The organism is Vibrio sp. D431a (assembly GCF_030248655.1).
Classification (GTDB): Bacteria; Pseudomonadota; Gammaproteobacteria; order Enterobacterales; family Vibrionaceae; genus Vibrio; species Vibrio alginolyticus.
In genome coordinates this window covers 400834-458504 of record NZ_JAHGAP010000013.1, presented here as the reverse complement: position 1 = coordinate 458504, position 57671 = coordinate 400834, and the positions used below count along the sequence as shown (strand labels likewise).

The following is a 57671-nucleotide window of genomic DNA, read 5'->3' as shown; positions in this document are numbered from 1 at the left end:
AAGTACGAGATATCTACCCTTTCACTCTGGGTGCTAACATTGGTACTTGTATTACGGCACTACTAGCAGCGACAGCGGTATCTGGAGAGTTCGCAGTATTCGCACTACAAATCGCTCTAGTCCACTTAGTATTTAACATCATGGCGACGCTGTTTATCTTTGGAATTCCATTCCTACGTGAGATTCCGGTTAAAGGCGCTGAGATGATTTCTGAAATGGCTATTAAGAATAAAGCAGTTGTTGGTGGTTACCTAATGTCAGTATTCGTTATTCTACCAGGTGCAATTCTAGCCCTAACAACGTAACAACAACGACATACCATCGCTTATTGTTTAGGCTCCACATCGTGGAGCCTTTTTTATGATAATTAAACTGTTCAAATCGATTGTCCGGTGATAATTTGAGCCACATCAGCATGCTTATGCTGAGCTATCTCATTTGGAGTCGACAACATGACGCAGCTTAATGACGCTATTTCTGATCAGCTACTCGCAATAGACGAAAACCTAACCCAACTGGTTGCTGATATTGATATCCTCAGTAGCGTGAATCCTCTTAATTATGCTCAAGAAAGAGAACGTTTCATTAAAAACAAATATTCTCAAGAGCCTAATTTTCAATATTCAATTACTAATGTAGATACTCACAGCGCAAAGCGACGTCTATATGAGCTACCTCTAGAAAACATTCAAGACACCCAATTGCAGAGGCTGTACGCAGATGTAATTCAGTCTTATGCAGATAAACTGGATCAAGTGAATACCATAGGCACGCAAGAGTTTCTTTATAACTCCTTACGCTATTATGGGGAACCGAGCGCCAAAGATATTGCCAACGCCCATTTCATATTGCACCTTCCTACAGAAGAAGAAAAAGAACCTCAGCACGATAGCCGTGCAATAGCACGTTTCATGCAAAATTTTGCTCAACGCAATGGGTATGAATGTGAAATACAGGTGTTGGACGGGATGTTAGCAAACGCACTAGTTTCAGGATCTCGAGTCAAAATTAACCACGCGGCGTACATCACCACTGATGAGCTGGAGGCTCTTGCACATCATGAAATGGGAGTACATCTCCTGACTACGCTTAACGGTCGTCAACAACCGCTAAAAGTCCTGAGCTTAGGTTGTCCTGCCAATACCAACACTCAAGAAGGGCTGGCTATATTATGTGAGTATCTGTCAGGACATTTCAGTATCAAGCGCCTAAGAACCTTAGCCTTACGAGTTCTGGCAGTAGAGTCGATGATCAAGGATCGCGATTTCCGCCATACGTTCATGCTATTAAAAGAACAGTATAAAGCTTCTGATCTTCAAGCATTTACAACGACTGCCCGAGTCTATCGAGGTGGAGGTTTAACGAAGGATTACTTGTATCTTAGAGGATTCCGAGAGGTGCTCAATGCCTATGATAAATTGGGCGATGACTTTTCACTATTGTTGTGCGGGAAAACGGAGCTGAAGTATTTTGAGCTTATCCGCTCATTAGTGAGTAAAGAAATATTCACTCAACCTAAGTTTATTAGCCCGGCACTGTCCACACCGATGCAGACCAACCCAATTCACCGTTATATTGTCAGTGCACTAAAATAATACCTTCTAAGTACAAAAAAGAAAAAAGCTCCATTCGGAGCTTTTTCTATATCTTGAAGAACGATACTCGTTACACTGAGAATGGGTAACGAATAGGATCGTGATGCTCGTACCCTTCAACCCAAAAGTCATCCAGTGTGACCCAAGTTTCCAAATCTTCTAGAGATTTAATCTCTGGGTTGATATGGAACGTCGGCGCTTTTAATGGCTCACGTTTCAACTGAACATCGCGCATCAGTTCAAGCTGGTCTTCATAAATGTGAGCATTCACAATCTTATGAAATGCCTGACCAGGTTTCTTGCCCGTAATTTGCGCCATAATCGCCAAGAACACGTAAACTTGAACCATATTGAAGTTTAAGCCAAGCGGTACATCACACGAACGCTGAGTACTATTCAGGTAAAGCGTATCATCCAGCAATGAAAAATGGTGACTGTACATACAAGGACGCAAGCACCCCATGTGGAACTCACCCGGGTTGTAGAAGTTCAAGATTTCACCGCGGTCATCAACGCCACGCGTTAAGTCATCCACTATCTTACGTAGCTGGTCAACATGACCACCATCAGGTTTCGCCCAGGCGCGCCCTTGAACTCCATTTTACCTTTTGTCACTTTTTGTTGTCCATATCACATAAAGTGACTTTCATAATCCATTATAGCCATAAGCACTTCTGTCTACCATCAAGCACCGAGTAAGAACTGGGAGTATTTTGCTCGAATAAGGGTTAGTTCCTTTGGTACAATTGAATAAAAGAAATGTAGGAATGAAAAAGTGAAACAATATCTAGATTTATGCCAGCGTATTATAGATGAAGGCGTTTGGGTAAAGAACGAAAGAACAGGCAAACGTTGCCTAACAGTTATAAATGCAGATTTGACTTACGATGTCAGTTCTGGTGAGTTTCCTTTAGTAACGACACGTAAGAGCTACTGGAAAAGCGCCATCGCAGAAATTATTGGCTACCTTCGAGGTTACGATAATGCCGCAGATTTTAGAGCACTAGGCACCAAAACATGGGATGCAAACGCAAATTTAAATGAGAGCTGGCTTGCGAATCCTCATAGAAAAGGGACAGATGACTGCGGTTTCATTTATGGAAAGGTTGCCAGAGCGTTCCCGAAACCTGATGGCGGTGATGTGGATCTTGTAAAAAAAGTTGTTAATAACCTTAGTAAAGGCATTGATGACCGTAGTGAGATAATAACATTCTATCATCCAGGTGCTTTTCATTTAGGTTGCTTACGTCCTTGTATGTACAGCCACCATTTCTCAATTTTAGGCGACACTCTGTATCTAAACAGTACACAACGTTCTTGCGATGTACCGCTCGGCCTAAACTTCAATATGGTTCAATGCTACTTTTTGTTAGCGATCATGGCTCAAATTACAGGCTTAAAAGCGGGAAAAGTTTTTCACAAAATAGTAAATGCACACATATACGAAGACCAATACGAGTTGATGCGTGATGTACAACTTAAACGTAAACCATTGAAATCGCCAACATTCCATATCAATCCAGAAATTAAATCTCTAGAGGACTTAGAAACGTGGGTTACTCTTGACGACTTCAAAGTAGAAGGTTATGAACATCACGAACCAATAGCTTACCCATTCTCAGTATGATTATTGCAGGCCAAGATCGCCAATCTTGGCCTGCAATAATATTGACGTAGTCGAAATATTGAACATCAAAGAATGCTAATTTATATTCTTAAGCTAAGTTCATACATATGCCCACTAGAGCGACGATCAACTGGTACTTCATTGTGTTCTGAAGATACTCTCCAAATAGGTAAAGAGTAATCCATTTCCTTACTAAGAATAACACATAGCGCACTTAAGATCTTGGGACCTAAAGGGACAACAATAGGTCTAGACACTTCAGAAATTGCAATTAATAATTCTCTCAGATTTAAATAACTAACATAAGGATTACATACATCATATTCAAATATGCAGTTTTTTGATGTACTTTCAATTAACGACTTATTATTTGAATAAATATCATCTTCAAAGCGAGAATCTATAGACTTAGGAATCAACAGATATTGTTGTTCTGTATCTAAGTAATTGCTGATCCCAATTGCTTTCCCTAGTTCATATCCCAATCCTAATACAATCGAACTAGGTAATTCAATATCGCCCATAGAGCCTGATAATGATTCAATTATAGGACCAATTTTTCTTATTGGTGATATTTCCTTCGATGGAGAACTATACTCAGCCAGTTCATAACAAATCCTAATGGTAGAACCTTTCTTTAAATTCTCCATTAACAACATAAGAATTGTTGCTAAGCGAGTGCGACTCATCACTGTTATATCCAATAAACAATTTATTTGTCTATTTGCCCAATCAGTGTTAATTATAGAATGGAGCTTCTTAAAAAGTTCTTGATCATTTTCTTCGATAATATTAGCATTTACTTCCTGATAGAAACTATAGTTCGATTTATAACTGTATGCAGATGTATGCTCTCTATATCCAACTGCTATTATACTGTTGAGGTTATCTTTAACAGAATTACACGTTGTAATAGCTCTACTTTCATAGCCTAGCCCTACTATAGCTAGATCATAATAGTTTACAGTAGTTCCTTTTAATACTTTCATTACAAGTCCAACCCCAACTGTTTAGAGTTCTCAAAACCATATGCATTAACTAATGTAATTGTTGAAGCACTAATATTATTAACATCCATTATTTTATTTAATTGAATTTTCTTTTGCTTTGTAAGTAGCAACCCATAATGATGAGAAAATAAATAAGAAAGCCTGCATGTTAAAACCTTATCCATCGAAGATCCGATACCATTATTATCAGGGGTTTTTACCGAAATCATGGCTCCCGCATTCAATGCAAAACCTATTGCATCTCTTAAATCTGATGGTGTATTTTCGTCAATAACTAACATACCTTTAGGCTCTGGATTAAATCTTTCTCCATATATTTCATCTTTAAAATAGTTTGCTATCAAATCTACAAGATTGTAAATATTATTTACTCGAACATCACTCGAATCAACAGCTATAGTACTTAGTAACGATCTAAATGAATCAAAATATGTTTCTAGTCCCGATATTTGCTCAGAAATAGAAACTAAACCTTTTTCCTTAATTATTGGAATAAACATATTCATAATCCCTATCAACATTCTAGGATTATATTCTGTAGATTTACATATATTTTCAAAACCAGCATAATAGTCAGCAGCTCTTCTACGCGGTTTTAATTTACCATTTTCTTTTTTACTATGATCTCTAAGATAAGATATAAATTTAATCTTCCTGAACTGAGATTGTTTTTCCTTCGCTTCGATATAGCTTAACCCATTCAGATTTCGATTATTTAAATACTGTTCAAACCCAACATCTTTTGCAACTAGAGAATCAAAAACAGCATCAATATCAATATCTTTTGGCTTTTCAAAACAGCTATCTATCGATTCATATATCGATTTTTTAATAAACAAATTCAGACATAGCTCTTTACAAAACTTAATACCTTCACTTTCAGAAAGTTCAGTTAAGTTAATATAGCTCAAATCTTGATCTTTCATTGAACTGTCTGGCGAGTTCGTAACATCAACTCCTTTATGATACGGAGACAATGCTAACTTAAGAATTATATCTGGATGACCACCTCTCATACTATTTATAAGAGGTTGAACTATTTCGTCAGGCGCTAGCTCTAACTCATCAAACAAAAATGCCCATTTTTTACCATCTTCATTTAAATATGTATTAATAATAGATATAGATGAATCTAATATACTTTGTATTTCACCATAAACAACATTTGGTCTTAGAACACTCGAACCAACAATTAGAGAGTTATTAAGGTACTTAGAAACAAGATTCTTTTTGATCACAATACTAGAAATCAAACTTTTCAAAGAATTAATTCTAGGTTCAACGCACCAAAGAGTAGATAGCTCTTTTACTAATTCAGACTCGTCAGACTTTTCCAAAAACACATGTCTATATTTATTTTTCTTTTCTGTAACACGGCAAGTTCTAAAGCTAACAGTCATTGCTAGTTGTTGAAGAATATGGTAAATAAACTGAGAATTAAGAACTCTCAGGTCTTCTTTTGATTTAATTCTCTTACTAGTGTTTTCAAATTGGGTTTTCCACACTCGATCTGTTGGAATGAACACTCCAGAGAAGTCAATCAAATTTCTAAATTGTTCTGCAACCTCATTTTCCCATAGCTCCAAAGATCTAACTTCGAGCATTCTCATTAATGTTGTTTTACCACTTCCTCGTGGACCCATCATAATAGTATGGCTAGATGATGCTAATCTATTATAATATTCATTAATAATAAATGTATTACATAACTCGGCAGTAGATGTGTTTTTCGCATTAATTGACTCGTTTATACTTGGTGTATAGTTATTCATAACGCTTACCAACTTCAGTTATTTCACCAGAAAATTCACGAGATATCATAAAACCATTTTTTTCTAAAAGTTTTTCTAAACGCTTAAACTCAAAAGGGGGTAAATTAAATATTTTATCTCTAAATTCATTTAATTCATCACCTTCAAGAAAGGAGTTAGATTCATTAATTTTTGACTTCAAGTGATTTAATATTTGTTCTGGAGTATAGAGTGACCCAAAACCACCACAAGCAGGAAGGTTATGGGATTTGGAAGGCTGCCATTGATGTAACTTATTCGATTCATAAGTTTCAAATCTTCCTACAACCTTTCCATTTTGGCTGCTTTTATCGATATCAATTTCAAGCAAGTAAAACTGATTGGATGTTCGGCTATCTATTGAGTCATATAAAACCGCAGATAAACTACCTGCTGATAAAATGGTAGGAGGTGTAGAAGTTCGTGAGTTTCCGTAGCTTATAGTCGCATAGTGTTTATGACCATGTATAATCAACCAAGGACCTATGTCAGCTGCCTCTATATTTGATAGCAAATAGTCGGCTCCTTCCATAGCCTCGCCATCATAGCTTACATCAACATAATCCATTTTTTGTGGATGATGATGACAAATTAAAAGATTTAACGGCTTGGATTTAACATCTTCTTGACTAAGCCTATCTTTGATTTGTTTGCTAACCTCTAAAGCAACTCTCCCGTGCCTAAACTCACTTCCAAATCCATGATAAGCACTACTATTTATTGATATACAGTTATAGTTTTCAGACTGAGTCAACTCCCAGTTCCATGCCCAAAAATGTGTGTTTTTATAATAGTCATTGAAAGGAAAAGGGGGATCTGTGAATTGAAGCTCATGCTTCGGAGAAAAGCCACTAGGGTTTGATTCATCTGATGGACGGGATTGATGGTCATGGTTTCCTGGAACACACAATACATCATCGATAGAAAGTTCACTTGCCAACGCATTTAGAAAGCTCCATCCAGCTTTAAACGTCTCCTTACATCCCTTATTACCGATGTCTCCAGCACATACAAGGATATCAATTTTTCTTTCAAGTTGTTTCAAGTACTCTATCAATGCCTGCCCATAGATATTGGGAGTACCGTTAACAATGAGCTTTGTATCAAGCTCGTGCTCCTGACTAGTCCCTACATGTAAATCTGAAACCACCAATATGCTTAATTTATTCATCTCAACGCATTTTTCTTAATACAACTGTATGCATTATAAATGCCCCCCACTTGAGAAGACTACCTCGTGAGTCGGATTTCTTGGTGTTGCACTCCATTTCTAGCTATTAAATTGTAATTTAAAGTTGAAGGGAGCTGCCCATAACGATCTCGAACGTTGTAAACAACGCTATCGGTCGAGATTGACTTCCCTTCTTCTCTATATGAGCAAACCCCTTGGACGAAAGTGCTTCAAGAGTACGGTTAACATCGTTGATAGCACGCCCACTCATTTCAGCAAGTTCATCAAGACTGTTTGGTTTTTCGCGAGCAATCAAATTCAGTAGTTCAATATTTTCGTTAGACAACAGTCGTGAAAGCGCAGCTAGTGACTCAAACAAAAAAAGAGGGTAAGACTCTTCATGCCTCACTTTTCCTTGTGCAATGCGAATCACTCGATTACGTGCAATCTCTTCTGATAGAATTCCGATTTTTGCCTTCATACAATCCTCACTCCTAAAATTTATCATCTAAATCGACTGAATAGTCGCCGACGTTCACTCATCCAATTATTCTTTCATTTTTTGAGAAGTAATGACTGATTCATCTGTATGCTGCTGTATGTCTTTTTCGAGCGAGTTTAGAAAGCGCTCAATGTCTGGTTCTCACAAGAAGGTTTCGATAGCTCACTACTTTTATCTTTCTCATCTTTCTCATCTTTCTCATCTTTCATTGCTAACTACTCCCGTTTTTTATTGATGCAATCACCTTCAATATATCTGTAGTGATAGCTGGGCATTTGTCGTTCATAAAAACCGTTACTTCATCACCAAATTTCATAGTTACAATACCGTTCTTATCGACACTTAGCAGAGCAAAAGACTGCTGCAAATCAAGAGTCGTATTATTTTCTTGAGCAGTGCTGCCTGTCATATATCCCCCATCATTGGATCGGAAGTATGTTTGCAAAAAGAGTAACAATTGTTACCCGCGATGTTTATTTGATTGTTCTGTTCAACTTCTCAACGTTTTCGGTGGAATGTTGAAATATTGCGTCCTTTACTAACGCAAATTCCGCTGCTGGAAACTGTTTGTCTATTGAGCTGAGTGCGTTACTAAATTGAGCGAGAAAGCCAGATACGACCTCGTGGCATTCATCATTGCTGATATCGAACTGACTAGCGGTCTGCTCTATATGTCGTAAGTAAATCTTGTTGATGTTGTATTTATATCCTTTAGATGCTTTCAGGCCGATCGATAACTTTAGTTTTCGCTTATTTAATCCTTTGGGACCTACAACAGGATAAGCTGATAGCAAATCGTAGAACGGTGTAAGCTGATAGTGTCCTTCTGGATCAATATGCACTGAAAAGTTTTTGAGATGACCATCGGTAGCACCAAGAAGATACTGTAATATCATAAACTTAAAAAAATCATGAGTATTTACATTGCTTTCCGCTGAGAAATTTAAAACATCAGCAATGCTGGTGATTCCTAACCCATTCTCCGATTGATATTTTCGATGTTCAGGAACGCCAAGAATCTGGCAAAAGTCTTCTTGATGCCTGCAAGATACGCTCCTTTCACCAAAACTCCTGTCAAACCGCTCGACAGCAAGTGCTTTAGCTCCTGATTCAGTCGCTATTATCTCGACATTGGGTACTTTAAATCCAAGCTCTTTGGCTATTTGAGTGCAGATGAATTCGTTCTCAATGCTGCTACTCATATCTAGTACAGAGCTACTTTGAGTAATCGCATCCATCGGATACTTGATAATGTGGCTGCTAATTGATTTACCTTGGGGTACATACCATTTGCCATTCAACTTCATCAGTGTTGTTTTTCTCTGTGTCCCCGAAATACACGGACGGTAATCAACAAAGAAAGGAAGAAATGACTTACGGTTAGTTACAAGTTCATCTAACTCACTTGTAGAGATCTCTCGGTATTCCCATCCTATGCTTAGAGGTTCCTTGCTGTCGGTAAACATAACGCCACCGATGCAATCGTGACCAATTTTAGAGAGTAAAGTGAGTGCATCGACGGATTGCACACCCACTGAGTGCGCGAGATCTAGTCGGTCTTCCATTACGTCAGGAAGGAGATTATTTATAAAATTCAATACATTAAACGATGAATTCTCACCTTTTATTAGTGGCAGGCTAAGCGAAATCGGGAAGGCTGAATCGTGTGCTAACCATTCATCAGAATATGAGAATGACAAGTTGTTCTTCGACTGTTGAATGAACTGCCCAACGAGCATGCCGTTGTTTGTGGCATATACGTAAAGTATAGAGTTGTACAAATTAACTCCCATTCTCTACTGGTTGCTTTATGTTTTTGTAGAAGGTAATGGCATTTTCTACAGCTAGCATTTCCGCTTTGATATCCAATCTACAATTGTCATGCTCGGATATATATTGGTCTAAACACGGCCGAAGTTCTGAGTGTTGAGCACACAACTGATTGAAATGCTTCCATGCCCTTTTATGAAGAGAATAGGACTCTGACAGAGCTGACTGTTTATCTTGCAAAATCGTCAAGAGACTTTCTCTCTTGAGAGAAAGATAATTCGAATCCTCACTATAATTGTCGTAATCAACAACCTCCCAGTCGATATGGTTAAACATAAAACCTTTGGAAAACATCTCATCACCATGCTTATCGAAACCGCACGAAAGGACTGCGCCGATAAACGACATTTCCTTCAATTTTTTTTCGACGTATTCATCCGATAAGTATTCTTTTTCATCACTGTCTAATGGAAAGGACTTTAAGTCGTTAGCTGAGAAATGTTCATTGTTATAAATAGCGAGAAATAACTCTTTTCTGATTTTTATCTTCATCTGATCAAAAATTAATCAATTACACCAATTATGAGGATTATAATCCGTGGTCATATAAGCCGCAAGCATGCATTGTTCAAGAAATTAATTTCATAAATAAAAAACATGAACACGAAACTTGCCGAAGCTGTAGGCCAACGTATTGTAAAAGTTAGAAAATCCAGAGGCTTACCTCAAGAAAAACTCGCGCTACTCGCAGAGATAGACAGAAGCTACATGAGTCGTATCGAACGCGGTAAAATCAATATCACGCTTGAAAAATTGTATAAGATTGCAGAGACCTTGGAATGTGATGTCAAGGAGCTTCTGCCCTAAGGTCTAACAGCTTAGTTTCATTTTTACTGAAAATATGAGGAAGATGTTGAATGAGGATCTTCTCAGAACAAAAAGTTATGAAGCTTTTTGAATTGGCCGATAGATAGATTCATGCATCATATGCTACGTTTTGTACAAACGACATAAAGAGCTAAAAAATGAGCAACTTACAGTTTGGGATAAAAATAGACTACTCGAGAGATGAAGAAAACTCGTCTCGTGTTTTTCATGCGATGGGAGACCTCATAGATGGCATAAATGAAATGCAGCAAGCAGTTATTGACTCGACAGGCTTGCAATTGCGCTTATCTTCTAAGCTCTCTCGTACAATTGAAGGTTCTGTAGTTGGCGTTCAAAATAATTCATTAAAAAATACGGATGGAACAGCTTACGAAAAAGACAACTTTTTACTTAAGGTTCAAAAGAAGATAGAGAGTTTTTTGGGCAAACCTGCTGAACATAACACTCGAGAACCTTTTAAGAATCTAGCAAATGAACTTCATAAAGAAGTAGTTGATTCATTTGAAAATGATGCCAGCTCTGCTTTAAAAATCACCCATATAGATGATTACCGAATAGCTAAAGGTGCGGAAAAAGCTCTGAATGCAATAAGAATCCAACTAACAGAACAAGATAAAGTATATGTTGGTATCGGTGATAAAAGTGTAGAGCCAAATAAAAGGATTGGCAAAAGTATCTCAATTAGCAAGAGTGTTGATGAAATATACTCTTCCGAGAAAGACTTTCCGCATGAAAAAATTGCTTTAGAAATAGTAAACGCTGCTTTTAGTGGGAATACATGGCGATTTAAGTGGCTTTGCAAAGTAACGGGTAGACAAGAATTTAGTGCAAAAATCACACACGCAGATTGGCTAGAAAACTGGTTTAACCGACAAGTAACAATACTTCCTGGTGATGGCTTACGAGTAGATCTTAGAGTGTATATGACCGACAAAATGAAGCGGGTCAGGCACGAGATTGAGGCCGTTCACGGAGTAATTCCTCGCACAGAAATGATGCAATTGTTAATGGACGATCAAGAGAATGCTTAGCCGTGCTATTAATGAGCTAGTATTTATAATCCTCCCTTTTATCGCAGTGCTGATGTTTCGTTTAGCAGAAGGTAGCGCGACTGAACTTTTTTATATCTCAGATCCTGCTATCGCATCATGCATAATGTGGGGTCAGCTTGCAGCCAGGTATGAGGCTTTAAAGGGCTATAAGGGAGAGAACGCTGATAATTTTGTTCTGTTTACAAATTTATTGCGGTTAGTTGCCTCCGTAGCTCTGATTTTATATGTGTTATTACTGACAAAAGAACTTGGTTTTTGGTGGCATGTTGTTAAAAATATATTCTTCGCATTTACATTGTTTAGTTATGCATTCTTATCTCATTTAGCTTTCTCCATGCAAGCTAAAATAGCAAGTTTGTCGTCCGATACATGAGTAGTCATTACACCCACAATTACTAAAAGCAGGCTTTGCTTTTTAGTTCTTCGAGTTTAACTAAGGTAAAAATGCTTGGAGTAACAACAAGCAGTATTCCTGGGCTAAAGTGCTTTTGTGCAAAACAGAGCTAGGCACGGCAGCTAGCTCTTTTTTGGACATTTCTGAGTTACCCCTTTACCTAAATTAGCACTTCATGGATTACCAATGGTATTACAAGATATCTATTCTAGTGACTAAATTAACTATGCCACTATACTGGTGCAGCTCAAGATAAGATATATGATTACAGGAGACATAGGGGGCTATGTCTCCTATTCAAACATTTATTTTCTTCGTTTTTTCAGGTTAGTAAAGTACTCATCAAGGTCTGCTACATCTTTTTCTAATTCATCAATATCTGGAAATGCGCCAGCAACTTCCTCTGCCATATCATGTCCGTGCAGTTTTGCGTTACGATGATCTACCCCGTCAGCAAGCCGTTGGACAAAGGCGAGTTTGGCAGCCGCAAGCAAGTCTCTCTCAAAAAAGGCCGTTTGGCAGTATTGATTTATTGCTTAATGTTCCCAACTGCAAAACGTCGGAATCAAGATGAACCCTTTGTGATAAAATGCGTTTGAATAGATGATATAAAAATTAATTTAAAATAAAGGTATATTTTTTTTAATTAATCTGTATAGTGGTCTTTGCTCTGACACAGAGTTGTTTCAAGATAAAATATAAAGAAAGTTTTCCAGCGTCATCCCTAGCAAGTTTCTCTCTGTAATCTCCTTAATGCTCTATCCTAAAATAATACCTATGTTCAGTGCACCTTAATTTTAATTTTATAAGGGGCATAATATGTCTAATCAAGTAATTGGTACAGTAAAGTGGTTTAACGAAACTAAAGGTTTTGGTTTTATTTCTCAAGAAAATGGCGATGATTTATTTGTTCATTTCAGAAGCATTTTAGGCGATGGCTTTAAGAAGCTTATTGAAGGCGAGCAGGTTTCCTTTACTGTAGGTAAAGGTCCTAAAGGCCTTCAAGCAGAAAATGTAACGACTATTTAGTCTTACAATTGAATTTACACTGCCTCGTCATACGCCTGGCGAGGTAGTTGCTCTGACAAAGATTTGTTTCAAGATAAAATATAAAGATAGTTTTCCAGCGTAATCCCTAGCAAGTTTCTCTCTGTAATCTCCTTAATTACCTATCCTAAAAATACTTATGTTCAGTGCACCTTAATTATAATTTTTTATAAAGGGGCATAATATGTCTAATCAAATATTTAATAATGAGAATAGAAATAATAAAAACAAATCTATTCAAAATAAAGAAACATCAATACATAAAAAAATAAAGATGAATAGCCTTCTCCAAAGGATTGCTAACGGTGAGACTGGTGTTGTTTTGGAGGAACTACTTTGAAAAATCACGGTAGAAAGAAGATCTGGTTTAAGTTAAAAAAGTGCGAATCATACACTAAAAAAATTTTATTATATTGAATGTAAGGTTTGTACAAGGTTGCTCATAGAAAGACTATGCTCTTCAACAGATGAGCTTTGGAAATAGCAACAACGAAATATCTGGGGCACACATCATATTATGACAAGTGGAACGTTAAGTTGCTTAAACTGTAGAAGCGATGAAACATACTCGTAGTGCTCAGGTTTGTGAGATGAGGTAATAACCATTCTATGATGGTTTTTTGCCGTCCATACTCCTTGATAATCAGTTGCTTGCCTAGTCCAGCTTTTAGGCAGAAACCAAGTCAGTTCGAACGTTTAAGCGTGAAACAATGCCATATTGAAAGCATCACACCACTACGTCTCCTCAAAAGGAATAGGACCATGCCGACCTAAAACACACCGTGATGGATAGCGAAACTATCTTCATGAAAAGTCTAACGAACGCCAAGCGCTCAGCTGAGCATCATGCGCCAGAGGGTGCAATACTAATTAAGATTAGAGATTTAATGGATCAGATGCTAAGTCGAATAACGCTTGATGCTTGATGATAGCTGGGTAGATAGCTGTGAAGACTGACGTTGGTTAGCAATCATGATTCGTTTTTCGTAGTAGCCTTTGACACAGTTTGGATTGTTTGTCTGACAAGGTTTGCTCACGATTAAGTTGATCTCGTAAACTTGTCAGCATGTCTCGGTCCAAGTTGCTCAGCTTTTCGGAATGTAAGAGGAGTGTCGTATTGATAAGCTCAGAGAGGTTTCGTGAACTCATAGTCCCCACTCTTTATCCCACTTTTTTTGTTCTTCAATCTCTTCTATGCGTTTGCGAACACCCATTTTTTTCAACTCTTCTGGTATTCGTTTAGTCCCTTTCTGATTAATACTAAATTGCTTCTGCTTTTGTGTCGGTTTAGGTAACTTGCTCATATATCATCCTATTGATGCTAAGAAAGATGATTTTATTCAGATTAGAATAAAGCCATTTCAATTCATTATCTCTTATTAATGTATCGTTCCGCGTTTGCAAAAAGTTTATCGCATGCTTTTTTCTGTGCTAAATATTCTGATGAACTTTCAGTCATAGAGTCGAGAATTTCTTTCGCTTCTTGATATTCTTTTACCATCGCGGCGAATCGTTCTTCGAAGTTGTTTTTCTGTGTTTTCTTGCTTGATTTTCTTACTGGTTTTCTCATATTGCTTCTTATCTTATCGATCCAAAAATTTATTTTATTCGTATTTCGAACGTTCAGAATCTTTATTAAAAAATAAAGTAAAAAAGTCTCCTCGACAGAAGAGACTTTTTATAAATATCTTACACTAACGTAACATTATCCGCTTGAGGACCTTTGTTACCTTGTTCAACAACAAAAGAAACCTTTTGGCCTTCAGATAATGTTTTGAAGCCATCACTAACAATTGATTTGAAGTGAACAAATAGGTCAGAACCGCCGTTATCAGGAGTGATAAATCCAAAACCTTTGGATTCATTAAACCATTTTACTAAGCCTGTTGATTTATTTGACATAATATATCTCGATACATTGATTAAGTTAAAAAGAAAGCTACTAAATAAGGAATGAAGAAAAAGGTATCGCAGGATAAATATGACGAATTTAATCGAATAAAAACTGAGAAGATCTTGAACTAAATATTTTACTAATAGCTCATCGTTTGAGCTTCTGACACTATACACTATATGAACATAATAGATATCTATTTCTTGATTGATTTTTATTGTCCATAAAATCAATGACATAAAAAGTGAAAGGCTGAATTGAAATCAACAGCATCATTAAAAATAATTATTGCAAAACAGATATTCGATACAAGCATGATCCCTAATTCTAACTTTGAATGGGGCATAAATGAGCCAGCACAGATCTAGCTGGCTCGAAGATGGACAGAAATGTTTTATATGGTTTACTAATTTAGCAAACCATATATTAACTAAGGTATGGAAAAATTTATTGTGCAATATTGATAGTGCAGACGACTCGCTTTCTCAGCGTATTTCCATGAGTTAGCTCATGCCTATTTTCAACCATCAACAAACTGTAATGAAAGCATGATAAATGTCGAATTTAGTAATCCTAAACATCTACAGGGCATCTACAGGGCAATTGATGAAAATATTATTTGTGTGCAAACATAATGCAAGCAGAAGCATTTTGGCTGAAGCAATTGCAAAAAAATACCTGCCTGAAAATTTCCAAATCGCAAGTGGCGGTAGCCATCCTAAGGGTCAGATCAATCCTCGTATTGCACAATACCTTGATATGCATGGTTTTGATGCCTCTGAGTTTCACAGCACGTCATGGGAAGAAAGGCTGAGCTTCCATCCAGATCTAATAATTACTGTGTGTGACACAATGCACAATGAAACTTGCCCAAACTGGTTATCTGCTGGTATTCGTGTTGCTTGGGATCTTGAGCCATTGCCTAATGATGAAGCTTCAGTCTCCGAATTTAACAAGCAGTGCGATAAAGTATACTCCTCTCTAAAACGAAGAATTGAAGCTCTTGCAAACATCGATTTTCAAAATCTCGATTCTGAAGAAATAAAACAGCATGTGCTCGATCTGAAATCAATGTAGATAAGTGTATACGTAACGAACTGATACTACTTCATTAACGTTTTTTATAGCTCTCGCTTATTCGATGACTTGAGGCTAAAAAATAATGCCAGCAATCGTAGCTGGCATTGGCGAACAAATCTGCTTAGTTTTATTTATTGCTGAGCCAGTTTTTGATTTGTACCTATAGGCAGCCAAAACGAAATAATGGTCGTTAATGCTAAGAAGGCAAAGGATACCCATAGACAGGCTGAGAACCCCCACATTTGGAACACCCATCCAGATAGAACCGTCCCTATCAAACGCCCCATTGCGTTTGCCATGTAGTAGAAACCGACATCCAGAGAGACACCATCTCCCTTGGCATAGCTGACGATTAAGTACGAGTGCAGAGAAGAATTAACCGCAAACACAGCACCAAAAATCATCAGTCCAACGACAATAACCACTTCTGGGTGCCATTGCTGCTGCACACTGTAAGCAATTACGCCAGTCACTACAGACAATACCAACGCCCACACTATCGCGGCTTTACCATCTGGAGTATGACCTGATTTACTGCCTGTGATCTTTGGTGCAATCCCTTGAATGATACCGTAACCGATAACCCAAATAGCCAAGAATCCACCTACGGCGCTATGATCCCATCCAAACACAGATCCCAGATAAATAGGCAGTGCAATCACAAACCAAACATCACGCGCACCAAACAGGAACATACGAGCAGCGGATAGAATGTTTACGCTGCTAGATTTGGAAAAAATTTCAGAGAACTTAGGTTTATTTTTCGCTTTGCCAAGATCGGATTTAAGGCTAATCACACTGCCGATAAAGACCAGTAAAAGAACACCCGCCATCGCAGCTACCGCATATTGGAAGCCAATCAAAGAAAGCAACGCACCACCTAAGAAAAATCCTGCACCTTTTAGCGCGTTTTTAGAGCCTGTAAGTATGGCAATCCACTTATACAATGCTCCTTGTGCATTCTCTGGCACCAAGGTTTTGATGGAGCTTTTCGCGCTCATCTTGTTTAGATCTTTGGCAATACCTGACAAGGCTTGTGCAGCCATGACCCATGGAATTGAGAGCCAACTTGCAGGAACGGCCAGCATTGAAAGAGCGATGATTTGCATTCCCAAGCCAATATTCATCGTTCGGTTCAAACCAAGACGAGCACCTAGCCAGCCACCGATAAGGTTAGTGACGACGCCAAAGAATTCATAAAAAAGAAACAGGGAGGCGATCTCTAAGGTTGAATACCCCAAGTCATAAAAATAGAGCACCACCAACATGCGTAATGCGCCATCGGTAACGGTGAAATTCCAATAGTTAAATGTGACCAACATGTACTGGCGGACATTTTGGTTGAGTTTCGACAACATATTTACTCTCTTTAAAAAAAGAGCCGCCTTAGGCAGCTCTTTAAGGCTTTTACTGATTAGCAAATTGGTGGATGTACTCAACTTGTACATCTTTGGTAAACGCGCCAGGTCTTAATGACTGGACATGGGTAATGATTTCTTGTAACTCCCAGCCTTTCTCTAGCAAGAGATGGGCAGCAAGCAAACCAGTACGTCCTGATCCCCCCATGCAATGCATTGCTATCTTTTCGCCATGTTCTATAGCTCTGTGTAGCGAAGGGGATATATGTTTCCAGCGAGCCTGAAAATCTTCACCTGGAGCACAATCATCTTCTATCGGTGTGTGAAACCATTGCAAGCCTGCTTTCTCAACAAGGTCTGGCAAGTCACCAACGCCTTTTTCTTGCATCTCATGAGTGCTCAGTGCTGTAACAACGACAGTTACACCTTGAGATTTGAGTTGATCAATACTGTCACTCAGCGACGCTTCTTTAGTGCCAGGACAAGGAGTCAGTACTAACGCTGCGTTATTGTCTTCAACAGGAAGCTCCCAGGTAGGATGTGTCATTTGTTTGCTTCCTTATACTAGGCCGACTTTACGAACAAGTTCTGCGGTACGTGTTGCGTAACCCATTTCATTGTCATACCACGCATAGATTTTCACCATGCGCTTGCCAACCACCATGGTTGATTGCGCATCCACAATCGTTGAACGTTGGTCGCCTTTGTAATCGATAGAAACAAGAGGGCGCTCCTCGAAGCCAAGGATACCTTTCAACTCATTTTCTGATGCCTCTTTCAGAAGTGCATTGACTTCTTCTACTGAGGTATCGCGTTGAACATCAAAAATAATATCAGTTAAAGAAGCGTTCGCTAGTGGAACACGTACAGCGTGACCATCAATTTTTCCTTTAAGATCTGGGAAAATTTCGATAATTGCTTTCGCGGAACCTGTAGTTGTTGGGATCAAACTCATACCACAAGCACGCGCGCGGCGAAGATCTTTGTGCGGAGCATCAAGAATGGTTTGAGTGTTTGTTAAATCGTGGATTGTCGTAAACGATGATTGCTCAATACCGAGTTTTTCATGAATCACTTTAACCACAGGTGCAATACAGTTAGTAGTACAAGATGCAGCAGTCACAATCTGGTGTTTCTCTGGGTCAAAAATGTGGTCGTTAACACCAACAACAATGTTAGCAACACCTTCTTCTTTGACTGGGGCGGAAACCACCACGCGTTTAACACCTTGAGCTAAATACTGATTCAGGAACTCGGATTTACGGTGTTTACCCGTTGCCTCGATCACCACATCACAACCAGACCAATTTACTGCATCGATAGCTTTTTCTTGCGAGGTGGCGATGGTTTTTCCATTGATGACAATTGAGTTACCTTCACTCGCCACTTCGTGGTGCCAGCGACCTTGCACTGAGTCAAACTCAAGCAGGTGCGCTAAGGTTGCCGCATCACCTGCCACATCGTTAATCTGAACGAACTCGATTTCAGGCCAATCAAACGACGCTCTCAGCGCTAAACGTCCAATACGACCGAATCCATTAATTCCTACTTTGATAGACATCTTAATTTTTCCTTTAAACACAACATTCTGGACGAGATTTCATCTCGGATAAGCGTTGAATATCTTGCTGGTATTCTGCTTTCAGGCAGTTAGAGTCAACTAACCCTTGGATCTGTTTTCTCATCCAACCAGGAAGCTGATCCGATAAACGGTAGAAAACCCACTGCCCCTGACGGGTATCAACCACCACACCACTCGAACGGAGCAATGCAAGGTGGCGAGAAATCTTGGGTTGGCTTTCATTAAGGGCTTCTGTCAACTCCCCGACACAGACCTTTTCTTCACGGGCAATCATTAACAAGCAACGAACCCGCGTTTCATCTGAAAGTAATTTAAAAAACTGGTGAGGTAACATGCCAAATCCTATTTATCTGTATATGCGCATATATTATTTGATGTGTATCGTCTGTCAACAAAAAAAACGCAGGGAGATTACAGGATGACGTCGCAACGAGAAGAGAAATAGCTGACGTGATTCTGTAGTTCTTCTATTGCGTTTTGATTACAAGTCACTTCCCAATATAGGTTTTTTTGATATGCCTCTCTACGCCGTCCAACTCGATGCATCGCGTAGTTGATGTCAATGACATAGTCATAGCCTGGCTCTATTTCATCCGAGGCATCTAAAAAGAGATAACCAAAATATCCGAAGCAATCCAGCGTATCGCCGCAGTCTTCTTCGTTGGGCAGCCTTTCATAACTGATGTGATATCGGTCACTAGAGCGACTAAAAAGAAGCTGAGCAGCAATACAGGCTAGATCGGAGGTTGGGTAGCTAATGAAATGTACAGTTCTCTTATCCATCCTGGCATTCTCATCAATAAGTAAGATTCCACAGTCGTAAAAACATACAGCATATTTTTAGGTTCGTACATATGGATACATGCATATTTAAATAAACAGACACAAAAGTGTAACAAATGAGTAGTAACGTAACCATCGAAGTTATCAATGACGCAAAACATGGAGATAAGTCATGAAACATACTTTGTCAGCAGCCTTAGTTGGCGCGACGTTACTCGCAGCTAGTCAAGGCGCATTCGCTCGTGATCTGGTTAAAATTGATGGCTCTAGTACAGTTTTCCCTATTACTGAGGCGATGGCTGAAGAGTTTCAGATTGCAGAGAAAGGTAAAACCATGGTCACCGTTGGTATTTCTGGTACTGGCGGTGGTTTTAAAAAGTTCTGTCGTGGTGAGACGGACATTTCGAATGCCTCTCGACCAATTAAGGATTCTGAGCGCAAACTGTGTGCTGAAAACGGTATTGAGTTTATCGAACTGCCAGCAGCACTTGATGCGCTGACTGTGGTTATCAACCCAAAAAATGACTGGGTCAAACACCTGAATGTTGAAGATCTGAAAAAGGCTTGGGAGCCAGCAGCTCAAGGTAAGGTTATGACATGGAAGCAAATGAACCCAGCTTTCCCTGATCGACCACTTAAGCTTTTTGGGCCAGGTACAGACTCTGGTACTTATGATTACTTCCTTGAAGCGATTGTTGAAGGTAAGTCTAGCCGTGGCGATTTCACCGCCAGCGAAGACGATAACATCATCGTACAAGGGGTCTCTAATGACGTTGATGCTCTGGGTTTCTTTGGTTTGGCTTACTATGAAGAAAACAAAGACAAACTAAAAGCCGCACCCATTAGTTGGAAAGGCAGTCAACCTATAGAGCCAAGTGTTGAAAATGCCAAGAATGCAACTTACCAACCACTCTCTCGTCCAATTTTCATTTACGTGAACAAAAAATCAGCCGATGAAAAAGCGCACGTTGAACGATTTGTAGACTTCTACATGGACACAACTCATGCACCTGAATTAGTTAAAGAAGTCGGCTATGTTCCTCTGCCAGAAAAAGCCTACAAATTGGCTCAAGAAAACTTTAAACAACGTCGCACGGGTTCTGTTTTTCATGGAGCAGAAGTCGGAGTCGGCATTGAAGAGCTTTTAGCTCGCACTCCAAAGTAATCATAGTATTGATTCATGGAGGGGAGCTTCGCTGCCCTCCTTGTTCTCTTTACGCAGGCAACAAATATGAATACAACTCAATCCAGTTCTTCAAATCTTGTGATTTCTGAAGCCTTTTTAAAGCGACGTGCATTTTGGAATGTAGTGAGCCGTTACCTTCTTCTAGCGGCGGCTCTTGCTTCCATTTTTGTCACCGCGGGTATTGTGTATGTGCTGGTTTCAGAATCATTACCCTTTTTCCAGCATGTATCGATTCTCAATTTTCTCACTGATACTCAGTGGACACCGATGTTTGCCAATGCGCACTTTGGCGTGATGACGTTAGTCTCAGCAACACTCACAGTGGCAGGTATCGCTCTTGGTGTTGCCATTCCTGCTGGGATTGGCCTTGCCATTTATCTGAGTGAATACGCCAGCAACCGAGTACGAGAAGTGGTTAAGCCATTCTTGGAGCTTTTAGAAGGCGTACCAACGGTTGTTTATGGCTTCTTTGCGCTACTTTTTGTTACGCCACTACTGCAAACTTTCATTCCAAGCCTGTCAGGTTTTAACTTGTTAGCACCAGGTATTGTGATGGGGATTATGATCCTGCCGTATACGGCCTCGGTGAGTGAAGATGCGATGCGCTCTGTGCCAATGCACTTAAGAGAAGCAGGCTATGCATTGGGCTATTCTCGCTTTCGTGTTGCAACACATATCGTGATACCTGCTGCCTTATCTGGCATTACTGCCGCTTGTATTCTAGGTATGTCACGTGCGGTTGGTGAAACCATGGTTGTAGCGATCGCAGCGGGTCAAAACCCACGATTTGGTTTTGACCCAACCGAAGGCGCTGCCACCATCACATCATTCATCGTACAGATGGCGATGGGAGATTTACCTCATGGCACGATTGCCTATCAGTCTGTCTTTGCCGCAGGCTTAGTTCTTTTCATCATCACTCTGATTTTTAACATCCTCGGTTTCTACCTACGCCGTCGATTCAGAGAGGTTTACTAATGCAAAACACCACTTTAACTCTCGAACAAATCGTCCGTAAAAATAAACAAGCCGATCTCACCGTCGCAACGATTGGGATCATTATCCTACTTATTGCGATGTCACTGCTGGTCAGTGTTTTTGCCGAGCTGATTTATTCGGGATTTCCTCGTCTTTTTGACGCTGATTTTTATACCAACTTTCCTTCTCGACACCCAGAGCGTGCGGGTATTTTATCTGCATGGGTTGGCACCAGTCTTGTGATGTTGGTGACGGCTTGTATCGCCATCCCCTTTGGTGTCGCCGCAGGGTTGTACCTCGAAGAGTATGCGCCAAAGAACTGGCTGACGAATATCATTGAAATCAACGTCAGTAACCTAGCAGGCGTGCCTTCCATTATCTATGGTTTACTTGCTTTGGGCTTGTTTATTTATGGTTTTGGTTTAGGGGAAAGCATCATTACGGCGGGGTTAGTCCTCGCGCTACTGATACTTCCAGTGATTATTGTTTCGACACGAGAATCGATTCGCAGCATTCCGCAAGAGCTACGTGAAGCCGCTTATGGTCTGGGAGCTGATCAATGGCAAACTGTTCGCATGTACATATTACCCGCTGCAAGACCTGGCATTTTAACAGGCACGATAGTTGGACTGGCTCGTGCTATTGGTGAAGCGGCCCCCGTCATTACCATTGGTGCGCTAACCTTTATTGCATTTTTGCCAAGTTCACCATTTCAAAGTGAATTCCCATTTATTAATTTTGAGTGGTTGTCCAGCCCGTTCACTTTGATGCCTATCCAGCTATTTAATTGGGTGTCCCGCCCTCAAGCGGAGTTCCACATTAACGCTGCTGCGACAGGTGTTGTGCTCATGGCGATGACTATATTTATGAATGGTATTGCCATTTATATCCGATACCGACTGCGTCGTAACCTGAAGTAAGAGAGAACCAAACAATGACGACACAAACCATTTCAACTTTCTCTAGCCAATCTGCGGCAACCGAGCAAGACAGCGTGAAACGCAGTGCAGCGATATCGTCCCCTTCCTCAGTGAAAGAGACGCTTCGTGCGGAAGTCAAAAACCTCAATTTCTGGTATGGCGGTAAGGTTCATGCTTTGCACAATGTCAATTTACCGATTGCGGATAAGAAGATCACCGCTTTGATTGGTCCTTCTGGCTGCGGTAAGAGTACGCTGCTGCGCAGCTTTAACCGAATGCACGACCTCTATCCAGGCAATCGCTATGAGGGAGAAATCCTGTTGCATCCTGGTGCTCATAATCTGATTGATATGGATCCTGGTCTAGTCCGTTTGACAGTCGGTATGGTGTTTCAAAAGCCGAACCCTTTTCCAAAAAGCATTTATGAAAATGTGGTGGCAGGGCTGCGTATTCGCGGTGTCAGTAGCAAAGCCGAGCTTGATGCTCGTGCAGAAGAGTCGCTAAGAGGCGCAGCGATTTGGGATGAAGTCAAAGACAGACTTCACACCTCTGCCTATGGGTTATCTGGAGGACAACAACAACGCCTTTGCATCGCGCGAGCATTAGCGCCAAAGCCCGATTTGTTGCTACTGGATGAGCCGACATCGGCATTAGATCCGATTGCGACAGCCAAGATTGAAGACCTACTGAGCGACTTGCACAAAGAGACGACGGTAGTCATGGTAACGCACAACATGCAACAAGCAGCGCGTATCTCTCACTATACCGCTTACATGCATATGGGTGAAATGGTCGAATTCGCGCCAACAGACACCCTGTTTACGTCACCAGCAAAAGAGAAGACTCGCGACTACATCACAGGTCGTTTTGGTTAGGAAGATAAAATGACAAATCATACACTAAAGAAATTTGATCGTGACTTAGAACAGATAAAGGCCGAACTCAATGAACTCGCCAGCATTGTGTTAAAAGAGTTCGAGCAAGCGATTGATATCTTTGACCAACCTAATACTGAGCTAGCTGATAACATTGTTGCTCAAGACCGTATCGCCAATCAGTGCTTGAGTAACATCGAGCAACATGGAGCCAGAGTATTAGCACGTCAACATGCCGTAGCCGATGACCTGCGCTTTATCCTCTCATCAATGCGTATCGCACCCAGGTTAGAGCGTGTCGGTGATTATGCAAAATCGATGGCGGTAAAGTCGAGTCAATTCAAGCAAGTCATTCCTGATGAACTCAATGAGATATTTCACCAGATGCATTTACACTTAGTGACAATGCTGCGTAGTGTCATTGAGGCATACAATACTAAAAATGCCACTCAGGCGAATGTTGTCTGGGAAGGTGATGACACGCTCGATGCCTATTATCGAGATGTATACACACGGCTCATTCAGGGCTTTAGCCAGCAAACCACTTCATCTCAACAACTGGTTGAACTGTTGTTCATTGCGAAAGGGCTAGAGCGAGCTGGCGACCATATCAGTGACATTGCCACAGATGTACAGTTTATGGTGAATGGCGCTTAAAAGCGCACTTTATGAGAGTCACGAAAGTTTAAAAGTTCTATCAGTAACTGTCCCTTATCGCCTGTCTCTAAAGCCTTCCTTGCGGAAGGCTTTAATTATTCATATTGAGTTAACGAGATAACCATTTAATCACGCTCTCGGAGCTTGGAATCCCGCCCGCGTGAACCACTTCTCCATCCATGACGACGCCTGGCGTAGACATCACGCCATAATTCATAATCGTTTCAAGGTCAGTTACTTTTTCAACCGAAACATCAACGCCTTGCTCTGCCGCAACTTTCTCAATCAGTTTCGCGGTATTAACGCAGTTGGCACAACCTGAGCCTAGTACTTTAAATACTTTCATTTTTATCTCCTAAAATTGCCAGAATGGTAAGTTAAATATCCACCCCATAACAGTAAACGCTGTTAGCAGTAGACCAAAAAGAAGTCCCAGTAAGCGCCATTGCATCACTTGTTTTAGCATGACAAATTCAGGGACACTTGCAGCGACAGTGCTCATACAAAACGCTAATGTCGTACCAATGGGAAGACTATTTCTCAGTAAACTCTCCATGATGGGGATCACACCCGTCGCATTGGAATACAAAGGGATACCAATCAATACTGAAGCAGGAACCGACCACCACTGACCCGCGCCTAAGTGGGCTTCTATCCAGCCGTCGGGTACAAAGCCATGTAAGCCTGCGCCTATACCCACGCCAATGAACACCCATTTCCAAACCCGACCGATGATTTCAACCATTTCTTGTTTGGCGAACTGATGTCGATACAAAAGCGTGATTGCAGACTCTTCGTTACTAACGTTCAGATTTCCGTGAGTATGCTGTTGGGCTTGGGCTTTCTGCATGGCTTTTGCTGCAAATGGCTGTAACCAACGCTCTGCCCCTATCAGATCCAGCAACCAGCCACTCAACATCCCGATAAGCATTCCAATCAGGACGTACATGATGGTGAATTTCCATCCAAGTAGGCTAAACAGAAGCAATACTGCGATTTCATTGATCAATGGCGAGGTAATCAAAAATGCCATGGTGATCCCAAGCGGGATACCTGCGGAGGTAAAGCCAAGAAAAACGGGAATGCTTGAACATGAGCAGAATGGGGTGATCGCCCCGAAAACACTCCCCGTCACATAGCCAAAAAGACGGCGCTTTCCCGCAAGATAGTGGCGTACTTTTTCAACATTTAAAGAAGCGCGGAACAAAGCAATGACATAAATCATGACGACCAGCAACGCCATAATTTTACTAGTGTCTTCTATAAAAAAGTGAATAGCATCTGCCAGCTTAGTACCTTGCTGCATAGCAAATAGCTGGTAGGTCATCCAATCAGCAAGATGGGTAAAGACTTCAAACATTTTGTTTCCTTCAGCCTCATAATTTGTCTTTGATGTCACTAAGACGAAAATGAAGCTAAAAGGATGCAGAATAGTTTATATTTTTTGATCGATAGAGAAGTGTTAGCCAGCGTGAGTTTTAAACTGACCGAGGGTAACAATCGCGTTATCGACTTCATCGGATAACGAGCTAGCGATGTTTTCATTCGTCACCGCTTGTTGTGTTGCCATGTCGGCAAATGAGCGAATGTTATTAATCATATCGGTCATTGCGTTTGCTGACTGTTCTTGTTGAGACGTGGCGATTGAAATGTGTTGATTTATCTCAACCATATGACCAATCACATGAGTAATACTATCTAATTGAGCAGATGATTCCTGAACGCTATTTGTGCATGTATCCGCATTTGTTTTTGCGGCATTGATTGCTGAGGTTATATCGTTTGCGGCTGACGCAATTGACTTAACCACACTTTCAATTTCAATGGTCGCGGTTTTTGTTCGGGCAGCTAAGGTGCGGACTTCATTCGCCACGACGGCAAATCCTCTACCTTGTTCGCCTGCTCTGGCAGCTTCTATCGCGGCATTGAGTGACAACAGGTTAGTCTGCTCTGATACTTCTTCGATAACATCGAGTATACTGCCTATTTTCTGACTGTCTGACACAAATTTATGCGTTAGTTCTGTTAGCAAAATGAAAGAGCGTGAGAGTTCAGTTAACTCACTCACAGCAGACTCCGATGAGCGTTGTCCTCGTATAACGGATTTGCTCGTGTTTTCAGTATGCTCTTGTCCGAGTAAACACTGCTGAGCAACATTAGATGAGGCTTGGCGCATATGGTTAATATTGCTATAGAACTCTTCGAGTTCAGTCAGCAATAAACTCATTTTCTCACAAGTTTGCTTGCTCGCGAGTGCGCTTTGCTGACTGAGTGACTCTGTGCTGTTGATACGCTGTGCCAGCTCGGAAAAACTCAAGCGGAGTTTTTCGATGATCAGATTAAATGAAGCGGAAAGCTGAGCAATCTCTTTTGCCCCTTTAACTGGAAGTGATACGGTCAAGTCTCCGTCTCCAGAAGCGATATCGGTCATACGTTCGACAACATAGTCTATCTGATGAGTTATCTTTCGACCAAACGTATAACCTGATACTGAAACGACTAATAAAATACAGGCCGCACCTACCAAGACAAATGTGTCTAGTTGACGTAAATCTTGTACTAAAGACGCTTTTTGCGCGGTCAATAAGTTATCAATAAAAGTCTCTAATTGAGTGAACTTCTCTATCGCCTGTTGGTAATTGAGTGAAAATGCCGCTGGATCAACGCTTGTTTCTAGCACCATTTTTTTCGTATTGAAGAATTTTGCTAGAGGCTCTTCTGCTTTAATAGCATCGAATACGCCTGGCTTGGTCTCATTTAAAGTATCAAAACTTTTTAGCGCATTTTTGTATGCTTTTTTCAGTTGGTAATTGGAATCCGTAGACAGCATGATGGCGATTGCACTGACCATCGTGGCTGTAACGTCGTTACTCATAGACGCATTTTGGGTAGCAGTATGGGCAAGCTGAGTGAGCTGGTTCGATTGATAATCTAGCTCTTGGAGCAATGGCAATTTGCGTGAAACGACTTCTTGCATCAATTGGTAGATTTTATGTGCGCCATCTAACGATGTTTGTATTTCAGCTAACAGATCTTTTACTTGCAGATCTTCTGACTTTGATGACTCATCACCAATGAAAATCGTACCATGTATATCAGCGTATTTCTGTGCAGATAAAGTGTTCATGCCTGATTGGAGCGTTAACCACTCTTTATCGATTAAGTTCTGGATATGCTCTTGGTCAACGCTATTTTCTGCTGCGGCCAATTGGTAGACGAGTAGGCTGAAATTTCTAAGTGATGCACCAGAGGCTGAGGTTTGTTGATAGAAATCTATCGTGTCTTGATACTGCTGTTCTAAATGGGTTGAAAACTTGTTGGTGTTAGATAGTGTTAGCCAAACCAGAGCCACTAAACCCATCAGACAAGAGACTACTATCGCGACAATCATTCGCTTCATACAAAACGCCCTAATATATGAAAATGCACATATATTAATGTTGTTTTATTAGGGTTTTATGACAACTTTAATTAGACAATTAATCTTGAAAGAAGCAACAAACTCGCCGCTGTTCGTCAAAACGTATATGACATTGTACTTGCAAAACATTTCTGAGTTTTTGTCGAGCACGTTGAATGCGTGATTTGGTTGCCACTAAAGTGAGTCCATTTTGCTCGGCAAACTGCTGTTGAGTAAGACCTTGTAGGTCACACTGTTTGATAATTTCGCTTTCAGACTCAGTCAGTTTTGATAGCGCTTTAGGTAGGCATTGCGCAAGGCTATCGACAGCGGGAAGTTCATGCTCTTCCCATATCGACGCATCATCACTCAGCTCCTGAACTTGTTCTTGATTAGCCCTGCGTCGCTTATCAATAAGCATATTCCGTGCTACCCGATATAGCCATGCTCTTTGGTTTTTAATATCGCAAAACGCTTGCCTCTGCTGTAACGCCTTCAAGAAGGTATCTTGTAGTAAATCAAAGCTCAGCTCAGGATCACCTGTTTGCTTAAGCAGCCAGTAGTAAAGCTCGGACTCGGAAAGATGCCATGTCTCAATGAGACATGGTACTGCTGAAGTTTGTTTCGAAATACGGCTCTTAGGCATAATATTTACGCTTCATTCTCAAGGCGACGTTAACCAAAGCGATTAAGACAGGCACTTCTACCAAAGGTCCAATCACACCAGCAAACGCTTGGTCAGAGTTTAATCCAAATACAGCGATTGATACGGCGATAGCCAGTTCGAAGTTGTTACCTGATGAAGTAAAGGCGATAGAAGCATTTTGGTCGTAAGGGATCCCCATACGTTTCCCGATGTAGAAGCTCGCAAAAAACATCACCATAAAATAGATGATCAGTGGTACTGCAATACGGAACACATCCATCGGTAACTCAATGATCATTTCACCTTTCAGGCTAAACATCAAAACGATGGTTGCCAAAAGCGCAATCAGGGTGATTGGCGAAATACGAGGGATGAAGACTTCGTTATACCACTGTTCACCTTTTGCCGAGACCAATAGCTTACGGCTTAGGAAACCCGCTAAGAAAGGGATGCCTAAGTAAATTAAGACGCTTTGTGCAATATCCCAGATAGTGATGTCAACAACGAAACTTTCAAGACCAAAGTAAGGGGGTAACACAGTAATAAACAGCCAAGCCATAAAACTGTACGTGACAATCTGAAACGCGCTATTTAAAGCGACTAAGGTTGCACCGTATTCTTTGTTTCCGCCACTGATATCATTCCAAACCAATACCATAGCGATGCATCGAGCAAGGCCAATCAGAATGAGTCCTACCATATAACCAGGTTGATCGCGTAAGAAAATGATGGCTAATGTGAACATAAGAATCGGTCCCACGAGCCAGTTCATCACTAATGAAAGTGTTATCGCGCGTTTGTCACGAGTTACCTCACCTAAAAGGCTATAGTTCACTTTCGCCAACGGTGGGTACATCATTAAGATTAAGCCAATGGCAAGTGGGATATTGGTTGAACCAACAGATAGGCTTTCGTTCCACTGAGCAACTTGAGGAAATAACACGCCAATCCCGACACCAACTGCCATTGCAAGAAAAATCCATACGGTTAAGTATCGATCAAGAAAACTCATCTTTTCAGATGCGCTGGTTTCGGCACAGCTTGAGACATTACTCATACAAACCTCTTTCATTTAAAATTGATAAACCAACGGAATAGAGCATTATTCGTTCACAACATTCGTACATGATTTGCCTTTGATGAACTGCAACTCTGACTCGATAAATGTCAAATTATGCTTAAGGGTGATCTCCAGCACTTGCTTGACCCAAGGAGCTAACACGGGGTTGATTTGGTAGTAAACCCACTTACCACGTCGCTCATCCAGAACAAGCTCGTGTTTTCGCAATTCGGCAAGATGCCGAGAGACTTTGGGTTGACTGAGATTTAGCGCTTCCATGAGATCACAGACACACAACTCTCCTTGCTTCTGCATCAACAGCAGAGACTTAAGCCGAGTTTCTTCAGAAAGTGCTTTGTAAAGAAGGATTGGATCAAACATAGGAACCATTCAATGCTATAAAACATATGAAATATCATATGTTTTATCTTTCATATATGTCAATTTTCCAATTAAACAGTGCTTCTGAGAGATAAGTTAGATTAGGAAAAGTAAGTCGATAACTATGAGAAATTAGCATCTTAATATTGAGACTAAATTGGAATGGGGCATTTTCGTGTTTCATGCCCCGTCAGCACACTGTTGGACATTTCTGAGTTAGCGATGTTGCTAAATTAGCAATCAATGAATGAGTTTAAGTATGGAAAAATCGCTTAACTCAGTGCCCAGTACTTAAAGGTACAGATCAACAGCTTGTTATAACTTTCTAACAAACAGCTCTGAGTTCTTCTTCAATTTTCGGTCTAACTTTATGCCAACCTCTCCTTCATTACAGGTATCTACTCCCTTACCATTAACTTGCAAGGATTCGACTTTAGCTCTTGAATAATCTCCTTGTTTTCTTACGATCAAGGTGTCGCCTACAGCTAGAGTTATATCATTTAAATTTACGATAGCAACTTGACCGTTCATGAAGAGTTCTTGAGGAACACCAATAGATACTAGGTCTGTAGGCTCTAGAGTAATTAGCCCTGTTTTAAAAAGTGATTCTCTAACATCTGATTTTTGCAAAATCCCGTCTTCAATCAGGAAATATGCTTTATAAAGATCGTATGTGGTTAAAAGCCCTCGCTTATCGTGGCCTGCATCTTTGACTTGATTCTCGGTAAACGGGGGGTTGGATCTCGATTTTGGTGGCATGTATCGCTGGTGATTGACAATATATAGTCCGAACACATCAAATTTTCCTCGTTGCTCGGCGCGTCTATACCTAATCTTGCTAATTTGAGAGCAGTCTTTGTCTGTCGATGTACCTCCAATGCCTTTAATCTCGATGACTAAAAACCGATCCCCACAATCAACCTGAATATCCTCTTCAAGAATATCTGGATTTGTATCGTCAAAGTTAACTACCGACTCAAACTCCAACCACTTGAGATAATGTTCAATCGACGATACTAATGCATCACCAGTTTCAGAAATTAAATCTGTCAGAAACTTGAACTCACTCTTTAATTTGAGCAGAGAGTTCTCGTTTTCAGTAATATCTTTGACGTATTTTTCCTCTATATCGGCCTTTTCTTGCAATAACTCGCTCTCTCCAGGCAACAAATAGTCCCCACTTTCTAACCAGCCGAATTCACCATGAAATGGGAATATATCTGGCATTATTTCTGGTAGGTATGTCTTAAGGAGACTAGCAACAAAGCTTCCTTTGTTCTCAATGTCTGGGAAGACTAATACCAGTGACTCGTTTTGGAAATGCGCGTAACTTACAATTTCATCTCTTTCATTAAGTAACAGTGGTATAAAATTACGGTCTTTCTGGTACTTTCCGTCCTCCCAAACATCAGGGTGGTTAAACACACTTCGGTACTCAATTCCATCTAAGTGTTGATTAAACAGCGGAGATAGTTTTGAGCCTTTTTCTGGGAGGGCAACCTTACGGCCATGTCGGTTTTTAGAGCCAGAAAAGCCTTTATAGAATGTATGGTTAGAATATGACTCTCGGCGTGTAATACTAGCCTCGTATGCTGTTATTTCTACAAATTGGTATTCAGAAGAAATTGCACTCCCGCAAAATGCGATCACTATTGCCTTCTTCCATGCCAGCTCATTTATTTCATCAGAAACGATATTAATGGATAATGGCCTAGGGTCGAAAACTTGTTCGGGGTATATGCTAAGCAAGGCATGAGCTTTGTTTCCAGTTGTATTTTTTAGGCTATGCAGGCTAGCATCAAAATCTTCTGATTTCTCAACAGTCAGATCCAACATAACGATGTCAAATTCATGTAGATTGCTAGGATAGTCATGGTGCAGCTTCAGGAGTTTTTCTTCATGACGTTTGTTCGCAACTTTCACAGTTGAACCGAAACTAGCAGTTACATAGTTAAACCTTAAGTTTTCCAGTTCTTTTTCTACATCTTCCTCGAAATCAAAAAGGCATATCATGGGATGTTTGTGGGGTTCTTCCACAACTACGGCAGTCACTTCTTCTATGGACTCATCCTTGCTTTTTGATTTGTGTATTTTGAACATTACCACTCCTACTGATGTGAATTCTGACTCGCTGATTTCTTTGAGATATGACGCTTTTTAGACAGAATCTTTCTGCTTTTGCTTTCGGACTATCTTGCTACTATCACGTATGCAACTCAAGCAATATAAGCACGTTATGTGATTGTTGGCCTTGCATGACGGAAAGAGTCCACCTGAAACTCTTACGCTGTACAATTAGGTTTAGTAAGGCAAAAAGAGATGAACAACATATGAATAAGTTTTTAGTCTAAGTAGAAACGGGGCAGAAAGATGGTTCAATCAATCGGATTTAATCGAGAGGCCATTGGAATACAGATATGTTTAGTTTAGTGCAGACTTACTGCACAACAGTTGCTGGGCTGTCTACCCCATACTTAGCCCGATAAAGCATCTAGATCTTTCTGCATTGCCGTCCTGAGGCTTTGTAGTTCTTCCAGATACTCTGACACTACCATTCCATCTTTTAATTTAGATTCAAGTTCATCTAGCCCCCTATCGAAAGCTTCATATGCCATTCTTTGACGAACTCTATTTTCAACACCATCGACATCTACCAATTCCGCAAATGCGAGATCAATATAATGATCAAGGCTATCCAAACTCTTATGGTTAGTATATTGCTGGACTTTCTTCTTAAATATACTACCATCAAGTAGAGCGAGCTTTAATTCTGACTTGTTTGAAGCATTAAATTCCTTTATCAAAGAAATAAACAATTTAGTTATAAATCTATGTCTAAACATTTGAGCACAGGCTTTTTCTTCAATCCCAGCCGCTCTTCTCAAATTTCCCACTTCATCGCTTAAATATTTTGCTGTTAATTTTATGCCTGTTTTTACACTTATAAAAACAAATCCATGATCATTTGACTCTCCAATCGTATCTTCGATTAACTTGCTTCTGTGTATTTCTATATATTTAATTAATGCTCTTAAGTCTTGATGTAAGATTGGTATAAATCTATATCCAGAGTCGTTTTTTTTCGTTATTAATTTAAGCATGGGGTTCTTCATTTCCTCAGCTTTTAAAACATCTTCAACTTTCAACTCTACAAGCTCCGCAACTCTTCCTCCAGTTGATTCAAGACCTCTTAATAAAGCTTCTCTACGCCTAATTAGTGCTTTATCTGACGTTACATTGATAATTGCAGAACGTAATGCATCAATCGATGCTTTTGAGATTGGTTTTCTTTTTTTCAGAGGACTAGGTGTATCAAATGAGCAATGCCACCATACTTCTTGTTTAACTATAGTTTTACCCTTCCTGACATTTCTGACCCTTTTGCTCGCCAATATCCTAGCTGGTAAAAATGTTGAGTCATCATTCTCCTTCGCTATAAAATCAAGAAAATCAAGCCAACGCCTAGCGTTTGAAATTAAAGTATTACTGACTCTTTTGGGCGTTAAAGAGTTGGTTTTCTCATCTCTTTGAATCTGCATGAGTTCAGAAAAATGATCGGAAGTTAAGTCAATAAAATCTACTTTATGCTCATAGCAATATCTAACTAATGCACTTATTGAAGATGCATATTGCTTAACTGTACCTTCCGATTTTCTTTCAGATACTTTTATTAAATACTTATTTGCAGCAACGCAGGCCTTCCCACTTGGTAATGTCATAAAAGGGAAATTTTTGATCACTTTTACTACAGGTTGTAAATCCCTTCCAACAAAATGGATGTTCCGATACTCTGGTATAATTTGCCACAACTGAACTTTAGACATAGACACCTCTAAATTTCAGAAACATTATTTTCCTTATCACTATCTTCAGGAAAAATATCTAATAGAGATAATGTCGAATTTAACTTTTTAACTGCATTTTTAGCTCGATGTTCCCTAAGTTTTTGGTCATCTATTTTAGAAATAGATAGGATTTCAGATTTAGCTCTATCGATTATCTGAATCCATACCAAATGCTCTTCTTTGTACAAATCGACCAAATTATCCCTTGATTTCAATGCATTATATAGACCTTGTTTAGTTCTTCTGTTCTCTTTTTTTTCTACACTTGGAGATGTGTTCAAGGTTTCTAATGCACTGATCCTCAAACGATTTATATACTGATAACCTTCAGAAAATAATATTTTTGCTTGTCTCTTTTGAGTATTAATTGAAGAAGGTGATACTTCTAACCTTTCCCCATTAATAACAATATGGCCTTCAAATCTAGCCAGACCGCCTTGGGACTCTAAAGATTTAATGAGATATGTAGATTCATGATATTTCTCTGGTTCTTTAATGATATCTTTTAAAATCAATTCAATATTTTTTAACGAATTAACTTTTTTCTCTGATAGCTTATTCATCATTTTCACCAACTATTTTAACTAATAGTTTATGCTTTTTCCCTTCAAAATCAGTTATAAACTCATAATCAAATATAATCGATCCTTTTGATGCTTGGTAATTTATATAATCTTCAAGCTCCTCTGAATCAAGTAACTCCACATTATTTACATTGTATTTTTGACATATATATGACTTGAGCTTTGGAAAGCTATCAATGTGTTCTGAAACATACTGAACCTCCACATCACGTAACACCTCACCTGTAACTGACTCTGTAATATAACGGTGGAGATGTTCTATATCTGTCTGCCCTAAAAACCAACGTAAAACATCTAGCCCCTGTTGGGATTCACCTGAAGACCATACGTAAAGTTGAACGAAAAATCGTCTTAGTTGATGCGGACGTAGATAATATCGAAGTCCATCTACTACTTCTGTTTCAAAATAGTCACAAGCCTTATCCATCGCTTGATATAAAGAATTATAAAAATTTGCCTCAGAAATTCTGACAGGATTAATATACGGATAGGAGAAAATATGAGGGATACTAGATAAGTATCCACAATCAATTAGTACTTTTTGGATTCGCTCCAAATTTTCAAGCATAGAAATACATAGCTCATCCATTGGGCGAGCAATTTTATCCCGTAATCCTCCTAAATTTTGAGTCGCTTTTTCTCTATCAAATATCACATAACGATTTTTTTTATCAAATGCACTACCATGCTTGATGGATAGATATTCACCAACTCTCCTTGCGGCTAAAGCTCCAAATATAATGGCCACCAGCCCAAAGTATACCGATATTAAATCAATTAAACTTTTGTTCTCCCTCAACTCTTTCGCAGTCCACCTCTGACCTCTTCCGAATTGATTACAACCTAGCTCTTTTATTTTAGGATGAATGCAAGTTATGAACTCTCTATCCGATATGAACTCTCTGAGCCGAGTTCTATCTTCTGAAGAGCTTTTACTAAGTGCTTTATCATAATCTCGACTAGCTACTAGCCTAACCACACTATCGTATGATGAGACTAACTCTTCACCGTAATTTAAATGAAAATCGATGCATTTCTCGATCATATTAAATACAATAGGAAATGGAATACTTTTAAACCTTCCTGAGTTCTTAACTTTAACACGAGAAAAATCCACACAATCAATTATATTATCTTCAGGTACGTAGATTCCATTCTTTCTAAAGTCATGGCTAGATAACAACTTTAATGATTGCCAAGCAGAACGAAAATTAATAAAAGCCGTTTTAGATATTAACTCATCTTCTGGGGTATCTTGAACATTAATCCTTCTATACTCAATATGATATGGCGATTTATCAACTAGATGAAAAGCTTCAACCCAATCTCCCGATTTACTAATCTTCCCTCCCCAAATGGTTTTTGAACCAAGCAACTCCCTTCCTAACTTTGACACTTTTAAAACATATTTATAATCGGCGCTAGTTTTTGTATCTTCTCTAAAAAAGTCGTTAGATAGTAACCAACTTCTCATAATAGATAAATTATCTACATATTTACTATCAATCAAATCAAATGCATAAGAATTTTTACCAGTAAGTAAATCATAGCTAATATCAGACCTATCGGCACTATTATTACGAATAGAATTTACAGCATTAAAATAAATATATGACAACGCTCTATCTTTAAAGTTGTATATGGTCTCATATGTATCTTTTGAGGAAGATAAAATCGAGAACAATTGTATCACATCATCTTCAGATAATATTCTTAAACCATATTCTGATATTTTAATATATCCATCTCTTAGAATGAAATAATCAATTATTTTACAGATGTAAGGAAGTTTATCTCTTGTAGTTATTGGGGATGGCTTTACAATTAGCTTCCCGCTACTATTAGTAGATAGGTATGCTATTATCCACATCTTAAACGTATTTAGCAATGAACCATGACTTTCGCTAGTTAGCAACTCTCCATTGGGTAATGTGATATTAAAGTCTACTTCCGTGACAAACTTTCCTGTTGAAGTAGAAGTGTCAAACCGCCAAATATTTTCTATAAATTCGCTTTTAAGGTAAGGATGTTTCTTGAACCGCTCAACACCTGATTCAAAAATATTATTAAGAAAACCCAAGTCATCATGTAAATTCATGTCAAGCCCTTAACTATTTTTCCATCTCTTTCTCTGCCGTGTCTAAGTAGCTTTTTAGAAGAACATCATCTGAGTTTCTTATATCTTCCATTATAAGTTCACTAAGGCTGAGATAATAACTATCTTTGATAGATAACTTGTCGTCTTCAATAGTCCCATTTTGAATCGCTAAAAGAACCTTTAAAACTTCAACATTTATACCGACAAGAACTTTACCTTTCGCATCGTTTTCTGCAAAATCTTTACTATCACTTTTTTCAATTTTTAAGGAATGATTGAATAAAAACCTCTCAAGCTCTTTTATATTATTAAAGCAAGACGCCTTAAGAAGGTTTTTATTATCTTTCATTGCTTCACAAATAATTCCCTTTTGAAATATTCGAATCCAACGAGATTGAAAATACTTCAATATTGGGTCGGGTAAATAATGAGAAAGCAAGTCTTGTCTATATTTGTCATGCCCTAGATTTTTAGCCATTAATGATACATCTTTATCTTTCAAATAGCCTACAACAGCACATGATGCTCTAAACCTAGTTAAAGTAAGGTTTTTATTTAGATTATTCAGAGCCTCTTCACTTTTATTGGCATGTGCATTTTTTAGCTGTTCGAATCGAGATTTAATATATTTTTCAGATAATGAAGTAGAACCACTCACACATGGTCTTGGATGAAAAAATGCTTGACCAGTATTAATAAATAATTTTCTATAGTTATCATCCCCTTTCTTCTTTAAATATTCTCTTGGTCTAGAGGTGATAACTAATAGCTTTTCAACTAGCTCTTTTGAAACAGAATTTAATTTGATGGTTTGTTCAGCTTTGCGTCCATTTTTACGTAATTTATATCCCTGAAGATAATAATTATTATCAAGCTTATAAAATCCAACTCTATGCCCGTTCTTATCATATAAATCAAGGTTGTATAAGAAGCTATCCGTTATATCATTGTGTTCTTTTATCAGGAGTATTGATATTGGAATTTCGAAATACGATGTCGGCATTCCAAAACTTTCAGCCAATGATGTTTTACTACTATAAACCTTACGAATATTTCCATTAGAATCTATCAATCTTTCATAGCAATTAAGTCGATATTTGACGCGAAATTCATCTCTGGATAACTCAATATCCTCAAATTTAAACTTATGATTGTTATCTGAATATCTTGCCCATAAATCATTGAATTGATTTTTAGCCCAATTTATTACAATGTTATAATCATCTTCTATATCATCGAATATAGATTCTATAGCCTCATCATCAGTCAAATAAATCGGGACATCAGTAAGCAATTTTTCTTTAACCTGAATTATTTCCCCTGTAGGCGCATCTTTTATTTTCTTTATCTTTGCTTCTGAACCTGTCTTATACTCTGTAGGTATATATGTAATATCTATATTAGGTCTAGCAAAGAAGCCTGTTTCAAATAAAGTGTAGAAAAGAGCTGGAGAACCGTCATTCCAACGTTTCTTCGTTGTCATAAGGCAATTACCAGATTCTACATTTTTTTTAAAAAAATGAGCACAGAATCCACGCCAAATATCATCTGAAACATCCGAATTACTTTTTAAATCAAAATAATTTAAACCTTCGACTGAAGATAGATATAAAAAATATGCTGAAAATAAGGGGAGATGATTCTCTAATGCTTTAAATCCACCTAAAACACTGTTCGTATATTTTTCTAGTTGTCTAGCGGCATCAGCGCCTTCATTTTTCCATATATAAGTAAGATCTAGGAACCTCTCTTTACCACTTTTAGATTTTATTACCCACCAACTATAATAGTCCGCTTTATCACTATCTATAGTGGGCAAATCAACAGCGTCAAACGGTATATATATATCAATTAATCGCTTTTTCTTATGATAATCACCAATGCCAAATTTTGATGACAAAAATCTTAAGCATTTTCGTGAAAAATTGAGATATCCATCGAAGGTTGCAGGGCTTACATCGACCAAAATCCCATCTTTAATGCTCTTAAGAAATCGCCCAAGAAAGTCGGTAACATGCCCTAATTTTATCGATGTTTCACTTACACGGTCATCAAACACATCGGAATAGACGTACATTAATTTTGCATAAAAAACAATCGATGATTTACCATTGTTTAGCTGTTCGATGAGAGGGGAAAGAGTCTGAAGAAGAACATGGTCAGACTCCTCAATGTTCAAAAAGAGGAGTTTGTTTTTATTTTGGACAATTGTCCGTTTTGATAGCTGCTCCATTTGCACCACAATGTCCTATAATTTCAATCCTATAGAACAATATAGACAACATTGGGAAAAAGGCAAAAACTCCATAGACACGGCCCATGTCGTCTTCGCCTTTACGGTATGGGTTATTCAACCAGGCATCATTTAGGTTGGCATTGGCATCCCAGGTTTTCGTGCCCAGCTTACGAAAATCTTCCGCATTATCGTAACCACGAATGTACCCTAGTAGCTCTGCAACAGCTGCTTTCCAAAAACTTTTACGTGTGGTGACCAACGGAAATTGATTGTTCGCAACATCGTAGGTTAAATCCGCGTTGATTACGGTCAGGCAGCGCTTGCCTGTACGCTCATTTTCAACCCAAACACCTTGGTCAACGATGCGTTGACACAAATCTAAATACTGTTTCACACCAATACCTTACTTCGTCTTTTGTGGTAATTCGTCTTTGTAATGACCACGTTTGTATGCCCAAACCATCATGAGGACACCGATAACCACCATTGGCAGAGATAAAATCTGTCCCATGGAAATAAAGCCACCGAATAAACCCAAATGAGCGTCTGGTTCGCGCACGTATTCTACTAGGAAACGGAAGGTTCCGTAACCCGCAAGAAAGAGTCCTGAAACAGAACCTAGAGGACGAGGTTTCTTGATGAACCAATTCAAAATGAAGAAAAGGACGATGCCTTCAAGCGCCATTTCATAAAGCTGTGATGGATGACGTGGCAGTGGACCACCATTTGGGAAAACGATCGCCCAAGGCACATCCGTTACTCGGCCCCACAACTCGCTGTTCATGAAGTTACCTAAACGCCCCATACCCAAACCAAATGGCACAAGCGGCGCGATAAAGTCAGCAACACCGAAGAAAGTTCGCCCGTTTTTGTGTGCATACCAGAACATCGCAGTAATCACACCCAGTAAGCCCCCGTGGAAAGACATACCACCAGTCCACACTTTAAATAGATACAAAGGGTCAGCCAGGAAGAGCTCAAAATTGTAGAAAAGCACGTAGCCTACACGGCCACCAATCACCACGCCAAGGAAGCCTGCGAACAACAAATCAGAAACCTGCTCTCGTGTCCAACCACTTCCAGGCTTATCCGCACGTCGGTTCGCTAACCATAGAGCAAACATAAAGCCAACAAGGTACATCAAACCGTACCAACGAACCGAAACAGGACCAATAGAGATTAAAACCGGATCAATATTGGGAAATTCAATATATCCCTGAGACATAAATCATTCTCTTCTTATCACAACAAAATAAATATACCCAAGTAACCTCTAGATGCTTGGTTCAGCGAGAATGACTTGGGTACAAACTTAGAGCAGCATGGTCGCTGCAACAAACATTAAGAACACCGCGAATATCTTTTTTAATACCGCTGTTGGAAGGTTAGTTGCGAGCTTCGCACCCACTTTTGTTGTGAGCATCGAGGCCATAGCAATCGCTAATAAAGCGGGAAGATAAACATAGCCAATACTGTATGAAGGTAAGCCTTCCACTTTATAGCCATGTAAGATGAAGCCGATCATACCAGAAATAGCAATCACGCAACCACAAACGGAGGATGAGCCCACCGCTTTACGCATCTCTATCCCATGTTTATTTAAAAATGGTACCGACAGTGAGCCACCACCAATACCAGCAAGGCTTGATACGACACCAATTCCCGTGCCGTAAACTACAGTCACAGGGCTGCTCGGCATAGGTTTACTGCTCGTAACTTTAATGGAACGAAACATTTGTACTGACAGGCAAAGAACAATGACACCAAACACTTTCGGCAAATAGTGTGTAGGGATCCACTCAGCAATATTGGCACCAACAAAGCCACCAATGACCACACCAGGCATCAACCATTTTACGACAAACATATCGACATTGCCGAGCTTAAGGTGATTCATCGCCGATGAGCCAGACGTGACAATAATACTCGCTAACGAAGTGGCTAAGGCCATGTGCATACTCATTTCTGGAGAGATCCCAGCAAGAGGAAGCAAATACAACAAGGCAGGAACAACAATCAAACCACCACCGATACCGAGTAACCCCGCCATCACACCCACAAAAGCGCCTAGCGCCAACAATAACAAAAATAAAGAGACGGTCACGATTTCCTACTTTTTACCTGCACGGATAAAGCCCGCAAAGCCCTGTTGAATGAAGAAGTCATGCATCATTTGATGAATGTCCTCCCCATAGGACTTTGTCATTGCTTGCTCCGCTAATTTTTCTAATTCTTCTTGTTGGCTATGACGAATCAAATATTTCACCTTAGCCACATTGGAGGTGTTCATACTCAAACTGGTATACCCTAACCCAAGTAAGAGAAGAGCGCCAAATGGATCACCCGCTAGCTCACCACAAATACACACGGGCACCTGATATTTATCACACACCTCATGGATTTGCTTAAGCGCTAACAGTACCGCAGGATGCATAGATTCATAGACATCCGCTACGCGCGAATTGTTCCTATCTACCGCTAATAAATACTGAGTTAAATCGTTTGTCCCGACAGAAACAAAATCAACACGGTGAGCGATCGTTGGCAACAGATACACCATCGATGGTACTTCAATCATGACCCCAATTTGTGGGAATTGAATTCTATCATCAAGCAAAACGGCTTCGCTGTGAGCTTGATTAATCAAGCTAATGGCATCGTCTAGCTCTTTTACCCCTGACACCATTGGCAATAAGATACTTAAGTTTCCGCTTTCTGCACTCGCTCTTAACATTGCACGCAGCTGGATCAAGAAAATGTCTGGATGATCCAATGTAAAACGAATGCCACGCCAGCCTAGAAACGGATTATCTTCTTCGATGGGCAAATACGGCAAAGGTTTGTCACCACCAATATCCAAAGTACGCATCACTACTCGTTGATTCGGATAGCTGTTAAGTATTGCTTGGTATTGATGATACTGTTCATCTTCCGAAGGAAAGTGATGCTGAAGTAAAAATGCAATCTCAGTTCGGTACAACCCAACACCATCAACACCTGTGTTGATGGCAATATTACTGTCTGCACTGAGTCCCGCATTCAGCATAATTTCGATATGGTGATTATCTTGCGTAACCGCAGGGAGTGCGAGGTCCTTGTTTACCATGGCAAACAGTTCAGACTCTTCGCTTACTAAGCTGCGATACTCTCGCAACAACTGGCGGTTTGGCTCTAAGAAGATCTCACCCGTATAGCCGTCGACTATCCCGAGTTTGCCATTCACCACATCCGGATTAATGTTGGCGCCCATGACTGCAGGGACCCCAAGAGCTCGAGATAAAATGGCAGCGTGAGAGTTTGCGCCTCCCTCTAATGATACGACGGCTAACAAAAACTCTTTAGGTACAGAAGCGAGCAAGGTGGCAGTGAGTTCGTTCGCCACCAAAATAATGGGACGATCAATTGCAGAATTTTCTTGCTCACTGTTGTGCAGAAAATAGAGCAGCCTTTGCCCTAACTCTCGGATATCTTGCGCTCTTTCACGCATGTATACATCCGACATTCTTGCAAATCGATTCGAGTATGACTCTACAACTTGGCGTAACGCCCAGTCTGCCCTGTCTCCTTTTTCAATCTGCTTCTTCAAATCACCGCGAAGCATCGGATCATTCAGTAAGTGAGTAAACAGATCGAAGATCGCCAGCGCATCTTTGTTGATTTCACTGTCCAGTTTTTTCCGCATGCGGCGAAAGTCATTTAACGCTCGCTCTATGGCCACCAGTAGCGTCTCGTGCTCGCGTTCCTTATCTAACGTGGACGAAGGGAAAATATCCGATAAACTCGGCTGGGTATTGTCGAACCAAAACTCTCCAATCGCGACACCAGTAGACGCAGGCAAACCTTTTAATACCGTGGGTTTAGATGCTAACTGCCAATGCCCAAGATTCTGCGCATGTGCAATGAGCACCGCTAACTGAGCGGATAAGGTAACAAGAAACGATTCTTCCATTTCACTAAACAAGCGCGGCGTTTTTTGTTGGATCACCAACACACCTAAAACTTGTTTACGATGAATGATTGGAGTAGCTAAAAAAGAGTGGTAAATCTGTTCGCCGAGTTGAGGAAAGAATTTGAACTCGGGGTGTTTTGAGGCTTCGGCAAGGTTAAGGGGTTCAGCGCTTCGTTTTACCAACCCAACCAAGCCTTCATTGAAGTTGATATGAATACTATCACCTTCAAAAATAAGGCCTTGAGTTGCCATTAACTCAAGGCGCTGCATTTCTTCATTAGCAAGATAGATAGTACAGCACTCAGTACTAAGGGCAGCACAAGTCTCTTTCACCAATATATCGAGTGCCAGATGCACATCATCGACCCTAGAGACTTTCTCAACTATTTCCCTTAGCTGACTGAGCATGATTATCCTCTACGTTGCTTTTTTCTTTTCCCTTTCGCTTTTCTCTCTCGAAAAGGCATGGCTAAGGATGCAAATTCTTTCATCGCTCGTCGATAAACATCTCGCTTGAAAGAAACAACTTGCCTAACTGGATACCAGTAACTTACCCAGCGCCAACCATCAAATTCAGGGGATTTTCCGCGTTGCATATTAATGCGAGACTCATCGCATTCTAATCTCAGCAGAAACCATTTCTGTTTTTGGCCGATACAAACAGGCTTGGAGTCCCAACGCACCAATCGCTTTGGTAGCTTATATCTTAACCAATGACGACTTGTTGCAATGATCTTAACGTCTTTTTTCGTTAAACCGACTTCTTCGTATAACTCCCTGAACATGGCTTGTTCAGGGGTTTCACCTTCGTCAATCCCACCTTGTGGAAATTGCCATGAGTGTTGCCCGTATCGTTTAGCCCAGAAGACCTGACCATGGTTATTACATATCACAATACCAACATTAAGTCGGTAACCATCGCCATCTATCACTGGCTAACCTCTATGAATAAATTTTTTATTACCGTGATTTTTCCACATATCCCCATTACTAGCAAACTTACTGATGTGATATGAGCAAGATTTATTACCTTTTCAGCATTTTTGGATATCTTTTAATCAAACCATACCTTATCAACACAAGAGTGAGACATTGCCCACATTTATTCACCTTTTCTGTGAATAACTTTGTGAAGAATTCAATTCAAATGAGTAATTCAGTTCAATCCCATCAAATGAAAAACAAATGAATAAACAAAAAAACAAACATAAAGCATTGATAAAAAAGTATTTATTTTTAAAAATAACGATAATTCGATCTTCAATTTCTTGATGATCTTTTCACCAAACTCAGATCGGTCAAAGATCCACCAACAGGCTATTTATCCACACTTACCTGCTATTCGTTTAGATGATTACAACAAAATCAACCCCAAAAATGCATTTTAACCCCTGTTTATTCATACAGACCTCGTCAGGATCTTATCAATACCTCCTCCACCTGTGGATAAGTTATGAATTGATCGTTCTTACACCGCCTCGGTGAAATCTTAAACAGTAGATTTGGTCGGAGTTTGATAAACTATATTTTTTGTAATACCACCTTGTAACTATGAAACCAGAACCACAAACAGAAGCAGAGCTATTGGAACGAGCGCATGATATGGCAGGACTCAGTTTTGCTGAGTTGGCCGCCGAGGCGAATATGATTGTTCCTGAAAACTTAAAACGTGATAAAGGTTGGGTGGGTCAATTACTCGAATGGCACTTGGGCGCTCCAGCTGGCAGTAAACCTCAACAAGATTTCGCAAAACTAGGGATCGAGTTGAAAAGTATTCCGATCAGTTACTCTGGCAAACCTTTAGAAACAACCTTTGTTTCTGTGGCCCCCCTCACTGGTGTTCATGGTCTTACATGGGAAACAAGTCATGTTCGAAACAAGCTATCTCGTGTGCTTTGGGTACCCGTAGAAGGAGAACGAGAAATCCCACTCGCTGAAAGACGTGTGGGCAGTCCACTCATTTGGTCACCAGATGAAGAAGAAGAACGGATTTTGCGAAATGACTGGGAAGAGTTAATGGAGATGATCGTCTTGGGAAGATTTGATCAAATTTCCGCCAGACACGGAGAAGCGCTGCATCTTCGCCCTAAAGCCGCAAATGCAAAAGCGCTCACCGAAGCATATAACTCAAATGGTAAGCCGATGAAAACTCTGCCCCGAGGCTTTTACCTTAGAACACAGTTTACTGAACAGATCTTACTCAAGCACTACATTAACACTCAACCAGAATAAAACTATATCAGCTATTTAGTGCGTCACGAGCGATAACTCAATATCGCAGTACGAGGCTGCCTCTTCAGTGCCACATTCGTCATACGCATTACGCAGCCTTAAATACGCTTTATCGACCCCTAGCCTCAATAATTCTTCTTTTACTAAGTCTAGAGAGCCAAAATGTATCGGGTCTTCACCGTCTTTAATCGGCTCAAGTTGATGCTTGTACTCCACAGCTAAAAGATAGTCAGAGACATCAGAACACCCAATCACAAATACTTTGGGAGTTTTATAAGTATCTTTATGTGGACCATGTAGCCACATGTCCAATTGATGCTTCTGCATAACATACCTCCTTCACACGATTATTTAAGTGTAGTTAGGCTAACTGTAGCTTTCGAGTTTGCTCTCCCTTTATACGTAAATCATTTGCGATTGCGGCTAAAAATCCCCTATATTGGAGTCACTTATTTAGTCGGTAACTCTTCAAGGACGTGATATGCAATACACAAAACTACCGCACTCATCACTTGAGATCAGTAAAATCTGCCTCGGCACTATGACGTTTGGCGAGCAAAACACAGAAAAGGACGCCTTTGAACAGCTCGACTTTGCCCTCGATCATGGGGTGAACTTCATCGATACCGCAGAGATGTACCCTGTACCGCCAAACTCGGAAACACAAGGGCTCACCGAGCAATACATCGGTAATTGGTTAGCAAAAAGCGGCAAAAGAGAGAAAGTAGTACTGGCAACAAAAGTGGCAGGCCCTCGCAATGTTCCTCACATTAGAGACAACATGAGCCTTAATCGTCGCCACATCCATACAGCAATTGATGACAGCCTTAATCGTCTACAAACCGATTATGTCGATTTGTACCAACTACATTGGCCGCAGCGTCAAACCAACTGCTTTGGTCAACTCAACTACCCATACCCTGACAAACAAGAAGAAGTCACGTTAATTGAAACGTTGGAAGCGCTTACTGAATTAGTGAATGCAGGTAAAGTGCGCTATATCGGCGTATCCAACGAGACGCCGTGGGGTGTGATGTCGCTATTGCGTTTGGCAGAAAAACACGATTTGCCAAGAATTGTCTCCATTCAAAACCCATATAACTTATTGAACCGCAGCTTCGAAGTTGGCTTGTCTGAAATCAGCCATTACGAAGGCGTTCAGTTACTTGCCTACTCTCCTTTGGCATTTGGCTGCCTGAGTGGTAAATACCTAAACGGGGCAAAACCTGAAGGCGCTCGATGCACTAAGTGGGAGCGTTTTGCGCGCTACTTCACTCCGCAAGGTGTTAAAGCGACCGAAGCTTACGTCAATTTAGCTCAAGAGCATGGTCTAAACCCTGCACAAATGGCGCTCGCGTTTGTCAATCAGCGTCCATTTGTTGCTTCTAACATTATCGGAGCAACAAACCTAGACCAATTAAAAGCCAATATCGACAGTATTGATTTGCAACTTAGCGACGAACTACTTACTGAAATTCAAGCAATAGGTACAACTTACTCGAATCCTTGCCCTTAACAGTACCACCTTCAAACGAAAACAGCTGATCTTCAAGATCAGCTGTTTATCCAATGAAGTCATACTTCATATAAAAAGTTAAGCGTGTTGAATGACTCGTTAGCAACTCAGTCAGCCCAACACGCTAACGATTACGTCATTATTCGCGACGTTAAGACTCGACGAAGGTGACGAACTCGACGTTCAACTTTTACTGCATCCGGAACATTGGCACGTGTAGAACGACCATCGCGATCTAAACCAATATCTCTCAATAGATGAACATTCGTCCATGGAATATCATGAGCAGTTCGGCGTATGGTGCGCTGCCATTGCTTTTCTTCGCGTTTAAGGTCTGCTTTCAATAGCAAAGTGGCCAATTGTAGGTAAATAGAGTGACGCATAATATTTTCTCCGATTATCGATGTATTCGACTGGGAAAAATAGTGCGTAAAATGAACAGAAATATTCTGTTGATACTAAGCCGCTACTTTTCCGCAGCCTAGTAATAAATATGATAGGTTACGGATTAATTTTTATCTTGTGAGCCAGTGGTATTGGTATCATCCGATTTAAGGGTTATCGGAGCGATAGGCATACGATCAGCGCAAGCAGTGGTGTTAACAACGTAATGTTTCATCTTGCGCCTCCTAGCTAAAAATTAATCCGTTTATGAAAGGTATAACTCATTGAGTTACGGTTAAATTGTAAGCTTTGATGGATATATATCAAACATTTTTTGCCTTTTTGATTAAAAACAAATCAATACACCGCAATTTAGTTTCATATACTTTTACGTATAACATATTCACCTGAGGAATATATAAATTTGCGGATTTTATAAATCAAACCAAACAAAAATAAAAAGAGCGGCTCTGTGGCCACTCTCTTTTATTGTATTTATTCGCCTATTTAACACAGGGAAAGGCCAACTACATGGCTTGTTCGGAAATCAAGTTATGTTTATTAAGTAGTCGATACATGGTTGCACGCGAAACTCCGAGCTCTTTCGCCGCATTTGAAACTTGACCAGAATGAGATTCCAAAACAACCAGCAACGCATCACGTTCACTCTTCTCTCGGATTGATTTCAAGCTGCGCTTTGAGTCATTACGTTGAGGTAAATCTAAGTGATGCTCTTCAATCATTACGCTGTCGGACATTAATACCGCTCGCTTCACTTGGTTCATCAGCTCACGCACATTTCCAGGCCAGAAATAACGTGTCAGTGCCTTGAATGCATCCTCAGAAAAGCTTTTTGCTTGCGAGTTGTACTCTTTTGAGAACTCTTGTAAGTAGAAACGAGCCAGCAATGCGATGTCACTCGCACGTTCTTTCAAGCTAGGGACATTGATGCGCAGAACGTTGATGTAATGGTAAAGCTCTTCATTGAAGTCACCGTCAATCAAAGCTTTTTCAACATCCGACGAGTTAGCAGCAAGAATACGCACGTTAACCGCTTTTACGCCATCTTTAGTATCAATGGTGCCTTCTTGCAAGAATCTCAGCAGATTCATTTGCTGCTCTTTTGAAATGGTAAGAATGTCATTAAACAACACGGTGCCACCATCTGCTTGTTCAAGCAGGCATGCTTCCATATCTTCATCGGCGTTAATACCAAATACTTCAGCTTGGAAACGTTGTTCATTGAGTGCGCGACAGTTAATTGCCATAAACGGTTTATGAGAGCGTGAAGAGACTTTATGGATGGCCCTAGCAACCGCCTCTTTACCAGTCCCACTTTCCCCAGAAATCAGAATGCTGACGTCCGTTGGACCAATGCGCTTCACTTGATCGCGTAAACGTTTCATCGGGATAGATTCACCGATCAAACCCATATCTAAACTGCTACCAAAACTAGGCCAAACTTTTTTCTCCAACTTAAGCATGCCAAGCTGGTGACCTATTGTGCTTAATAACTGTGCATCTGGGATCGGCGCTGTGAAAAAATCGATACAAAAGTTAACAATGAACTGGCATATGGTGTCAGTGCCAAGCTGAGATTCACGAATAAACGCTAACCAACGTACGTGTTTGTGAGAGCTGACTAAGTTCGCCAAGCCATTCAAGCTGAACTCGTCATGGCTGAGATCAACAATACCGATACATGGACCAATATCTTCTAACAGCGTATTAGCTTTGCGTAAGTCACCTACTTGGTGACACTTCCAGCCCACTTGCTCCAGTACCGATAACCAAGGCTCATAAGTACCGCCAACTACCACAAGCGATCCCGGGATGGAATCCATCTTAAACTGCCCAGCCATTCTCTAACCCTTTTTCATTGTTAATAGAAATTTTGTGCCACAAACTTATCTTTGCGAGCGGGTAACATTATCGAGACTCCGCCCCCTCACGTCTGTCTCAGTATTAAGACTATGCAATAGATTGAGATTTGGCGAATGTTTATTTGCATATCCCATTAAAAAGCAAATGCAACAACTTGAATTAACTTAACTAAAAGGCAAAAAAAAACCACCCGAAGGTGGTTTTTTACTCATCCTATCGAATTACGCTTGCGGGCGCATTGCAGGGAATAGGATCACGTCACGGATAGTGTGCGTGTTAGTCAGTAGCATAACCAAACGGTCGATACCGATACCTTGGCCTGCTGTTGGCGGTAGGCCGTGCTCTAGAGCAGTGATGTAGTCTGCATCGTAGAACATTGCTTCGTCGTCACCAGACTCTTTCGCTTCAACCTGTGCTTTAAAGCGTGCATCTTGGTCTTCAGCATCGTTAAGCTCTGAGAAACCGTTCGCTACTTCACGGCCACCGATAAAGAACTCAAAGCGGTCTGTAAAGAACGGGTTATCGTCGCTACGACGAGCCAACGGAGAAATATCTGCTGGGTAACCAGTGATGAACGTAGGCTGCATTAGCTTAGGTTCTGCTGTTTCACCAAAGATCTCTTCAAGAAGCTGACCACATGTCCAGAAAGGTTCTACTTCAACGTGAACAGATTTCGCGATAGAAACCATTAGATCACGGTTTTGTAGGTCATCTTCTGTTAGCGCTTGGATTTGCGCGTGGTCTGGGTTGTAGTGCTTGATTGCTTCGAACATGCTCATACGAGTGTAAGTACCACCAAACTCAACCGTTTCATCACCGTAAGGCATTGACGTTGAACCTAGAACTTCTTGCGCCACTGAGCTTAGTAGTTCTTCAGTTAGGTCCATCAGATCTTTGTAGTCTGCGTACGCCATGTAGAATTCCATCATTGTGAATTCTGGGTTGTGGCGTGGAGAAAGGCCTTCGTTACGGAAGTTACGGTTGATTTCGAATACGCGATCAAAACCACCAACAACTAGACGCTTCAGGTATAGCTCTGGCGCGATACGTAGGTACATTGGCATGTCTAGTGCGTTGTGGTGCGTGATGAATGGACGCGCACTCGCACCGCCAGGGATAACGTGCATCATTGGCGTTTCAACTTCCATGAACTGCTTAGAGATCATGAAGTTGCGGATTGCAGACATGACTTTAGAGCGTACTACAAACGCTTGACGAGAGTCTTCGTTAACGATCAGGTCAACGTAACGTTGGCGGTAACGCATCTCTTGGTCAGTTAGACCGTGGAACTTTTCTGGAAGTGGACGTAGTGCTTTGGTTAGCAACTCGTACTCTTCCATGTTCACGTATAGGTCACCCTTACCAGACTTATGAAGTGCACCTTTAACACCGATGATGTCACCGATATCTAGACCTTGGTATTTTTCTTTAAGTACTTTTTGAACCGCTTTGTCAGCGTAAGCTTGGATACGGCCAGAAGTTTCTTGAATTACCAAGAATGGACCACGTTTAGCCATGATACGGCCAGCGATTGCTACTACGTGGTTAAGCTCTTCTAGCTCTTCCTTCGTCTTTTCACCGAACTCTTTCTGAAGGTCGCCCGCTAGTGCGTCACGACGGAAGTCGTTTGGATGGCCGTTCGCTTTGCAGCTCTTTCGGATTGCATCCAGTTTAGCGCGGCGTTCAGCAATCAGCTTATTTTCTTCTAGTACAGTTTCGTTTTGAACAGCATCAGTCATTTTCGATGTATCCTGTTTTTGTCGGTGAAAAGCTTTATAGACCTGATTTCAGGCTAGCTTCAATAAATTTGTCCAGATCGCCATCAAGAACCGCTTGAGTGTTACGGTTTTCAATGCCCGTACGGAGGTCCTTAATACGTGAGTCATCCAATACGTAAGAACGGATCTGGCTACCCCAGCCAATGTCAGACTTAGCGTCTTCATTAGCTTGTTTTTCCGCATTTTGCTTTTGCAATTCAAGCTCAAATAGCTTCGCTCGAAGCTGTTTCATTGCCTGATCTTTGTTCTTATGTTGAGAACGGTCATTCTGACACTGAACCACTGTGTTCGTAGGTACGTGCGTAATACGTACCGCAGATTCTGTGGTGTTTACGTGTTGACCACCTGCGCCTGACGCACGGTAAACGTCAATGCGTAGGTCGGAAGGATTAATGTCGATGTCGATGTTTTCATCAATCTCTGGATAGATGAACGCAGAAGCAAATGACGTATGGCGACGACCGCCTGAATCGAACGGAGATTTACGAACAAGACGATGAACGCCCGTTTCAGTACGTAACCAACCGTACGCATACTCACCAGAGATGCGAACTGTTGCCGACTTAAGACCCGCGACTTCACCTTCAGATACTTCAATCACTTCAGCTTTGAAGCCCTTCGCTTCTGCCCAACGTAGGTACATACGCAGCAGCATGTTAGTCCAGTCTTGTGCTTCTGTACCACCAGAGCCAGCTTGCAAATCGATGTAACAATCAGAGCTATCGTGGTCGCCAGAGAACATACGACGGAATTCAAGCTTTTCTAGCTTCTCTTCCAACTCAGCAAGTTCTGGTTCAATTTCGTCAAATGTTTCTTGATCTTCTTCTTCTACAGCCAGCTCAAGAAGACCTTCTACATCTTCCACACCTTGCTCTAGTTGATCAATGGTTTCAACAACCGCTTCTAGTGATGCACGCTCTTTACCCAGTGCTTGCGCACGCTCAGGTTCGTTCCATACATCTGGTTGTTCAAGTTCTGCGTTGACTTCTTCTAGACGCTCTTTCTTCGCGTCATAGTCAAAGATACCCCCTCAGGACATTTGTGCGCTGAGACACGTCCTGCAGACGGTTTTTAATTGGATTGATTTCAAACATGTTTACTCAACATTTTAGAATAGAATTTAACCGAGAAATTCTACTGAAAAATGTGACCGAGATACAGGAAAATTTCGGATGAGAAATCAGATTGCGGTGAGAGAGAGCACGGTCATAAAATTTTACGTCCACTTAGGGGCAACCGTACTCTATAAGAAAGGTTAATCTAGGTATTACTTAGCTTCGATATGGTCGATCATCAATTGCAATGATTGATTACCACGAAATTCATTCACATCCAGCTTATACGCGAGACGTACTGTTTTAACCGATGCATCTGGCCATCGACGTAGATCAACATTGAATGCGATACCGTCGATCATCACATTGGTAGGGTGACCTTTATAAAGCGGCTCTAACATCAATTTAAGATGCTTCTCACCCACCAGCTTTTGATGCAGTACTTTAAACTCACCATCAAAGATTGGCTCTGGGAAAGCTTGTCCAAAAGGGCCACCCGATCGCAGCTGTTCAGCAACATGCATAGAGAACTCTTCCGGCTTAAGTTCGCCATCTGACATGATCACGCCTTTTAGCGCCGCTTCATCGAGTTCCTTTTTTACCACTTCATCAAACAAACGACTGAAACGCTCAAAATCCTGCTCTTTAATCGTTAAGCCTGCTGCCATGGCGTGTCCACCAAACTTGATGATCAAACCCGGGTTTTGCGTGTCGATGAAATCCAACGCATCGCGCATGTGTAGCCCCGGAATAGAACGACACGAGCCTTTAATCGTCCCTTCTCCACCATCAGCAAATGCAATGACTGGACGATGAAACTTCTCTTTAATGCGCGAAGCCAAAATACCAATCACACCTTGGTGCCAATCACGTTGGAATAAGGCTAAGCCATAAGGAAGCTCATTGCCTTCACCAAACTGAAGGCGCTCACAGAAAGCCATCGCTTCTTGCTTCATGCCTTCTTCAATCTCTTTACGAGTCTGGTTCAAGCCATCCAATTCACTTGCCATGCGACGAGCTGCGTGGATGTTGTTACACATCAGCAGTTCAACACCGAAAGACATGTCATCAAGACGACCTGCTGCGTTAATACGTGGACCTAAAGCAAAGCCAAAATCGGACGCAACTAAACGACGCGCATCGCGCTTAGCGACCTCAATTAACGCTTGGATGCCGGGACGCGCTTTGCCCGCACGAATACGTTGCAAACCTTGGTGTACAAGAATGCGGTTGTTTTCATCCAATGGAACGACGTCGGCGACGGTACCCAGTGCAACAAGGTCAATCAGTTCCATCAACTTGGGCTCTTGCATCCCCTGTTCTGCAAACCAATTGTGTTTTCGCATATGAACGCATAGTGCCATCATGAGATAAAACGCGACCCCCACCCCCGCAAGCGCTTTAGATGGAAAGCTACAGCTCTCAAGGTTTGGGTTCACCATTGCATCCACATCAGGCAACACTTGTCCTGGCAAGTGGTGATCGGTAACGAGCACGGTAATGCCATTTTCTTTTGCGTAACGCACACCTTCGATTGATGAGACGCCGTTATCCACCGTCATGATCATCTCAGCGCCAAGCTCTAAGGCTTGGTCAACGACTTCTGGACTTAACCCATAACCGTCTTCAAAACGATTTGGCACTAAGTAATCCACATTGTGACTACCAAGCATACGCAGCGCGAGTACTGATAATGCTGAGCTTGTCGCACCATCAGCGTCAAAATCACCGACAACGATGATGCGTTTTTGTTCTTTTATCGCCTGAAACAAAAGATCGACAGCTTGCTCAATCCCCCCGAGTTTTTGATATGAATGCAACCCACGGGCCGACGTTTCTAATTGTGAAAGATCCGTTATCCCACGGTTGATGTAGATACGTTTAAGAATCGGAGGAATGGAATCAGGAAGAAGGGAAAGATCTGGTTCAGGACGTCGTTGAATTTCTATCATGCTTGAAAGAGCCGACAACTTTGCCGGCTCTGCTCCTAAAGGATTATAGTTGCTTTAAACGTTTCAATAGCTCTGCAGGTGGTAGGTAGCCACCAACCATTTCGCCATTCGGTAAGAAGATTGCTGGCGTACCAGAAATACCCAATTGGCGACCTAGATTGTAATGCGCCTGGATGGTTTCTTTACACTGTTTCAAGTCTTTCGCAGGGTTATCAAATGTACGATTCACTTTCGCGTTGTGCATTGCCGACGCCGGATCTTCAGCACACCAAATCGTTGCCATTTGCTCTGCCACAGGGCCAGTTGCACCTTGGCGAGGGTAAGCCATGTAACGCACTGTAATACCTAGATCATTATAGCCTTGCATTTGGCTATGCAGACGCACACAGTAACCACAGGTGATATCTGTGAATACGGTCACAACATACTTTTCATCGTCGGCTTTGTATTCGATCATGCTATCGGAGAACTGCGCAATTTTCTCGGCGTTAAGCGGCGCTTGACGCTCTGCTATGACATCTTTGTAACTGCCATCATCATTAATGGCATAAAGCGTACCAGCGATAAAATGGCTACCATCATTTGAAGCAAACAGGATCCCGCCATTGGTTTGAATTTCCAATAAGCCAGCGACGTCTGATGGTTGAATATCAACGATAGATAAACCAAGCTTTGAGAACTTAGTTTTTAATGCTGCTTCATCAAAGCCGCTTTGTGCAGCTGGCGCCACTTGTTGCGCAGGAGTCTCCGTTTGAGCCTGACTTTCTTCTGCACCACAAGCGGTAACAAAAAATGGTAAAGTCAGCAGAGTTAGTCGGCGTAATACGCTCATGAAATTCACCTTAATGTAAAATCGTTTTTCCAAGAAGACATGGATGAATCTAACCATTGTTACGCTCTTGGGTGGTGTTGACTGTGGATCTGCTTCAATCGTTCAGTCGCCACGTGAGTATAAATTTGCGTGGTCGATAAGTCACTATGTCCTAAAAGCATCTGTACGACCCTGAGATCTGCGCCATAGTTCAATAAATGCGTGGCAAAGGCATGCCGCAGTACGTGCGGCGACAGCTGATCAGTATCAATCCCTGCTATCAAAGCATAGTACTTAATACGGTGCCAAAACGTCTGACGAGTCATTTGTCTTGCGCGTTTACTAGGAAAAACAATATCAGATGATGTATCACCAAGTAACGCAGGGCGCCCTTGTTGAATGAACGTCTCGATCCAATCGACCGCGTTTTCCCCCATAGGAACCAGGCGTTCTTTACCACCTTTACCAGTCACGCGCACCACCCCTTGGCGCAAGCTAACATTTTCCATGGTCAAACTGACGAGCTCTGTCACACGCAACCCTGTCGCGTAGAGTAGCTCTAGCATCGCTTTATCGCGCAATTCTATAGGGTCATTCGGGTCTGGCGCTTCGAGCAACGCGTCCACTTGCTCTTCACTAATATCTTTGGGTAAACGTTGTGGCAGTTTAGGGCTAACCAAGAGCGCACTCGGGTCATCAGCACGCACCTTCTCACGATGCAGGTATTGAAATAAACGGCGAATCGCCGACAACATACGCGCACGAGACGTCTGTTTGTAATCTAAATCTACAAGGTGGCTTTGATATTCTTGCAAGCCAGACAAACTGATAAAATCAAGACGGTATCGATGTTTTTCCATCCACACGAGCAGCTTCATTAAATCGTTTCGGTAGGAAGCCAACGTGTTCTCTGATAGGCCACGCTCCATCCACATCGCATCTAAGAATTGCTCAACAAGCGAAAAATCTTGTTGATTGACAGGCTGTTGTGCCGTCATGAATGCTTCCTTATCTGTTTATATTTACAGTATTTAGATTAAAGCACCTGCCAATCCAATACCATAAAAAATCATCCCACATAGGATATTCGCTGCAATCTTCCTCAATTTATGGTTAGAATCTTCCACAACAGCAACACAAATAACGACGAATATAATGAAAATCGGACTCTTTTACGGCTCAACGACCTGCTACACCGAAATGGCAGCAGAGAAAATTCGTACCCTTATTGGTGAAGACCTTGTCGACATTCACAATGTGAAAGAGACACCGTTATCACTAATGGCGGACTACGACTTATTACTCCTTGGCATCTCAACTTGGGATTTTGGTGAAATTCAAGAAGATTGGAACGCGATTTGGCAAGACATCGCGACCACACCACTGAAAGGCAAAGTTGTAGCGCTGTTTGGTCTGGGTGACCAAGAAGGTTACGGAGAGTGGTATTTAGATGCGATGGGCTTACTTCACGATGAATTGCAAGCCACAGGCGCAACCTTTATCGGTTACTGGCCAAATGAAGGCTACGAATTTGAAGCATCGAAAGCATTGATCGAAGATGGCAGCAAGTTTGTTGGACTTGCGTTAGATGAAGACTCACAGTACGAACTGAGTGATGAACGCATCGAAAAATGGTGTGAACAAGTTCTTGTGGAATTCCACGACACGCTTTAATAGCGCAAACACGTAATCATTAAAAAGTAAAAAGCCCGATGAAGTAATTCATCGGGCTTTTTATTATCTTGATAACGCGAAGTGATTACGCGGTTTCTTGTGCTAGCTCTGGGCGAGGTTTCGCGATGAAGAACATGCACACGATAGCCGCAAATGTTGGAAGCACCCAACCCATGCCGACTTCGAATAATGGCAACATGTTAAACGCAGAAACATCAATACCCGATACTTTTGCCGCATCAACCAACGCAAACAGCAGAGATACAAGCAGTACTGCACGGTAAGCAAAGCGTGGATTCGGCAGTTTGCTACGCACAAATGTTAGTGCAACCAACGCAATCGCCACAGGGTACAGCGCAAACAATACTGGCACTGACAGAGAAATCAGCTGCGCAAGACCAACGTTTGCAACCAATGCACAAACAGAACCATTAATCAGTACCCATTGCTTGTATGACAGTGGTGTTTTCGAGCTGAAGAAATCTGAACACGCAGAAATCAAGCCAATCGCGGTTGTCAGACACGCTAGCAATACGATGACAGACAGAACGATTTGACCGTATGGACCAAACAACGCTTGAACGTATTGGCTAAGCACTAGGCCACCATTATCAGCACCAGCAGCAACCGTTGCACTCGTCGCACCTAAGTAAAATAGTGAGATGTAAACAAACGCAAGACCAGCAGCGGCAATACAACCTGCATAGATCAGATATTTAGTAGTTGCAGAGCGCTCAGTAATGCCTTTACCGCGTAGTGCATCAACCATCAGCATGCCAAACATCAATGACGCGAACGTATCCATTGTGTTGTAGCCTTCTAAGAAGCCTTTGGTCAGAGGCTGCGTTAGGTATTCACCGTGCGCGCCAATCATATCGCCCTGAGGATCAAGGAAGACAGCGACAGCAAGAATGATCAAACCAACGAACAATGCTGGTGTCAGTACTTTACCGATAAGATCGATCAAACGGCCTTGGAACCATGAGAACATCATCGCTGCGATAAAGAAGATCACTGAGAACGCTGTCAGATGCGTTTGTGACGCCTCAAGGAAGAAAGGTTTCACCGCCATCTCGTAAGCCACTAGGCCTGTACGAGGCGCTGCAAACGCTGGACCAATGATGATGAAAATCAGTGCAGCCATAAGAACTGCCGCTTTTTTCGGAAGATCTTGCGTCAAGTGATCCCAAGAACCACCAGCAACAGCAATAGCAACGATAGTAATAAGAGGTAGACCTACCGCTGTTAGCAAGAAACCAAACATAGCTGGCATTAAGTTTTCACCCGCTAACTGACCCGCTAGAGGTGGAAAGATAATATTGCCCGCACCTAAAAAGAACGCAAATAGCATAAAGCCTACTGCGATAATATCTGTTAGTTTTAACGTCTGCTTCACAGATAACCCTTGTCTTTTAATTAATGAATGTTGTGTATGCTTAGACCACTTTTTGTATACCTAAAGTCAATAAGTACACGTGGTTCAATCTATAAAATTTTCGCCGCATAATGACGAAAGACTCATCATTTGGCAACCTTTAAGAAAAAAACACCATATTAATTTAGTTTTCAAACTTAAAAGCAGTGGATATAACCAGATCCAAATAACAGACCAGTTCTTTATCTCGATCAATTAACAATACAATTTAATAACCAACAAAACAACAATCTATACAATTAATAAACAATAGAGTAATCCACTTAATTATTGAGCAAATATAAAACAATCATGAAGAACAAAAAACTGAAAACTAAAGGTTTCAATTTTAAGCAATTTTGTATTGAGGGCGGCGAGAGTGGTATGCCAGTCAGCACAGATGGGGTAATGCTTGGTGCTTGGATTCAAAGCCCTAACGACGCTAAAATTCTCGATATTGGCACTGGCACTGGCCTGCTTGCCCTGATGTGTGCTCAACGCTTTACAGAAGCTCAAATAACCGCGGTCGATATCGAATTAACAGCCGTTGCTGCCGCGCAAAAAAATATGGCCCAGTCTCCTTGGTCAGATCGTGTAAGTGTGCATCACACCG

General features: G+C 40.9%; 58 protein-coding genes and 2 pseudogenes (2 of these 60 only partly in view). 18 read left to right on the top strand and 42 right to left on the bottom strand.

The annotated features are described in order from the left end of the window. Together KJB35_RS12625 and KJB35_RS12620 are read left to right on the top strand one after the other, a co-directional pair. Nucleotides 1-305, top strand: the 3' end of a protein-coding gene (locus KJB35_RS12625) for a Na/Pi symporter (RefSeq protein ID WP_213908112.1). The gene continues 841 nt to the left of window position 1, outside the view; the window shows 305 of its 1146 coding nt (coding positions 842-1146); its start codon lies beyond the left edge, outside the window; the stop codon is at nucleotides 303-305. Nucleotides 306-452: 147 nt separating this feature from the next. Continuing rightward, complete coding sequence (locus tag KJB35_RS12620) at nucleotides 453-1595, top strand: flavohemoglobin expression-modulating QEGLA motif protein (RefSeq protein ID WP_053306894.1); 1143 nt, start codon at nucleotides 453-455, stop codon at nucleotides 1593-1595. Nucleotides 1596-1665: 70 nt separating this feature from the next. On the opposite strand, the pseudogene KJB35_RS12615 reads toward KJB35_RS12620, so the two are convergent. Then, a pseudogene (locus tag KJB35_RS12615) lies at nucleotides 1666-2193 on the bottom strand (thymidylate synthase); the annotation flags it as partial. A gap of 177 nt (nucleotides 2194-2370) precedes the next feature. Here KJB35_RS12615 and KJB35_RS12610 point away from each other — a divergent pair. Then, entirely contained in the window at nucleotides 2371-3222 is an 852-nt protein-coding gene (locus KJB35_RS12610; RefSeq protein WP_020196700.1) for a thymidylate synthase, read from the top strand. Nucleotides 3223-3302: 80 nt separating this feature from the next. Here the strand turns inward: KJB35_RS12610 and KJB35_RS12605 are convergent, their stop codons facing one another. The 7 genes from KJB35_RS12605 to KJB35_RS12575 all read right to left on the bottom strand — a co-directional run bounded on the left by KJB35_RS12605 (nucleotide 3303) and on the right by KJB35_RS12575 (nucleotide 10017). Next, nucleotides 3303-4211 (bottom strand): hypothetical protein, encoded by a 909-nt coding sequence (locus tag KJB35_RS12605; RefSeq protein ID WP_020196701.1) that lies wholly within the window; start codon nucleotides 4209-4211, stop codon nucleotides 3303-3305. Then, nucleotides 4211-6004, bottom strand: a complete 1794-nt coding sequence (locus tag KJB35_RS12600) for a hypothetical protein (protein WP_020196702.1) — start codon at nucleotides 6002-6004, stop codon at nucleotides 4211-4213. The genes KJB35_RS12605 and KJB35_RS12600 overlap by 1 nt, the downstream gene beginning before the upstream one ends. Beyond that, nucleotides 5997-7193: a metallophosphoesterase gene (locus tag KJB35_RS12595; protein ID WP_020196703.1), complete on the bottom strand. Its 1197-nt coding sequence runs from the start codon at nucleotides 7191-7193 to the stop codon at nucleotides 5997-5999. Before KJB35_RS12595 ends, KJB35_RS12600 begins: the two co-directional genes overlap by 8 nt. A 118-nt stretch (nucleotides 7194-7311) precedes the next feature. After that, nucleotides 7312-7674 carry a transcriptional regulator gene (locus tag KJB35_RS12590; protein WP_020196704.1) on the bottom strand — a complete coding sequence of 121 codons (363 nt, stop codon included), beginning with the start codon at nucleotides 7672-7674 and terminating at the stop codon, nucleotides 7312-7314. A gap of 232 nt (nucleotides 7675-7906) precedes the next feature. Continuing rightward, nucleotides 7907-8104: a hypothetical protein gene (locus tag KJB35_RS12585; protein ID WP_020196706.1), complete on the bottom strand. Its 198-nt coding sequence runs from the start codon at nucleotides 8102-8104 to the stop codon at nucleotides 7907-7909. 64 nt (nucleotides 8105-8168) lie between these two features. Continuing rightward, entirely contained in the window at nucleotides 8169-9488 is a 1320-nt protein-coding gene (locus KJB35_RS12580; RefSeq protein ID WP_020196707.1) for a HipA domain-containing protein, read from the bottom strand. Further along, nucleotides 9478-10017 carry a hypothetical protein gene (locus tag KJB35_RS12575; protein ID WP_020196708.1) on the bottom strand — a complete coding sequence of 180 codons (540 nt, stop codon included), beginning with the start codon at nucleotides 10015-10017 and terminating at the stop codon, nucleotides 9478-9480. The genes KJB35_RS12580 and KJB35_RS12575 overlap by 11 nt, the downstream gene beginning before the upstream one ends. A 105-nt stretch (nucleotides 10018-10122) precedes the next feature. On the opposite strand from KJB35_RS12575, the gene KJB35_RS12570 reads away from it, so the two are divergent. The 3 genes from KJB35_RS12570 (at nucleotide 10123) to KJB35_RS12560 (ending at nucleotide 11778) form a co-directional block, all read left to right on the top strand. Beyond that, a complete protein-coding gene (locus tag KJB35_RS12570; protein ID WP_020196709.1) occupies nucleotides 10123-10332 on the top strand; it encodes a helix-turn-helix domain-containing protein in 210 nt (69 codons plus the stop codon). Between the two features lie 158 nt (nucleotides 10333-10490). Then, nucleotides 10491-11384 carry a hypothetical protein gene (locus KJB35_RS12565; protein ID WP_031829691.1) on the top strand — a complete coding sequence of 298 codons (894 nt, stop codon included), beginning with the start codon at nucleotides 10491-10493 and terminating at the stop codon, nucleotides 11382-11384. Then, nucleotides 11377-11778: a hypothetical protein gene (locus KJB35_RS12560; protein ID WP_020196711.1), complete on the top strand. Its 402-nt coding sequence runs from the start codon at nucleotides 11377-11379 to the stop codon at nucleotides 11776-11778. Before KJB35_RS12565 ends, KJB35_RS12560 begins: the two co-directional genes overlap by 8 nt. A gap of 326 nt (nucleotides 11779-12104) precedes the next feature. Here the strand turns inward: KJB35_RS12560 and KJB35_RS12555 are convergent, their stop codons facing one another. Next, complete coding sequence (locus KJB35_RS12555) at nucleotides 12105-12293, bottom strand: hypothetical protein (RefSeq protein WP_020196712.1); 189 nt, start codon at nucleotides 12291-12293, stop codon at nucleotides 12105-12107. A 325-nt stretch (nucleotides 12294-12618) separates the two neighbouring features. Between KJB35_RS12555 and KJB35_RS12550 the strand changes: the two genes are divergently transcribed. Continuing rightward, nucleotides 12619-12828: a cold-shock protein gene (locus tag KJB35_RS12550; protein ID WP_005380677.1), complete on the top strand. Its 210-nt coding sequence runs from the start codon at nucleotides 12619-12621 to the stop codon at nucleotides 12826-12828. Nucleotides 12829-13030: 202 nt separating this feature from the next. Then, nucleotides 13031-13186, top strand: coding sequence for a hypothetical protein (locus KJB35_RS12545; protein ID WP_020196713.1), 156 nt, complete (start codon nucleotides 13031-13033; stop codon nucleotides 13184-13186). A gap of 805 nt (nucleotides 13187-13991) precedes the next feature. Here the strand turns inward: KJB35_RS12545 and KJB35_RS12540 are convergent. From KJB35_RS12540 to KJB35_RS12530, 3 genes are all read right to left on the bottom strand, one after another. Then, a complete protein-coding gene (locus tag KJB35_RS12540; RefSeq protein ID WP_020196714.1) occupies nucleotides 13992-14150 on the bottom strand; it encodes a hypothetical protein in 159 nt (52 codons plus the stop codon). Nucleotides 14151-14215: 65 nt separating this feature from the next. Then, complete coding sequence (locus tag KJB35_RS12535; RefSeq protein WP_020196715.1) at nucleotides 14216-14416, bottom strand: hypothetical protein; 201 nt, start codon at nucleotides 14414-14416, stop codon at nucleotides 14216-14218. A gap of 119 nt (nucleotides 14417-14535) precedes the next feature. Next, on the bottom strand, nucleotides 14536-14748 hold the full coding sequence (locus tag KJB35_RS12530) for a cold-shock protein (protein WP_005380667.1): 213 nt from the start codon (nucleotides 14746-14748) through the stop codon (nucleotides 14536-14538). Nucleotides 14749-15346: 598 nt separating this feature from the next. On the opposite strand from KJB35_RS12530, the gene KJB35_RS12525 reads away from it, so the two are divergent. After that, nucleotides 15347-15817 carry a low molecular weight phosphatase family protein gene (locus tag KJB35_RS12525; RefSeq protein WP_094151966.1) on the top strand — a complete coding sequence of 157 codons (471 nt, stop codon included), beginning with the start codon at nucleotides 15347-15349 and terminating at the stop codon, nucleotides 15815-15817. A gap of 134 nt (nucleotides 15818-15951) precedes the next feature. Here the strand turns inward: KJB35_RS12525 and arsJ are convergent, their stop codons facing one another. The 5 genes from arsJ to KJB35_RS12500 form a co-directional block, all read right to left on the bottom strand. Beyond that, entirely contained in the window at nucleotides 15952-17178 is a 1227-nt protein-coding gene (gene arsJ / locus KJB35_RS12520; RefSeq protein ID WP_285357877.1) for an organoarsenical effux MFS transporter ArsJ, read from the bottom strand. Nucleotides 17179-17227: 49 nt separating this feature from the next. Then, nucleotides 17228-17725, bottom strand: coding sequence for a cyclin-dependent kinase inhibitor 3 family protein (locus KJB35_RS12515; protein WP_285357879.1), 498 nt, complete (start codon nucleotides 17723-17725; stop codon nucleotides 17228-17230). Nucleotides 17726-17737: 12 nt separating this feature from the next. After that, entirely contained in the window at nucleotides 17738-18739 is a 1002-nt protein-coding gene (locus KJB35_RS12510) for an ArsJ-associated glyceraldehyde-3-phosphate dehydrogenase (protein ID WP_285357881.1), read from the bottom strand. 13 nt (nucleotides 18740-18752) lie between these two features. Next, the gene (locus KJB35_RS12505) at nucleotides 18753-19094 is read right to left on the bottom strand and encodes a metalloregulator ArsR/SmtB family transcription factor (protein WP_071178641.1); all 342 of its coding nucleotides are present in this window, start codon (nucleotides 19092-19094) and stop codon (nucleotides 18753-18755) included. A 77-nt stretch (nucleotides 19095-19171) separates the two neighbouring features. Then, nucleotides 19172-19543 (bottom strand): hypothetical protein, encoded by a 372-nt coding sequence (locus KJB35_RS12500; protein ID WP_285357884.1) that lies wholly within the window; start codon nucleotides 19541-19543, stop codon nucleotides 19172-19174. 172 nt (nucleotides 19544-19715) lie between these two features. Between KJB35_RS12500 and KJB35_RS12495 the strand changes: the two genes are divergently transcribed. From KJB35_RS12495 to phoU, 5 genes are all read left to right on the top strand, one after another. Continuing rightward, nucleotides 19716-20708, top strand: coding sequence for a PstS family phosphate ABC transporter substrate-binding protein (locus KJB35_RS12495; protein WP_285357886.1), 993 nt, complete (start codon nucleotides 19716-19718; stop codon nucleotides 20706-20708). 66 nt (nucleotides 20709-20774) lie between these two features. Beyond that, nucleotides 20775-21707, top strand: a complete 933-nt coding sequence (gene pstC, locus KJB35_RS12490) for a phosphate ABC transporter permease subunit PstC (protein WP_285357888.1) — start codon at nucleotides 20775-20777, stop codon at nucleotides 21705-21707. Then, nucleotides 21707-22627 carry a phosphate ABC transporter permease PstA gene (pstA, locus tag KJB35_RS12485; RefSeq protein WP_285357890.1) on the top strand — a complete coding sequence of 307 codons (921 nt, stop codon included), beginning with the start codon at nucleotides 21707-21709 and terminating at the stop codon, nucleotides 22625-22627. The genes pstC and pstA overlap by 1 nt, the downstream gene beginning before the upstream one ends. 14 nt (nucleotides 22628-22641) lie before the next feature. Next, entirely contained in the window at nucleotides 22642-23502 is an 861-nt protein-coding gene (gene pstB, locus KJB35_RS12480; protein WP_306309416.1) for a phosphate ABC transporter ATP-binding protein PstB, read from the top strand. Between the two features lie 9 nt (nucleotides 23503-23511). Beyond that, nucleotides 23512-24159, top strand: a complete 648-nt coding sequence (phoU, locus tag KJB35_RS12475; RefSeq protein ID WP_285357893.1) for a phosphate signaling complex protein PhoU — start codon at nucleotides 23512-23514, stop codon at nucleotides 24157-24159. A 109-nt stretch (nucleotides 24160-24268) separates the two neighbouring features. Here the strand turns inward: phoU and KJB35_RS12470 are convergent, their stop codons facing one another. The 16 genes and pseudogenes from KJB35_RS12470 to rppH all read right to left on the bottom strand — a co-directional run bounded on the left by KJB35_RS12470 (nucleotide 24269) and on the right by rppH (nucleotide 43290). Next, nucleotides 24269-24505, bottom strand: a complete 237-nt coding sequence (locus KJB35_RS12470) for a thioredoxin family protein (RefSeq protein WP_285357895.1) — start codon at nucleotides 24503-24505, stop codon at nucleotides 24269-24271. A gap of 9 nt (nucleotides 24506-24514) precedes the next feature. Continuing rightward, nucleotides 24515-25519: a permease gene (locus KJB35_RS12465; protein WP_285357897.1), complete on the bottom strand. Its 1005-nt coding sequence runs from the start codon at nucleotides 25517-25519 to the stop codon at nucleotides 24515-24517. A 102-nt stretch (nucleotides 25520-25621) separates the two neighbouring features. After that, a complete protein-coding gene (locus tag KJB35_RS12460) occupies nucleotides 25622-27559 on the bottom strand; it encodes a methyl-accepting chemotaxis protein (protein ID WP_285357899.1) in 1938 nt (645 codons plus the stop codon). Nucleotides 27560-27638: 79 nt separating this feature from the next. Beyond that, nucleotides 27639-28205, bottom strand: a complete 567-nt coding sequence (locus KJB35_RS12455) for a sigma-70 family RNA polymerase sigma factor (RefSeq protein WP_285357901.1) — start codon at nucleotides 28203-28205, stop codon at nucleotides 27639-27641. Beyond that, a complete protein-coding gene (gene arsB / locus KJB35_RS12450; RefSeq protein WP_285357903.1) occupies nucleotides 28198-29262 on the bottom strand; it encodes an ACR3 family arsenite efflux transporter in 1065 nt (354 codons plus the stop codon). The genes KJB35_RS12455 and arsB overlap by 8 nt, the downstream gene beginning before the upstream one ends. Before the next feature lie 45 nt (nucleotides 29263-29307). Beyond that, nucleotides 29308-29646 (bottom strand): metalloregulator ArsR/SmtB family transcription factor, encoded by a 339-nt coding sequence (locus KJB35_RS12445; RefSeq protein ID WP_285357904.1) that lies wholly within the window; start codon nucleotides 29644-29646, stop codon nucleotides 29308-29310. Between the two features lie 315 nt (nucleotides 29647-29961). Then, the gene (locus tag KJB35_RS12440; protein ID WP_020196718.1) at nucleotides 29962-31746 is read right to left on the bottom strand and encodes a hypothetical protein; all 1785 of its coding nucleotides are present in this window, start codon (nucleotides 31744-31746) and stop codon (nucleotides 29962-29964) included. A gap of 374 nt (nucleotides 31747-32120) precedes the next feature. Next, a complete protein-coding gene (locus KJB35_RS12435) occupies nucleotides 32121-33470 on the bottom strand; it encodes a site-specific integrase (protein WP_020196719.1) in 1350 nt (449 codons plus the stop codon). 8 nt (nucleotides 33471-33478) lie between these two features. Further along, the gene (locus KJB35_RS12430) at nucleotides 33479-34057 is read right to left on the bottom strand and encodes a hypothetical protein (protein WP_115385741.1); all 579 of its coding nucleotides are present in this window, start codon (nucleotides 34055-34057) and stop codon (nucleotides 33479-33481) included. Beyond that, the gene (locus KJB35_RS12425; RefSeq protein ID WP_020196721.1) at nucleotides 34047-36173 is read right to left on the bottom strand and encodes a site-specific integrase; all 2127 of its coding nucleotides are present in this window, start codon (nucleotides 36171-36173) and stop codon (nucleotides 34047-34049) included. The genes KJB35_RS12430 and KJB35_RS12425 overlap by 11 nt, the downstream gene beginning before the upstream one ends. Before the next feature lie 13 nt (nucleotides 36174-36186). Next, nucleotides 36187-38406: a hypothetical protein gene (locus KJB35_RS12420; RefSeq protein WP_168936656.1), complete on the bottom strand. Its 2220-nt coding sequence runs from the start codon at nucleotides 38404-38406 to the stop codon at nucleotides 36187-36189. Between the two features lie 67 nt (nucleotides 38407-38473). Then, nucleotides 38474-38803: pseudogene (locus KJB35_RS12415) on the bottom strand (thymidylate synthase); the annotation flags it as partial. Between the two features lie 9 nt (nucleotides 38804-38812). Next, on the bottom strand, nucleotides 38813-39634 hold the full coding sequence (gene lgt / locus KJB35_RS12410) for a prolipoprotein diacylglyceryl transferase (RefSeq protein ID WP_005381948.1): 822 nt from the start codon (nucleotides 39632-39634) through the stop codon (nucleotides 38813-38815). Nucleotides 39635-39721: 87 nt separating this feature from the next. Continuing rightward, a complete protein-coding gene (locus KJB35_RS12405; protein WP_005385965.1) occupies nucleotides 39722-40513 on the bottom strand; it encodes a sulfite exporter TauE/SafE family protein in 792 nt (263 codons plus the stop codon). Nucleotides 40514-40519: 6 nt separating this feature from the next. After that, complete coding sequence (gene ptsP / locus KJB35_RS12400) at nucleotides 40520-42766, bottom strand: phosphoenolpyruvate--protein phosphotransferase (RefSeq protein ID WP_104975865.1); 2247 nt, start codon at nucleotides 42764-42766, stop codon at nucleotides 40520-40522. Nucleotides 42767-42768: 2 nt separating this feature from the next. Next, entirely contained in the window at nucleotides 42769-43290 is a 522-nt protein-coding gene (gene rppH, locus KJB35_RS12395) for an RNA pyrophosphohydrolase (RefSeq protein ID WP_005381953.1), read from the bottom strand. A 619-nt stretch (nucleotides 43291-43909) separates the two neighbouring features. On the opposite strand from rppH, the gene mutH reads away from it, so the two are divergent. Beyond that, nucleotides 43910-44590, top strand: a complete 681-nt coding sequence (gene mutH / locus KJB35_RS12390; RefSeq protein ID WP_017821501.1) for a DNA mismatch repair endonuclease MutH — start codon at nucleotides 43910-43912, stop codon at nucleotides 44588-44590. A gap of 15 nt (nucleotides 44591-44605) precedes the next feature. Here mutH and KJB35_RS12385 read toward each other — a convergent pair whose 3' ends face one another. Then, nucleotides 44606-44917, bottom strand: coding sequence for a DUF6482 family protein (locus KJB35_RS12385; RefSeq protein ID WP_005381772.1), 312 nt, complete (start codon nucleotides 44915-44917; stop codon nucleotides 44606-44608). A 154-nt stretch (nucleotides 44918-45071) separates the two neighbouring features. Between KJB35_RS12385 and KJB35_RS12380 the strand changes: the two genes are divergently transcribed. Continuing rightward, nucleotides 45072-46106 carry an NADP(H)-dependent aldo-keto reductase gene (locus tag KJB35_RS12380; RefSeq protein WP_005381774.1) on the top strand — a complete coding sequence of 345 codons (1035 nt, stop codon included), beginning with the start codon at nucleotides 45072-45074 and terminating at the stop codon, nucleotides 46104-46106. Nucleotides 46107-46237: 131 nt separating this feature from the next. Here the strand turns inward: KJB35_RS12380 and KJB35_RS12375 are convergent, their stop codons facing one another. The 7 genes from KJB35_RS12375 to xerD form a co-directional block, all read right to left on the bottom strand. Further along, complete coding sequence (locus KJB35_RS12375; RefSeq protein WP_005381776.1) at nucleotides 46238-46489, bottom strand: hypothetical protein; 252 nt, start codon at nucleotides 46487-46489, stop codon at nucleotides 46238-46240. 528 nt (nucleotides 46490-47017) lie between these two features. Then, nucleotides 47018-48352 (bottom strand): cyclic-di-GMP-binding transcriptional regulator VpsR, encoded by a 1335-nt coding sequence (vpsR, locus tag KJB35_RS12370; protein WP_017635067.1) that lies wholly within the window; start codon nucleotides 48350-48352, stop codon nucleotides 47018-47020. 243 nt (nucleotides 48353-48595) lie between these two features. Continuing rightward, nucleotides 48596-50113 carry a lysine--tRNA ligase gene (lysS, locus tag KJB35_RS12365; RefSeq protein WP_213908098.1) on the bottom strand — a complete coding sequence of 506 codons (1518 nt, stop codon included), beginning with the start codon at nucleotides 50111-50113 and terminating at the stop codon, nucleotides 48596-48598. A 34-nt stretch (nucleotides 50114-50147) separates the two neighbouring features. Next, nucleotides 50148-51246 (bottom strand): peptide chain release factor 2 gene (prfB, locus tag KJB35_RS12360; protein WP_100068604.1). Its coding sequence is split into 2 segments (ribosomal slippage): nucleotides 50148-51170 and nucleotides 51172-51246, totalling 1098 coding nucleotides; the frame shifts between segments, so codons are not numbered across the junction. Between the two features lie 173 nt (nucleotides 51247-51419). Next, entirely contained in the window at nucleotides 51420-53159 is a 1740-nt protein-coding gene (recJ, locus tag KJB35_RS12355; protein WP_017821504.1) for a single-stranded-DNA-specific exonuclease RecJ, read from the bottom strand. A gap of 43 nt (nucleotides 53160-53202) precedes the next feature. Then, nucleotides 53203-53991 carry a bifunctional protein-disulfide isomerase/oxidoreductase DsbC gene (gene dsbC, locus KJB35_RS12350; RefSeq protein WP_005381786.1) on the bottom strand — a complete coding sequence of 263 codons (789 nt, stop codon included), beginning with the start codon at nucleotides 53989-53991 and terminating at the stop codon, nucleotides 53203-53205. Between the two features lie 59 nt (nucleotides 53992-54050). Continuing rightward, nucleotides 54051-54968, bottom strand: coding sequence for a site-specific tyrosine recombinase XerD (xerD, locus tag KJB35_RS12345; RefSeq protein WP_005381788.1), 918 nt, complete (start codon nucleotides 54966-54968; stop codon nucleotides 54051-54053). A 157-nt stretch (nucleotides 54969-55125) separates the two neighbouring features. Here xerD and fldB point away from each other — a divergent pair, with 157 nt between their 5' ends. Further along, nucleotides 55126-55644, top strand: coding sequence for a flavodoxin FldB (gene fldB, locus KJB35_RS12340; protein ID WP_005381790.1), 519 nt, complete (start codon nucleotides 55126-55128; stop codon nucleotides 55642-55644). Nucleotides 55645-55729: 85 nt separating this feature from the next. Here the strand turns inward: fldB and brnQ are convergent, their stop codons facing one another. Continuing rightward, nucleotides 55730-57040 carry a branched-chain amino acid transport system II carrier protein gene (brnQ, locus tag KJB35_RS12335; protein WP_005381792.1) on the bottom strand — a complete coding sequence of 437 codons (1311 nt, stop codon included), beginning with the start codon at nucleotides 57038-57040 and terminating at the stop codon, nucleotides 55730-55732. Nucleotides 57041-57370: 330 nt separating this feature from the next. Between brnQ and KJB35_RS12330 the strand changes: the two genes are divergently transcribed. After that, on the top strand, nucleotides 57371-57671 hold the start of the coding sequence (locus KJB35_RS12330) for a tRNA1(Val) (adenine(37)-N6)-methyltransferase (RefSeq protein WP_053306891.1). It continues 419 nt past the right edge of the window; 301 of the gene's 720 nt are visible here — the first part of the coding sequence; it begins with the start codon at nucleotides 57371-57373; its stop codon lies off the right edge, out of view.

What these genes read in the sequence shown, in the direction of transcription:
- KJB35_RS12425 (WP_020196721.1), bottom strand. Translation starts at nt 36,173, where the DNA reads ATGAATTTACATGATGACTTGGGTTTTCTTAATAATATTTTTGAATCA.
- KJB35_RS12445 (WP_285357904.1), bottom strand. Translation starts at nt 29,646, where the DNA reads ATGTTTGATCCAATCCTTCTTTACAAAGCACTTTCTGAAGAAACTCGG.
- KJB35_RS12560 (WP_020196711.1), top strand. Translation starts at nt 11,377, where the DNA reads ATGCTTAGCCGTGCTATTAATGAGCTAGTATTTATAATCCTCCCTTTT.
- arsB (WP_285357903.1), bottom strand. Translation starts at nt 29,262, where the DNA reads ATGAGTAATGTCTCAAGCTGTGCCGAAACCAGCGCATCTGAAAAGATG.
- KJB35_RS12375 (WP_005381776.1), bottom strand. Translation starts at nt 46,489, where the DNA reads ATGCGTCACTCTATTTACCTACAATTGGCCACTTTGCTATTGAAAGCA.
- KJB35_RS12600 (WP_020196702.1), bottom strand. Translation starts at nt 6,004, where the DNA reads ATGAATAACTATACACCAAGTATAAACGAGTCAATTAATGCGAAAAAC.
- KJB35_RS12420 (WP_168936656.1), bottom strand. Translation starts at nt 38,406, where the DNA reads ATGGAGCAGCTATCAAAACGGACAATTGTCCAAAATAAAAACAAACTC.
- lgt (WP_005381948.1), bottom strand. Translation starts at nt 39,634, where the DNA reads ATGTCTCAGGGATATATTGAATTTCCCAATATTGATCCGGTTTTAATC.
- KJB35_RS12535 (WP_020196715.1), bottom strand. Translation starts at nt 14,416, where the DNA reads ATGAGAAAACCAGTAAGAAAATCAAGCAAGAAAACACAGAAAAACAAC.
- KJB35_RS12510 (WP_285357881.1), bottom strand. Translation starts at nt 18,739, where the DNA reads ATGTCTATCAAAGTAGGAATTAATGGATTCGGTCGTATTGGACGTTTA.
- KJB35_RS12455 (WP_285357901.1), bottom strand. Translation starts at nt 28,205, where the DNA reads ATGCCTAAGAGCCGTATTTCGAAACAAACTTCAGCAGTACCATGTCTC.
- phoU (WP_285357893.1), top strand. Translation starts at nt 23,512, where the DNA reads ATGACAAATCATACACTAAAGAAATTTGATCGTGACTTAGAACAGATA.
- KJB35_RS12545 (WP_020196713.1), top strand. Translation starts at nt 13,031, where the DNA reads ATGTCTAATCAAATATTTAATAATGAGAATAGAAATAATAAAAACAAA.
- KJB35_RS12550 (WP_005380677.1), top strand. Translation starts at nt 12,619, where the DNA reads ATGTCTAATCAAGTAATTGGTACAGTAAAGTGGTTTAACGAAACTAAA.
- pstC (WP_285357888.1), top strand. Translation starts at nt 20,775, where the DNA reads ATGAATACAACTCAATCCAGTTCTTCAAATCTTGTGATTTCTGAAGCC.
- KJB35_RS12605 (WP_020196701.1), bottom strand. Translation starts at nt 4,211, where the DNA reads ATGAAAGTATTAAAAGGAACTACTGTAAACTATTATGATCTAGCTATA.
- pstB (WP_306309416.1), top strand. Translation starts at nt 22,642, where the DNA reads ATGACGACACAAACCATTTCAACTTTCTCTAGCCAATCTGCGGCAACC.
- pstA (WP_285357890.1), top strand. Translation starts at nt 21,707, where the DNA reads ATGCAAAACACCACTTTAACTCTCGAACAAATCGTCCGTAAAAATAAA.
- KJB35_RS12540 (WP_020196714.1), bottom strand. Translation starts at nt 14,150, where the DNA reads ATGAGCAAGTTACCTAAACCGACACAAAAGCAGAAGCAATTTAGTATT.
- KJB35_RS12575 (WP_020196708.1), bottom strand. Translation starts at nt 10,017, where the DNA reads ATGAAGATAAAAATCAGAAAAGAGTTATTTCTCGCTATTTATAACAAT.
- KJB35_RS12470 (WP_285357895.1), bottom strand. Translation starts at nt 24,505, where the DNA reads ATGAAAGTATTTAAAGTACTAGGCTCAGGTTGTGCCAACTGCGTTAAT.
- KJB35_RS12620 (WP_053306894.1), top strand. Translation starts at nt 453, where the DNA reads ATGACGCAGCTTAATGACGCTATTTCTGATCAGCTACTCGCAATAGAC.
- KJB35_RS12495 (WP_285357886.1), top strand. Translation starts at nt 19,716, where the DNA reads ATGAAACATACTTTGTCAGCAGCCTTAGTTGGCGCGACGTTACTCGCA.
- KJB35_RS12435 (WP_020196719.1), bottom strand. Translation starts at nt 33,470, where the DNA reads ATGTCTAAAGTTCAGTTGTGGCAAATTATACCAGAGTATCGGAACATC.
- dsbC (WP_005381786.1), bottom strand. Translation starts at nt 53,991, where the DNA reads ATGAGCGTATTACGCCGACTAACTCTGCTGACTTTACCATTTTTTGTT.
- KJB35_RS12500 (WP_285357884.1), bottom strand. Translation starts at nt 19,543, where the DNA reads ATGGATAAGAGAACTGTACATTTCATTAGCTACCCAACCTCCGATCTA.
- fldB (WP_005381790.1), top strand. Translation starts at nt 55,126, where the DNA reads ATGAAAATCGGACTCTTTTACGGCTCAACGACCTGCTACACCGAAATG.
- KJB35_RS12590 (WP_020196704.1), bottom strand. Translation starts at nt 7,674, where the DNA reads ATGAAGGCAAAAATCGGAATTCTATCAGAAGAGATTGCACGTAATCGA.
- KJB35_RS12460 (WP_285357899.1), bottom strand. Translation starts at nt 27,559, where the DNA reads ATGAAGCGAATGATTGTCGCGATAGTAGTCTCTTGTCTGATGGGTTTA.
- KJB35_RS12385 (WP_005381772.1), bottom strand. Translation starts at nt 44,917, where the DNA reads ATGCAGAAGCATCAATTGGACATGTGGCTACATGGTCCACATAAAGAT.
- ptsP (WP_104975865.1), bottom strand. Translation starts at nt 42,766, where the DNA reads ATGCTCAGTCAGCTAAGGGAAATAGTTGAGAAAGTCTCTAGGGTCGAT.
- KJB35_RS12430 (WP_115385741.1), bottom strand. Translation starts at nt 34,057, where the DNA reads ATGATGAATAAGCTATCAGAGAAAAAAGTTAATTCGTTAAAAAATATT.
- KJB35_RS12505 (WP_071178641.1), bottom strand. Translation starts at nt 19,094, where the DNA reads ATGTTACCTCACCAGTTTTTTAAATTACTTTCAGATGAAACGCGGGTT.
- arsJ (WP_285357877.1), bottom strand. Translation starts at nt 17,178, where the DNA reads ATGTTGTCGAAACTCAACCAAAATGTCCGCCAGTACATGTTGGTCACA.
- KJB35_RS12440 (WP_020196718.1), bottom strand. Translation starts at nt 31,746, where the DNA reads ATGTTCAAAATACACAAATCAAAAAGCAAGGATGAGTCCATAGAAGAA.
- lysS (WP_213908098.1), bottom strand. Translation starts at nt 50,113, where the DNA reads ATGACTGATGCTGTTCAAAACGAAACTGTACTAGAAGAAAATAAGCTG.
- KJB35_RS12580 (WP_020196707.1), bottom strand. Translation starts at nt 9,488, where the DNA reads ATGGGAGTTAATTTGTACAACTCTATACTTTACGTATATGCCACAAAC.
- vpsR (WP_017635067.1), bottom strand. Translation starts at nt 48,352, where the DNA reads ATGGCTGGGCAGTTTAAGATGGATTCCATCCCGGGATCGCTTGTGGTA.
- KJB35_RS12525 (WP_094151966.1), top strand. Translation starts at nt 15,347, where the DNA reads ATGAAAATATTATTTGTGTGCAAACATAATGCAAGCAGAAGCATTTTG.
- KJB35_RS12515 (WP_285357879.1), bottom strand. Translation starts at nt 17,725, where the DNA reads ATGACACATCCTACCTGGGAGCTTCCTGTTGAAGACAATAACGCAGCG.
- KJB35_RS12565 (WP_031829691.1), top strand. Translation starts at nt 10,491, where the DNA reads ATGAGCAACTTACAGTTTGGGATAAAAATAGACTACTCGAGAGATGAA.
- recJ (WP_017821504.1), bottom strand. Translation starts at nt 53,159, where the DNA reads ATGATAGAAATTCAACGACGTCCTGAACCAGATCTTTCCCTTCTTCCT.
- mutH (WP_017821501.1), top strand. Translation starts at nt 43,910, where the DNA reads ATGAAACCAGAACCACAAACAGAAGCAGAGCTATTGGAACGAGCGCAT.
- KJB35_RS12380 (WP_005381774.1), top strand. Translation starts at nt 45,072, where the DNA reads ATGCAATACACAAAACTACCGCACTCATCACTTGAGATCAGTAAAATC.
- KJB35_RS12570 (WP_020196709.1), top strand. Translation starts at nt 10,123, where the DNA reads ATGAACACGAAACTTGCCGAAGCTGTAGGCCAACGTATTGTAAAAGTT.
- xerD (WP_005381788.1), bottom strand. Translation starts at nt 54,968, where the DNA reads ATGACGGCACAACAGCCTGTCAATCAACAAGATTTTTCGCTTGTTGAG.
- KJB35_RS12595 (WP_020196703.1), bottom strand. Translation starts at nt 7,193, where the DNA reads ATGAATAAATTAAGCATATTGGTGGTTTCAGATTTACATGTAGGGACT.
- KJB35_RS12530 (WP_005380667.1), bottom strand. Translation starts at nt 14,748, where the DNA reads ATGTCAAATAAATCAACAGGCTTAGTAAAATGGTTTAATGAATCCAAA.
- KJB35_RS12465 (WP_285357897.1), bottom strand. Translation starts at nt 25,519, where the DNA reads ATGTTTGAAGTCTTTACCCATCTTGCTGATTGGATGACCTACCAGCTA.
- KJB35_RS12585 (WP_020196706.1), bottom strand. Translation starts at nt 8,104, where the DNA reads ATGACAGGCAGCACTGCTCAAGAAAATAATACGACTCTTGATTTGCAG.